Source organism: Streptomyces sp. NRRL S-244 (genome assembly GCF_000717915.1).
In the GTDB taxonomy this organism is placed as follows: Bacteria; Actinomycetota; Actinomycetes; order Streptomycetales; family Streptomycetaceae; genus Streptomyces.
In genome coordinates, this window is the sequence record NZ_JOCX01000013.1 from 56,853 (window position 1) to 112,620 (window position 55,768).

General features: G+C 72.7%; 52 protein-coding genes and 1 pseudogene (1 of these 53 running past the window's edge). 16 read left to right on the forward strand and 37 right to left on the reverse strand.

What is annotated here, in order from left to right; translation table 11 throughout:
- Window positions 1-32: 32 nt before the first annotated feature.
- From IF02_RS0118040 to IF02_RS0118120, 18 genes and pseudogenes are all read right to left on the reverse strand, one after another.
- Window positions 33-1,136, reverse strand: coding sequence for a quaternary amine ABC transporter ATP-binding protein (locus IF02_RS0118040; protein WP_030158140.1), 1,104 nt, complete (start codon window positions 1,134-1,136; stop codon window positions 33-35).
- Window positions 1,133-2,659, reverse strand: a complete 1,527-nt coding sequence (locus IF02_RS0118045; protein ID WP_030158143.1) for a GMC family oxidoreductase — start codon at window positions 2,657-2,659, stop codon at window positions 1,133-1,135. The genes IF02_RS0118040 and IF02_RS0118045 overlap by 4 nt, the downstream gene beginning before the upstream one ends.
- Window positions 2,656-4,164 carry an aldehyde dehydrogenase family protein gene (locus IF02_RS0118050; RefSeq protein WP_030158145.1) on the reverse strand — a complete coding sequence of 503 codons (1,509 nt, stop codon included), beginning with the start codon at window positions 4,162-4,164 and terminating at the stop codon, window positions 2,656-2,658. The genes IF02_RS0118045 and IF02_RS0118050 overlap by 4 nt, the downstream gene beginning before the upstream one ends.
- A gap of 299 nt (window positions 4,165-4,463) precedes the next feature.
- The gene (locus tag IF02_RS0118055) at window positions 4,464-5,381 is read right to left on the reverse strand and encodes an NADP-dependent oxidoreductase (RefSeq protein WP_078622157.1); all 918 of its coding nucleotides are present in this window, start codon (window positions 5,379-5,381) and stop codon (window positions 4,464-4,466) included.
- Window positions 5,378-6,544, reverse strand: coding sequence for an acyltransferase family protein (locus IF02_RS0118060; RefSeq protein WP_051696321.1), 1,167 nt, complete (start codon window positions 6,542-6,544; stop codon window positions 5,378-5,380). Before IF02_RS0118060 ends, IF02_RS0118055 begins: the two co-directional genes overlap by 4 nt.
- A 144-nt stretch (window positions 6,545-6,688) precedes the next feature.
- Window positions 6,689-7,471, reverse strand: a complete 783-nt coding sequence (locus IF02_RS0118065; RefSeq protein WP_030158148.1) for an alpha/beta fold hydrolase — start codon at window positions 7,469-7,471, stop codon at window positions 6,689-6,691.
- Between the two features lie 93 nt (window positions 7,472-7,564).
- Complete coding sequence (locus IF02_RS0118070; RefSeq protein WP_037836538.1) at window positions 7,565-8,584, reverse strand: acyltransferase family protein; 1,020 nt, start codon at window positions 8,582-8,584, stop codon at window positions 7,565-7,567.
- Between the two features lie 15 nt (window positions 8,585-8,599).
- Window positions 8,600-9,115, reverse strand: a complete 516-nt coding sequence (locus IF02_RS35185; protein WP_051696322.1) for an acyltransferase family protein — start codon at window positions 9,113-9,115, stop codon at window positions 8,600-8,602.
- A 121-nt stretch (window positions 9,116-9,236) separates the two neighbouring features.
- A pseudogene (locus IF02_RS36225) lies at window positions 9,237-9,563 on the reverse strand (acyltransferase family protein); the annotation flags it as partial.
- A gap of 35 nt (window positions 9,564-9,598) precedes the next feature.
- Window positions 9,599-10,777 carry an MFS transporter gene (locus IF02_RS0118080; protein ID WP_030158150.1) on the reverse strand — a complete coding sequence of 393 codons (1,179 nt, stop codon included), beginning with the start codon at window positions 10,775-10,777 and terminating at the stop codon, window positions 9,599-9,601.
- 139 nt (window positions 10,778-10,916) lie between these two features.
- Window positions 10,917-12,164, reverse strand: a complete 1,248-nt coding sequence (locus tag IF02_RS0118085) for an MFS transporter (RefSeq protein ID WP_051696324.1) — start codon at window positions 12,162-12,164, stop codon at window positions 10,917-10,919.
- Window positions 12,161-13,204, reverse strand: a complete 1,044-nt coding sequence (locus IF02_RS0118090; RefSeq protein ID WP_030158154.1) for a zinc-dependent alcohol dehydrogenase — start codon at window positions 13,202-13,204, stop codon at window positions 12,161-12,163. The genes IF02_RS0118085 and IF02_RS0118090 overlap by 4 nt, the downstream gene beginning before the upstream one ends.
- Window positions 13,205-13,213: 9 nt before the next feature.
- On the reverse strand, window positions 13,214-14,032 hold the full coding sequence (locus IF02_RS0118095) for a sugar phosphate isomerase/epimerase family protein (RefSeq protein ID WP_030158156.1): 819 nt from the start codon (window positions 14,030-14,032) through the stop codon (window positions 13,214-13,216).
- Window positions 14,029-15,126: an alcohol dehydrogenase catalytic domain-containing protein gene (locus IF02_RS0118100; protein ID WP_030158158.1), complete on the reverse strand. Its 1,098-nt coding sequence runs from the start codon at window positions 15,124-15,126 to the stop codon at window positions 14,029-14,031. The genes IF02_RS0118095 and IF02_RS0118100 overlap by 4 nt, the downstream gene beginning before the upstream one ends.
- On the reverse strand, window positions 15,123-16,139 hold the full coding sequence (locus tag IF02_RS0118105) for an ROK family protein (RefSeq protein WP_234318251.1): 1,017 nt from the start codon (window positions 16,137-16,139) through the stop codon (window positions 15,123-15,125). Before IF02_RS0118105 ends, IF02_RS0118100 begins: the two co-directional genes overlap by 4 nt.
- Window positions 16,136-16,873 carry an HAD-IA family hydrolase gene (locus IF02_RS0118110; protein WP_078622159.1) on the reverse strand — a complete coding sequence of 246 codons (738 nt, stop codon included), beginning with the start codon at window positions 16,871-16,873 and terminating at the stop codon, window positions 16,136-16,138. Before IF02_RS0118110 ends, IF02_RS0118105 begins: the two co-directional genes overlap by 4 nt.
- A 9-nt stretch (window positions 16,874-16,882) precedes the next feature.
- Window positions 16,883-17,635, reverse strand: a complete 753-nt coding sequence (locus tag IF02_RS0118115) for an SDR family NAD(P)-dependent oxidoreductase (RefSeq protein WP_030158163.1) — start codon at window positions 17,633-17,635, stop codon at window positions 16,883-16,885.
- The gene (locus tag IF02_RS0118120; RefSeq protein WP_051696325.1) at window positions 17,632-18,873 is read right to left on the reverse strand and encodes a sedoheptulose 7-phosphate cyclase; all 1,242 of its coding nucleotides are present in this window, start codon (window positions 18,871-18,873) and stop codon (window positions 17,632-17,634) included. Before IF02_RS0118120 ends, IF02_RS0118115 begins: the two co-directional genes overlap by 4 nt.
- A gap of 224 nt (window positions 18,874-19,097) precedes the next feature.
- On the opposite strand from IF02_RS0118120, the gene IF02_RS0118125 reads away from it, so the two are divergent.
- Window positions 19,098-19,559 (forward strand): hypothetical protein, encoded by a 462-nt coding sequence (locus tag IF02_RS0118125; protein WP_051696326.1) that lies wholly within the window; start codon window positions 19,098-19,100, stop codon window positions 19,557-19,559.
- A gap of 3 nt (window positions 19,560-19,562) precedes the next feature.
- Here IF02_RS0118125 and IF02_RS0118130 read toward each other — a convergent pair whose 3' ends face one another.
- From IF02_RS0118130 to IF02_RS0118140, 3 genes are all read right to left on the reverse strand, one after another.
- Window positions 19,563-20,759, reverse strand: a complete 1,197-nt coding sequence (locus IF02_RS0118130) for an MAB_1171c family putative transporter (RefSeq protein ID WP_106977302.1) — start codon at window positions 20,757-20,759, stop codon at window positions 19,563-19,565.
- Window positions 20,756-21,346, reverse strand: a complete 591-nt coding sequence (locus IF02_RS0118135) for a hypothetical protein (protein ID WP_234318252.1) — start codon at window positions 21,344-21,346, stop codon at window positions 20,756-20,758. Before IF02_RS0118135 ends, IF02_RS0118130 begins: the two co-directional genes overlap by 4 nt.
- A gap of 188 nt (window positions 21,347-21,534) precedes the next feature.
- Window positions 21,535-21,993: an Lrp/AsnC family transcriptional regulator gene (locus IF02_RS0118140; RefSeq protein WP_030158173.1), complete on the reverse strand. Its 459-nt coding sequence runs from the start codon at window positions 21,991-21,993 to the stop codon at window positions 21,535-21,537.
- Between the two features lie 138 nt (window positions 21,994-22,131).
- Here IF02_RS0118140 and IF02_RS0118145 point away from each other — a divergent pair, with 138 nt between their 5' ends.
- From IF02_RS0118145 to IF02_RS0118160, 4 genes are all read left to right on the forward strand, one after another.
- Window positions 22,132-23,118 (forward strand): DMT family transporter, encoded by a 987-nt coding sequence (locus tag IF02_RS0118145; protein ID WP_106977304.1) that lies wholly within the window; start codon window positions 22,132-22,134, stop codon window positions 23,116-23,118.
- Window positions 23,111-24,304: an aromatic amino acid transaminase gene (locus tag IF02_RS0118150; RefSeq protein WP_030158177.1), complete on the forward strand. Its 1,194-nt coding sequence runs from the start codon at window positions 23,111-23,113 to the stop codon at window positions 24,302-24,304. The genes IF02_RS0118145 and IF02_RS0118150 overlap by 8 nt, the downstream gene beginning before the upstream one ends.
- Window positions 24,305-24,508: 204 nt before the next feature.
- Window positions 24,509-26,578: a discoidin domain-containing protein gene (locus IF02_RS0118155; RefSeq protein ID WP_030158179.1), complete on the forward strand. Its 2,070-nt coding sequence runs from the start codon at window positions 24,509-24,511 to the stop codon at window positions 26,576-26,578.
- 108 nt (window positions 26,579-26,686) lie between these two features.
- Window positions 26,687-27,316: a TetR/AcrR family transcriptional regulator gene (locus tag IF02_RS0118160; protein ID WP_030158181.1), complete on the forward strand. Its 630-nt coding sequence runs from the start codon at window positions 26,687-26,689 to the stop codon at window positions 27,314-27,316.
- 30 nt (window positions 27,317-27,346) lie between these two features.
- Here the strand turns inward: IF02_RS0118160 and IF02_RS0118165 are convergent, their stop codons facing one another.
- Complete coding sequence (locus IF02_RS0118165) at window positions 27,347-28,306, reverse strand: LysR family transcriptional regulator (protein ID WP_030158183.1); 960 nt, start codon at window positions 28,304-28,306, stop codon at window positions 27,347-27,349.
- A gap of 162 nt (window positions 28,307-28,468) precedes the next feature.
- On the opposite strand from IF02_RS0118165, the gene IF02_RS0118170 reads away from it, so the two are divergent.
- Window positions 28,469-31,969 carry a M28 family peptidase gene (locus IF02_RS0118170; protein ID WP_030158186.1) on the forward strand — a complete coding sequence of 1,167 codons (3,501 nt, stop codon included), beginning with the start codon at window positions 28,469-28,471 and terminating at the stop codon, window positions 31,967-31,969.
- Between the two features lie 111 nt (window positions 31,970-32,080).
- On the opposite strand, the gene IF02_RS0118175 is transcribed toward IF02_RS0118170, so the two are convergent.
- The gene (locus tag IF02_RS0118175) at window positions 32,081-32,359 is read right to left on the reverse strand and encodes a hypothetical protein (RefSeq protein ID WP_030158188.1); all 279 of its coding nucleotides are present in this window, start codon (window positions 32,357-32,359) and stop codon (window positions 32,081-32,083) included.
- Between the two features lie 164 nt (window positions 32,360-32,523).
- On the opposite strand from IF02_RS0118175, the gene IF02_RS0118180 reads away from it, so the two are divergent.
- Complete coding sequence (locus IF02_RS0118180) at window positions 32,524-33,804, forward strand: VWA domain-containing protein (protein WP_030158190.1); 1,281 nt, start codon at window positions 32,524-32,526, stop codon at window positions 33,802-33,804.
- A complete protein-coding gene (locus tag IF02_RS0118185; RefSeq protein WP_030158192.1) occupies window positions 33,804-34,634 on the forward strand; it encodes a hypothetical protein in 831 nt (276 codons plus the stop codon). Before IF02_RS0118180 ends, IF02_RS0118185 begins: the two co-directional genes overlap by 1 nt.
- A gap of 66 nt (window positions 34,635-34,700) precedes the next feature.
- On the opposite strand, the gene IF02_RS0118190 is transcribed toward IF02_RS0118185, so the two are convergent.
- The 3 genes from IF02_RS0118190 to IF02_RS0118200 form a co-directional block, all read right to left on the reverse strand.
- Window positions 34,701-35,438: a hypothetical protein gene (locus tag IF02_RS0118190; RefSeq protein ID WP_158708507.1), complete on the reverse strand. Its 738-nt coding sequence runs from the start codon at window positions 35,436-35,438 to the stop codon at window positions 34,701-34,703.
- Between the two features lie 71 nt (window positions 35,439-35,509).
- Complete coding sequence (locus tag IF02_RS0118195; protein ID WP_030158196.1) at window positions 35,510-36,163, reverse strand: response regulator; 654 nt, start codon at window positions 36,161-36,163, stop codon at window positions 35,510-35,512.
- Window positions 36,151-37,386: a sensor histidine kinase gene (locus IF02_RS0118200; protein WP_037836540.1), complete on the reverse strand. Its 1,236-nt coding sequence runs from the start codon at window positions 37,384-37,386 to the stop codon at window positions 36,151-36,153. The genes IF02_RS0118195 and IF02_RS0118200 overlap by 13 nt, the downstream gene beginning before the upstream one ends.
- A 178-nt stretch (window positions 37,387-37,564) precedes the next feature.
- On the opposite strand from IF02_RS0118200, the gene IF02_RS0118205 reads away from it, so the two are divergent.
- A complete protein-coding gene (locus tag IF02_RS0118205) occupies window positions 37,565-37,969 on the forward strand; it encodes an LPXTG cell wall anchor domain-containing protein (protein WP_106977305.1) in 405 nt (134 codons plus the stop codon).
- Between the two features lie 130 nt (window positions 37,970-38,099).
- A complete protein-coding gene (locus IF02_RS0118210) occupies window positions 38,100-38,372 on the forward strand; it encodes a hypothetical protein (RefSeq protein ID WP_051696328.1) in 273 nt (90 codons plus the stop codon).
- A 15-nt stretch (window positions 38,373-38,387) separates the two neighbouring features.
- Here the strand turns inward: IF02_RS0118210 and IF02_RS0118215 are convergent, their stop codons facing one another.
- Window positions 38,388-39,059 carry a DUF2278 family protein gene (locus IF02_RS0118215; RefSeq protein WP_030158204.1) on the reverse strand — a complete coding sequence of 224 codons (672 nt, stop codon included), beginning with the start codon at window positions 39,057-39,059 and terminating at the stop codon, window positions 38,388-38,390.
- Between the two features lie 145 nt (window positions 39,060-39,204).
- On the opposite strand from IF02_RS0118215, the gene IF02_RS0118220 reads away from it, so the two are divergent.
- A complete protein-coding gene (locus tag IF02_RS0118220; protein WP_030158205.1) occupies window positions 39,205-39,873 on the forward strand; it encodes a DUF6445 family protein in 669 nt (222 codons plus the stop codon).
- A 27-nt stretch (window positions 39,874-39,900) separates the two neighbouring features.
- Here IF02_RS0118220 and IF02_RS0118225 read toward each other — a convergent pair whose 3' ends face one another.
- Window positions 39,901-41,085 carry an acyltransferase family protein gene (locus IF02_RS0118225; protein ID WP_051696329.1) on the reverse strand — a complete coding sequence of 395 codons (1,185 nt, stop codon included), beginning with the start codon at window positions 41,083-41,085 and terminating at the stop codon, window positions 39,901-39,903.
- Between the two features lie 260 nt (window positions 41,086-41,345).
- On the opposite strand from IF02_RS0118225, the gene IF02_RS0118230 reads away from it, so the two are divergent.
- Window positions 41,346-42,011, forward strand: coding sequence for a molybdopterin-dependent oxidoreductase (locus tag IF02_RS0118230; protein ID WP_106977306.1), 666 nt, complete (start codon window positions 41,346-41,348; stop codon window positions 42,009-42,011).
- Complete coding sequence (locus tag IF02_RS0118235) at window positions 41,995-42,660, forward strand: cytochrome b/b6 domain-containing protein (RefSeq protein ID WP_051696330.1); 666 nt, start codon at window positions 41,995-41,997, stop codon at window positions 42,658-42,660. The genes IF02_RS0118230 and IF02_RS0118235 overlap by 17 nt, the downstream gene beginning before the upstream one ends.
- A gap of 47 nt (window positions 42,661-42,707) precedes the next feature.
- Here the strand turns inward: IF02_RS0118235 and IF02_RS0118240 are convergent, their stop codons facing one another.
- The 7 genes from IF02_RS0118240 to IF02_RS0118270 all read right to left on the reverse strand — a co-directional run bounded on the left by IF02_RS0118240 (window position 42,708) and on the right by IF02_RS0118270 (window position 49,861).
- A complete protein-coding gene (locus tag IF02_RS0118240) occupies window positions 42,708-44,276 on the reverse strand; it encodes a hypothetical protein (RefSeq protein ID WP_030158209.1) in 1,569 nt (522 codons plus the stop codon).
- Window positions 44,277-44,429: 153 nt separating this feature from the next.
- A complete protein-coding gene (locus IF02_RS0118245) occupies window positions 44,430-44,624 on the reverse strand; it encodes a hypothetical protein (RefSeq protein WP_030158211.1) in 195 nt (64 codons plus the stop codon).
- Between the two features lie 99 nt (window positions 44,625-44,723).
- A complete protein-coding gene (locus IF02_RS0118250; RefSeq protein WP_030158213.1) occupies window positions 44,724-45,383 on the reverse strand; it encodes an ABC transporter ATP-binding protein in 660 nt (219 codons plus the stop codon).
- Entirely contained in the window at window positions 45,376-46,278 is a 903-nt protein-coding gene (locus tag IF02_RS0118255; protein WP_051696339.1) for an ABC transporter ATP-binding protein, read from the reverse strand. Before IF02_RS0118255 ends, IF02_RS0118250 begins: the two co-directional genes overlap by 8 nt.
- A 107-nt stretch (window positions 46,279-46,385) precedes the next feature.
- Window positions 46,386-47,252 (reverse strand): ABC transporter permease, encoded by an 867-nt coding sequence (locus IF02_RS0118260; RefSeq protein WP_037836542.1) that lies wholly within the window; start codon window positions 47,250-47,252, stop codon window positions 46,386-46,388.
- Window positions 47,245-48,255, reverse strand: coding sequence for an ABC transporter permease (locus IF02_RS0118265; protein ID WP_030158219.1), 1,011 nt, complete (start codon window positions 48,253-48,255; stop codon window positions 47,245-47,247). The genes IF02_RS0118260 and IF02_RS0118265 overlap by 8 nt, the downstream gene beginning before the upstream one ends.
- A gap of 10 nt (window positions 48,256-48,265) precedes the next feature.
- A complete protein-coding gene (locus IF02_RS0118270; protein ID WP_030158221.1) occupies window positions 48,266-49,861 on the reverse strand; it encodes an ABC transporter substrate-binding protein in 1,596 nt (531 codons plus the stop codon).
- A 216-nt stretch (window positions 49,862-50,077) separates the two neighbouring features.
- On the opposite strand from IF02_RS0118270, the gene IF02_RS0118275 reads away from it, so the two are divergent.
- Window positions 50,078-51,034: a fibronectin type III domain-containing protein gene (locus tag IF02_RS0118275; RefSeq protein WP_030158223.1), complete on the forward strand. Its 957-nt coding sequence runs from the start codon at window positions 50,078-50,080 to the stop codon at window positions 51,032-51,034.
- Window positions 51,035-51,118: 84 nt separating this feature from the next.
- A complete protein-coding gene (locus IF02_RS0118280; protein WP_078622160.1) occupies window positions 51,119-53,221 on the forward strand; it encodes an ATP-binding protein in 2,103 nt (700 codons plus the stop codon).
- Window positions 53,222-53,365: 144 nt separating this feature from the next.
- Here IF02_RS0118280 and IF02_RS0118285 read toward each other — a convergent pair whose 3' ends face one another.
- Complete coding sequence (locus IF02_RS0118285) at window positions 53,366-53,551, reverse strand: DUF5999 family protein (protein ID WP_030158228.1); 186 nt, start codon at window positions 53,549-53,551, stop codon at window positions 53,366-53,368.
- 369 nt (window positions 53,552-53,920) lie between these two features.
- On the opposite strand from IF02_RS0118285, the gene IF02_RS0118290 reads away from it, so the two are divergent.
- Window positions 53,921-54,691, forward strand: a complete 771-nt coding sequence (locus IF02_RS0118290) for a hypothetical protein (RefSeq protein WP_030158230.1) — start codon at window positions 53,921-53,923, stop codon at window positions 54,689-54,691.
- 33 nt (window positions 54,692-54,724) lie between these two features.
- On the opposite strand, the gene IF02_RS0118295 is transcribed toward IF02_RS0118290, so the two are convergent.
- Window positions 54,725-55,768 carry the 3' portion of an acyl-CoA dehydrogenase family protein gene (locus IF02_RS0118295; protein WP_030158232.1) on the reverse strand. Its footprint extends 189 nt past the window's final position, so the window shows 1,044 of its 1,233 coding nt (coding positions 190-1,233); the start codon falls outside the window, past its right edge — the gene reads right to left on this strand; the stop codon is at window positions 54,725-54,727.

Below are 55,768 nucleotides of genomic sequence, written 5' to 3' on the forward strand. Positions count from 1 at the left end.
GCCCGGCGGCGGCCAGGTGGTATGGGCGTACATCAGGCCACCGCCTTTCCCGTCGCGGCCGGGACCCCGGCGACGACACCGAGGAGTCCCGCGTGGTCGACCACACCGAGGCACCGGCCGTCTTCGACGACCCGCGCGTTCTCGCCCGTACGGGCGACGGCCTCGATGGCCTCGTGGACGGTGGCACCGGGGTCGAGCGCGGGGCCTGCCTCGCGCTCGCCGGCGAGGGCGGGGCGCATCGCCGAGCGGACGGTCAGCACCTGCTCGCGCGGCACGTCCCGGACGAAGTCCCTGACGTAGTCGTCGGCGGGGGCGCCCACGATCTCCTCCGGCGTGCCGAGCTGCACGATCCGGCCGTCGCGCATGAGCGCGATGCGGTCGCCGAGCTTCAGCGCCTCGCTCAGGTCGTGGGTGATGAAGACCATGGTGCGTCCCTCCTCCTGGTGCAGGCGTACGACCTCCTCCTGCATGTCCCGTCGGATGAGCGGGTCCAGCGCGCTGAACGGCTCGTCGAACAGCAGGACTTCGGGGTCCACGGCGAGTGCGCGGGCAAGGCCCACGCGCTGCTGCTGGCCGCCGGACAGCTGGCTCGGCCTGCGGTGCTCCATGCCGTCCAGGCCGACCTTGGTGACGAACTCCGCCGCCCGCTCGCGCCGTTCGCCGCGTCCCACGCCCTGGATCTCCAGTCCGTAGGCGATGTTGTCGAGCACCGTCCGGTGCGGCAGCAGCCCGAAGTGCTGGAAGACCATCGCCGCGCGGTGCCGGCGCAGCTCGCGGAGCCGGCCGGTGTCCATGGACAGCACGTCCTCTCCGTCGATGGAGATCGTTCCCGAGGTCGGCTCGATGAGCCGGGTCAGGCAGCGTACGAGCGTCGACTTGCCGGAGCCGGACAGGCCCATGACGACGAAGACCTCGCCCTTGCGGACGTCGAAGGAGACGTCGCGGACGGCGGCGGTGCAGCCGGTGCGCTCGCGCAGCTCGGCGGCGTCGAGGGAGGCGAGCTCCTTGTCGGCGGGCACGCGGTCGGCCTTCGGGCCGAAGACCTTCCACAGCTCGCGTACGGAGAAGACGGGTTCCGCGGGTGTCTGCGGCGCGGTGGCCGCCGTGGTGTGCGGCGGAGTGTTCGGAGTGTTCATCGGGGGGTGCCTCCCAGCAGGTCGGCGCATTTCTCGCCGACCATGAGGACGCCGATCATCGGGTTCACGGCGGTCATGGTGGGGAAAACGGACGCGTCGGCGATCCGGATGCCGTCGAGGCCCCGGATCCTCAGGTCGGGCGCGACGACGGCGAGTTCGTCGTCGGCGGCCCCCATCCGGCAGGTCCCGGCCGGGTGGTAGACGGTGTGCGCGACGTGGCGGGCGTACGCGCCGAGTTCCTCGTCGGAGGTCATCTCGGGCCCGGGGCAGACCTCGCGCTTGAGCCATCCGGCCAGCGGTTCGCTCTCCGCGATCCGCCGGGCGATGCGAATCCCGTCGACGAGGGTCCGGCCGTCGTAGTCGTCCTCGTCGGTGAAGTACCGGAAGTCGAGGGCGGGCTTGTCCTCGGGGTCGGCGCTCGTCAGGTAGAGCCGGCCGCGGCTGCGCGGCTTGGGGATGTTCGGGGTCATCGACACGCCGTGCGCGGGCCGTTCGTAGCCCAGGCGCTCGGGGTTGTCGGTGAAGGGGATCTGGTAGAAGTGGAACATCAGGTCCGGGCCTTCGGCCTCCGGGTCCCGGCGGACGAACAGCCCGGCGTCGGAGTCCATCGCGGAGTTCTCCGGGATCGGGCCGTGGGTCTCCCACACGATGACCGACTCGGGGTGGTCGAGCAGGTTCTCGCCGACGCCCGGCAGGTCGTGCACGACGGGAATGCCGAGCTTCTCCAGGTCGGCGCGCGGCCCGATGCCGGAGTGCAGGAGCAGGCGCGGGGTGTCCACTGCCCCGGCGCACACCAGGACCTCGCGCCGGGCGCGTACGACGTGTTCCGCGCCCTCCTTCGTACGGATGTGCACGCCGGTGGCGCGGGTGCCCTCCAGCTCCAGCCGGAACGCCCAGGTCTCCAGGGCGATGTGCAGGTTCGGCCGGTCCAGGAACGGGTGCAGGTACGCGACCGAGGCGGAGGACCGCTTGTTGTTCTCCGGGTGGTAGGCGAGGTCGAAGAAGCCGGCGCCCTCGTGGAAGGGGGCCCTGTTGAAGCCCTCGACGCGCGGTACGCCGAGCGCGGTCTGCGCCGCGTCGACGAAGTCCCGGGCGATCGCGTTCCGGTCGGCCTCGTCGACGGGGACGATGTTGTTGCGCAGCCGGGCGAAGTAGGGGTCCATGGCGGCCGCGTCCCACCCCTCGGCACCGGCCTGCGCCCACTCGTCCCAGTCGGAGGGGAGGGGCTTGAACGCGATGAGGGTGTTGTGCGAGGAACAGCCGCCCAGCACCCGCGCGCGGCTGTGGCGGATGTGCGAGTTGCCCCGGGGCTGCTCGGTGGTGGGGTAGTCGTAGTCCAGCTCGCCGCCGAGCAGTCCCATCCAGCGGCGCAGGGTGAGGACGTCGTCGCGGCCGACGTCACTGGGGCCGCCCTCGATGACGGCGACGCTGACGTCCGGGTCCTCGGTCAGCCGGGAGGCGATCACGGAACCCGCGGTGCCGCCGCCGACGACGACGTAGTCGTACAGGTGCTCGTCGTTCATGCCTGGTCCTTCTCCGTCGCGCCCGCGAACCAGCGCACGGGGCGCGGGGCGAGGTTCTGGTAGATGTGCTTGGCCTCGCGGTATTCGCCGAGGCCGCCGGGGCCCAGTTCGCGGCCGATGCCGGACTTTCCGAAGCCGCCCCATTCCGCCTGCGGCAGGTAGGGGTGGAAGTCGTTGATCCAGACGGTGCCGTGGCGCAGCCGGGCCGCGACCCGCCGGGCGCGGTCCCCGTCGGAGGTCCACACCGCTCCGGCGAGTCCGTACTCGGTGTCGTTGGCGAGGGCGACGGCCTCTTCCTCGGTGCGGAAGGTCTCCACGGTGAGGACGGGGCCGAAGACCTCCTCGCGGACGACGCGCATGCCGCGGTGGCACCGGTCCAGGACCGTGGGCCGGAAGAAGTAGCCGGGACCGGCCGGCTTCTCGCCGCCCGCACGCAGGACCGCGCCCTCGGCGAGGGCGGAGGCGACGTACTCCTCGGTCCGTGCCAACTGGGCCCCGGAGACGAGCGGACCGCACTCGACGCCCTCGTCGGTGCCGCGCCCCAGGCGGATCAGCTGTGCCCGGCGGGCGAGCTCGGCGACGAAGCGGTCGCGCAGCGGCTCCTCGACGATGAGGCGGGAGCCGGCGGAGCAGACCTGGCCGCTGTGGATGAAGGCGGCGTTGAGTGCCTGGTCGACGGCGGTGTCGAACGCTTCGGGCGTCGAACAGGAGTCGGCGAACACGACGTTGGGGTTCTTGCCGCCCAGTTCGAGGGCGACCTTCTTCACGCTGTCGGCAGCCGCCCTGGCGACCTTCGTGCCGCTGACGAGACCGCCCGTGAACGAGATGAGGTCGACGTCGGGGTGTTCGGCGAGCCGGGCGCCGACGGTGCCGCCGGGACCGGTGACGATGTTGGCCGCGCCGAGCGGAAGTCCGGCCTCCAGCAGCAGTTCGATCAGCACGACCGTGGTCAGCGGGGTGATCTCACTGGGCTTGATCACGAACGTGTTGCCGGCGGCGAGGGCGGGCGCGATCTTCCAGCTGGCCTGGAGCAGCGGGTAGTTCCACGGCGTGATCAGGGCGCAGACCCCGACCGGCTCGTGCACGACGACACTGCGGATCTCGTCCGAGCCGGCGTCGACGACCCGTCCGCCGTTCTCGTTCTCGACGAGGGCGGCGAAGTAGAGGAAGGCGTCGCGGACGCAGTCGACGTCGACGCGGCCCTCTTCCAGGGTCTTGCCCGCGTCCTGGCTCTCCAGGGCGCCGATCCGCTCGCGGTCGCGCTCCAGCAGGGCGGCGACCCGCCGGAGCAGGGCGGCCCGCTCGGCGACCGGCGTACGCGGCCAGGCGCCGTCGTCGAACGCGGCCCGTGCCGCGGCCACGGCTTCGTCGGTGTCCTGGACGCCGCCCTCCGCCACGACCGCGAAGGCGGTCGCGTCGACGGGGTCGATGATCTCGCGCGTGGCGCCGGAGAGGGCTGCGCGCCACTCTCCGCCCACATGGATGCTCTGTTGTGCTGCGGTCACGTTGCGTATTGCCTTTCGTCCTCTGAATCCCCCTGCCGGTTGCACCGACACGATCCGGCCGCCTGCCCCGGGTCCTGACATCCATGCGCAATGCTTCGCGGAGAGTGATCTTGTTCACGCGCAAAGCCAGGGCAAATGCGGACATCCAACGCAGGTCACACAGCCTGGGAATCACAGAGGCCTACAGCTGTCACCAATAGTCACGCAGAGTTAGGGGCGGTCATCCGGCTCCAGCCGAGAAAGGGCCCCGGACCGCCGGCAACGGCGGCCCGGGGCCCTTCGGCGCGTACGCCCGTCAGTCAGCTCTCCGGTGTCAGGAGGATCTTGCCGCGGGTGCCGCCCGCTTCGAGGGCGGCGTGCGCCCGGGACGCCTGCTCGAACGGCAGGACGTCGGCGATGCGCAGCGTCAGGTGCCCTTCCTCCACGCGGCGGGCCAGGCCGTCGAGCATGGCCCCGTCGATCCGCACGCCGTAGACCTCCACGTCGATGCCCCGCTCGGCCTCGGGTACGGCGAAGGGGGTCAGCGAGAGGAAGCGTCCTCCGTCGCGCACCGCCGCGATCGTCTCCGGTCGCCCCGCCGCATCGATGACCGCGTCGAACGCGCCGGCGGGCAGCTCGTCCGTGTCCGTGTGGACCTCGGCGGCCCCCAGGTCCACCAGGGTCCGCGCGTCGCCCGCGCGGGCGAGGCCGGCCGGGCGCAGGCCGCGCAGGGCCGCCAGCTGGACGGCGAAGCCCCCCACCGCGCCCGCGGCACCGCTCACCAGGAGGCGCCCGGAGAAATCGGGACCGAGCCTCGTCAGGGCCTGCTCGGCGGTGAGGGCGGCCAGCGGAAGGGCGGCGGCGTGCTCCAGCGGTACGTTCACGGGCGCGGGGGCGGCGAGCGCCTCGTCCAGGGCGACGTACTCGGCCGATACTCCGGCTCCGTCGGACAGCGGTGACCGTACGGCGACCACCCGGTCACCCGGGACGAAGCGGGTGGTCGCGGAGCCCGCCGCGACGACGGTGCCGGAGACGTCCCAGCCGACGACGGCCGGCAGGACCGGGGAGGGGATGTCGCCCCGGCGCACGGCCAGGTCCACCGGGTTCACCGCGGCGGCGGCCACCCGGACGAGGATCTCGCCCGGCCCCGGCCGCGGGGTCCGCGTCTCGGAGACGGCGAGCACCTCCGGCGGCCCGTAGCTGTTGATGACGACGGCCTTCATGACGGCGGCTTTCATGTGGTGACTGCCTTTCGGGTCCGCCCCAGGTGGCGCATCGCCGGCTTTTCCACGGCCACGTACAGCAGCCAAGCCACGACGAGGGTCGCCAGTGCCTCGAGCACCAGTACGCCGATGCCGGCGGCGGTGCCGAAGAACTTCTCGGGGCCGAGGAGTTCACGTACGACGTTGAGCAGGATGAGATGGACCATGTAGAAGGCGAAGGAGACTTCGCCGAGCCAGATCAGCGGCCGGCTGCGCAGCACCGAGGGGCGGCCGGAGACGTCCTTGAGGGCGACCGCCGGGATCAACAGGGCCATGGGGACGACGAAGACCGCGTCGAGTGCGTACAGCCACGGGACGTGGAGGGACAGGGCGTACGCCGCCACGCAGGCGAGCGCGGCGGGCAGCGGCTTGACGCCGAAGCGCCGGCCGGTGACGACGATGCGCGCCATCAGCATCCCGAGGACGAAGTCCAGGGCGCGTACGGGCGGGAGCATGTACACGCTCCAGTACTGCCAGACGGAGGCCGCGGAGCCCTCGGGCATCGGCGGGTTCACCGGCAGCACCAGGTAGGCGAGGGTCGGTACGGCGATCACCGCGGCGGCGGTCCCGGCGGCCCAGTGCCACAGCCGGTCCGACGGGATCCTCTTGATCCAGCGCAGGAACAGCGGGAAGCAGAGGTAGAAGAAGAGCTCGCAGGCGAGCGACCAACTGGGCGGGTTCACACCGAGGAAGACGGAGAACTCCGGGATCCAGGCGTGGACGAGGAACAGGTTCGGCACGGCCTGCCACCACTGGGTGGTGGCTCCGGCGAGCAGTGCCAGGGCGAGCACCCAGGTGACCAGGTGGTTCGGGTAGACCTTGAAGAAGCGCCGGCGCCAGAACTGCCGGGCCGGGTCGCCGGGCCGTGCCGACCAGGTCAGCACGAATCCGCTGAGGATGAAGAAGAAGCTCACCCCGGCCCATCCCGCGTTGCTGAACAGCCACCGGTATCCGTCGGCGACGTCCTTCGAGGCGAACGGATTGAGCGCGGGCAGGGCGAGCGAGGAGTGGTAGCCGAACACCAGCAGGGCAGCGAAGAACCGCAGGCCGGTCAGGGAAGGGAGCCGGCCGTGCACGGCCCGGTGGGGCTCGGTGGCGTGCTCCGTCGGTATCGCGGCAGGTTCCGCGGTCGTGGACAAGGTGTCTCTCCGGAGGAAGGCGTAAGGCGGGAGCTGGAGGCGGGAAGGGGAGCGGGGGCGGGGCCGTGCCGGCCGGAGCGGGCGGGCCGGAGCGGGCGGGCCGGTGGAACCCCCGCTCCGGCCCCGCGGAGACGAACGGCCCGGTCAGTCCCGGTCGAGGAATCCGGTGAGCAGCTCGACGAGTTCGGCCGTCTTCTCGAAGATGACCATGTGGCCGCTCTCCAGCTCCGCGTACTCGCTGCCCGCGACGGCCGCGTGCAGTTCCCGCGAGTGCTCCACGGGGATGAGTACGTCCCGGGTGGAGCCGATCACCAGGGTGGGGGCGGTGATGGCGGGGAGCCGGTCGGTGATGTCGACGTGGTGGTCGAGCTCGATCTGCTGCAGCGTCCACTCCTCGGCCTTGATCCCGGCGACGGTGGCCTTGACGCCCTCGCTGCCGAAGCCGGCGAGGAAGGGCGGCGAGAAGATCAGCAGCGCGCTGTACGCGGCGAAGGCCTCCTCGTCGACGGCCGGGAGCCGCCGCCACAGGTCGGTGGCCAGCTGCTGGCGCGGGTCGTCGTTGCGGGCCCAGCCGTTGATGACCACGAGGCGGCGCACGAGTTCGGGGTGCTTGGCCGCGGCGGCGGCCGCGACGACCGCACCGAGGGAGAAGCCGACGATGTCGAAGGGCTCGTCGGTGACCGCGCGGGCCGCGCCGATCGCCTGCTCCACCAGCTCGTCCAGGCTCAGCTCGTCCGCGTGCAGCGGGGTCCGGCCGCTGCCCGAGCAGTCGGGGGTGATGACGGTGTGGCGGTCGGTGAAGTGCTCGCGGATGTGCCCGAACTGGGCCTCGCCGTGACCGCCCGTACCGTGCACGAACAGCAGGCCCGGGCCGCTGCCCTCGGCGGTGTACCGGACGGGGGTGCCATTGACGTCGATCGTGGGCATGGACGCTCCTCAGGATGCGAAGTGGTGATGTGGAAATCGTTGGGGGAAAGGGGAAAGGAGGAAAAGGGACAGGGAAGCGGGATGAAGCGCCCTTCAGCGCAGGGCGGGAGCGGGCTCCCGCTCTTCCCGGGCGGGTTCGGCCGCGGCCGAACGGCGCGGAGCCGGGCGGGCCCACCGCCGCATGACGGGGCGTTCCACGCACACCAGGAGCAGCCAGCCGACCAGCAGGGTGGCGAGGAAGAAGCCGAGGAGGACCAGGACGCCGGGCAGGGGTGCGAAGAGCTTCTCGTCCATCAGGGCCGTGCGGCCGAAATACATCACCACGTACTGGGCGAGGTAGAAGCCGAAGGAGACCTCGCCGAGCCACTGCATGGTGCGGCCGCGCAGTACGGTCGGCGCGCCTTCGACGTCGGCCCGGGCCACCGCGCAGATCAGCAGCGCGACGGGGACGATGGTCGCGACGTTGAGCCCGTACAGGAACGGCACCGCCAGCGCCACGGCGTAGCCGACCACGCACAGCGCGGCGGCCGGGAGGATCCGGATCCGGGGGAACGCCCCGGCCAGTACGAGCCGGGCCAGGATCATGCCGAGCACGAACTCGAACATCCGCACCGGCGGGAAGAGCAGGTAGAAGAGCAGCTCGGAGCAGAGCGACCAGCTCGGCGGATTCACGCTGATGAAGGTGGCGTGCTGCGGGAACCAGGAGTGGATCAGGAAGAGGTTCGGCAGCCACGCGGACAGCGGGGTCATCGCGCCGGCGAACAGCACCATGGCGAGCGCCCACATCACGATGTGGTTGGGGAAGATCTTCAGCAGGCGCCGGCGCCAGAACCCCGTGATCGTGTCGTTCGGCTTGGCCGACCAGGTCAGCACGAATCCGCTGAGCACGAAGAAGAACGAGACCCCCATCCAGCCGGCCTTGCTGAACAGCCAGCGGAATCCTTCCTCCCAGCCCTGGTCGGCGAACGGGTTCATGGGCGGGTCGCTGAAGGTCGCGTGGAAGAAGAAGACCAGGGCGGCGGCGATGAAGCGCAGCCCCGTCAGCGAGGGGAGCTTGGATCTGGAAGGCCCGGGAGCCGCGCTCGGGGCGGCGGTCGGGGAAGGCGAGGTCATGGGAGCGAGGACCTTTCAGGAGACGTGGGTCAGCGGGCGCTGCGGCGGGGCCTCGGCGGGAGCCTCCTGCTCCCGGTCCCGGCGGCGGGGGCGGGCCCAGCGGCGCATCGCCGGACGTTCCACGCAGACCAGGAGCAGCCAGCCGAGGGCGAGCGCACCGGCGAACTCGGCGGCCACGACGGCGATGCCGGTCGGGGTCGCGTACGTCCGGTGCTCCATCAGCGTCGTGCGGGCGAAGGACAGGACGATCTGCTGGGCGAGGTAGAAGCCGAAGGAGACCTCGCCGAGCCACCGCATCGTGCGGCCGCGCAGCACCGTCGGTGTGCCTTCGACGTCGGCCCGGGCCACCGCGCAGATCAGCAGCGCTACGGGGACGATGGTCGCGACGTTGAGCCCGTACAGGAACGGCACCGCCAGCGCCACGGCGTAGCCGACCACGCACAGCACGGCGGCCGGGAGGATCCGGATCCGGGGGAACGCCCCGGCCAGTACGAGCCGGGCCAGGATCATGCCGAGCACGAACTCGAACATCCGCACCGGCGGGACAGGAAGGGGTGTTGAGCCCCATGTGGACGGCCGGGTCGGGGAACCACGACTGGATCAGGAAGAGGTTCGGCAGCCAGACCTTCAGCGGGACGGCCGTTCCGGCGAACAGCACGATGGTCAGCGCCCACGTGGCGATGTGGTTGGGGAAGATCTTCAGCAGGCGCCGCCGCCAGAACCCCGTGATCGTGTCGTTCGGCTTGGCCGACCAGGTCAGCACGAACCCGCTGAGCACGAAGAAGAACGAGACCCCCATCCAGCCGGCCTTGCTGAACAGCCAGCGGAAGCCGTCGGCGACGCCCTCGTCGGCGAACGGGTTCATCGAGATGAAGATCAGGGAGGCGTGGAAGAAGAAGACCAGGGCGGCGGCGATGAACCGCAGTCCCGTCAGCGAAGGGAGCTTGGGTCTGGCGGGCGGGGCGAGGCTGCTGGACATGGGGCTGGCTGGCTCTCTCGTTCGGTGGACGCGGTTCAGGAGGCCGACGCGGCGGTGGCGGTCTCGGCGCCGACGGCCTTCGGGCGGCGGCGGGCGGCACGCACGGTCTGGGTGAGCAGCAGGGCGCCGAGGGCGGTGAACGCGGCGGCGCCGATCGTCACGGCGCGGGTGCCGAAGCCCTGGTCGATGACCTGTCCGCCGGCCCAGGAGCCGAGCGCGGCGCCGAGGCCGAACGCGGACATGTTGACGGTGAGGGACAGCGTCGGCGCGTCCGCCGCGGCGGAGAGGACCTTGGCCTGGAGTCCGGGGATCAGGGCGAAGGTGGCCATCGAGAACAGGATCAGGAACACGGCCGTGCCGATCGCCGAGGGGGCGGCGAACCAGTACAGGAGGCACACGGCGGCGAGCGTCCAGGACTGGCGGAAGACGGCCGCGTCGGCGGACCGGTTCGCGGACCTGCCGCCGATGGTGTTGCCCGCGATGGACCCCAGACCGTAGGCGACGAGCACGACGGGAACCCAGGCCGAGGGGAAGTGCCCGACGTCGGTGAGCAGCGGCACCATGTACGTGATCAGCGTGAACATGCCGCCGGAGCACAGGACGGTGGCCAGGACGGTGCCGACCACCTGCCAGTCCTTGAACACCCTCAGCTCGTGCGCGGCCGATGAGCCGGCCGTGCGCCCGTCGTCCGGGATCACCAGCAGGATCAGGGCCGCGGCGACCAGGGCGAGTACGGCGACGCTGCCGAAGGTGGCGCGCCAGTTCAGCTGTTGGGCGACCAGGGTGCCGAGGGGCACGCCGAGCACCGTCGCCAGGTTGACGCCGAGCTGGGTGGCCGCGACGGCGGAGCCCTCGCGTCCTTCGGCGGCCATGCCGCCCGCGGTGACGACGCAGACGGCGAGGAAGGTGCCGTGGATGACGGCGGTCAGCATGCGGCCGACGACCAGGAGGTCGAAGGTGGGCGCCAGGCTGGAGACGACGTTGCCGGCGACGGAGACCAGGAGCAGCGCCACGAGCAGGTACTTGCGGCGGATGCGGGTGGAGACGGCGGTGACGATCGGCCCTCCGACGACCACGGTCAGCGCGTAGACCGTGACGAGGAGGCCGGCGGTGGGGATGGTCACCGACAGGTCTGCGGCCAGGTCGCCCAGCATTCCGCTGGGCGCGAGTTCGGCGGTGCCGACGCAGAAGATGGCCAGGATCAATACAGCCATACGGGACCGCATGAATTGCCTCTCGTGAGCAGCGGGCAGCGGTGGGAGGAGGTCGGAGGAATCGGCGTACACAAAGCCGTTTTCAAAGCCTCGGGATGACTCTAGTAGTCAGCTGTCTCATATACAAGCAGCTTGAGCACTAAGAGAGCGCTGGGACCGGCCGACGCACGAAAACGACGGCCAGGACCACCGCCGCGAGCACGAGCGACACCGTCGGCAGCCAGGCGGCCGACCGGCCGAGAAGCGCGGCGCCCAGTGCGGATCCGCCGGCGATCCCGATCTGGAAACCGGTGACGTAGACCGAGGAGGCCCGGTCGGCGTCCCGTGCCGCCAGGCGCATGACCGCCGTCTGGAACACCGGCCCGGCGGCGGCGAACGCCCCGCCCCACACGGCGACGGCGACGCCGACGACGGCGTACTGCACCGCACGCGGAGCCGGTACGAACGCGAGGGCCAGGAGGCCCACTCCGGCCGCGAACGCCGCCATGGTCACGGTCGCCGCGCGCTGCGGGGCGCGGTCGTTGTGCCGGCCGATGAGGTAGGTCCCTGCGGCCCCCGCGACACCGAAGGCCGCCAGCAGCACGACGACCGCGCCCGGAGCACCGGTGACCTCGGTGACGATGAGGGCGAAGTACGTGTAGCTGAGGAAGTGCGCGGTGACGAGCACCACCGCGACGCCGCACAGGGTCAGGACCGCGGGCCAGTCCACCCGGCCCTCTTCCGCGGACGCGGACGCGGGAGCGGACGGGGCCGCGTCCGGGGCGTCCTGCGTTCGCGTGGGGCCGGTCCGCCGCGGCCGCAGGGCCCAGGTGAGCGCGTACGTCACCGCCACCGTGGCGGCCGCCAGCACCAGAGCGGTGGCCCGCCAGCCGATCATCCCGCCGACGAGCGCCGTACCGGGACTGCCCACGATCGCCGCGAGCGACGCACCGCCGAACACCGCGGCGGTGGCGGTTCCCACGTGCTCACGCGGTACCAGGGCCGCGGCCGCCGGGGCGATCAGCGACCACAGCACCCCGTGGGTCAGCGCCGCGGCGACCCGGCTGACGGCCATCATGGCGAACCCGGTCGAAGCGGCGGCGAGCACCTCCGCGACGACCAGGACCCCGAGCGAGACCATCAGGGCCGTGCCGCGCGAGACGCGCGCGGCGAGCGCCACGGTCGGCACCGTGACCACGGCGGCGACCACGGCGTATCCGCTGATGAGCAGCCCGACCTGAGCGGCCGTGACCTCGAGGTCGGCAGCGATGTCCGTGATGAGCCCGACCGGGAAGACCTCGAAGGTGACGTACACGAACGCGGCCCCGGCGAGCACGGCCAGTCGTGCCGCGGTGGGTGCGTCGATCCGCCCGGCCGCCGCGGGCGCGGGCGCGGCCGTACGGCTCATCGGCCCGCCTCGGCGCCGGCACCGGCGTCCGGACCGAGCCGCACCAGGACCTTGGGCCGGCCGCGCGTGCCGTCCGCCAAGCGGGCGTAAGCGGCGTCCAGTTCGCCGAGCAGGAAGACCCGGTCGACGAGGGCGTCCAGATCCACCGCGCCCCGCTCCACGAGGGCCACGAGCCGGTCCCAGTAGCCGATGCCGGACAGGACGCCGTGGACCGTGACGTCCCGGATCACCAGGGCCGCCGCGTCGAATCCGTCGACGGCGTGGTGCGGGGTCCCGAGCTGGGCCACCCGTCCGCCGGGCGCGACCAGCCCGACGGCCGCACGGACGGCGGCCGTGCTGCCGGACGCCTCGATCACGGCCTCGTACGCCCCCTCGTCCGCGTCGGCGGGTGCCGCCGAGGCGCGCAGTCCGAGGCGGCCCGCCAACTCCCGGGCGCCCGGCTGCGGGTCGAACACGACGGGGTCGGCGCCCAGAGCCCGCGCGACCTGGGCCGCCGCCAGCCCCAGCGTGCCCGCCCCGAGGACGGCGACGCGGTCGCGGTCGCCCACCTCCAGCCGGTCCAGCGCGTGGACCGCGGCGGCGGTCGGCTCCAGCAGGGCTCCCGCCTCGTCAGAGAGCCCGTCGGGTATCCGGGTCAGGGTGTCCACCGGTACGGCGATCACCTGCGAGCCGGCGCCCGGACGGTCGCCGAGCACACCGATCTCACTGCGGTCCGGACAGTAGCGGATACGGCCTTCCCGGCACTGCGGACACCGGCCGCAGGCGCGGAAGTTGTGCCCCGAGACCCGCTGTCCCGACAGGGCCGGGTCCACGCCGGCGCCGAGGCCGACCACCGTGCCCAGCCACTCGTGCCCCGGGACGAAGGGGTAGCGCTTCAGGCCGTCGCGGAGATAGTTGCTGGTGCCGTCGTAGAAACCGAGGTCGGTTCCGCACAGGCCCAGCAGACGCACCCGGACCAGGACCTCCCCGGGGCCCGGTTCGGGCGGGTCGACCTCCGCGACCGACAGGGTGCGGGGGCCGGTGAGCTGAATGGATTTCATCGTGCGTCCTCATATGGGGCTGGGCCCGGCCGCGTTGCGGCAGAGCGTGACGTCCTCGCGCAGACGGTCCGGCGCCTGCCGGTAGTCGTTCTCCACCAGTACGGAGCGGACGGCGCACTGCCGCAGCAGGGCGGGCAGTGCGTGGAAGGCGGAGCCGGGCGGCGGCGCGGCTCCGCCTGCGGCGGGGGCGGGGGCGGGGTCCTTCACGTGCAGGTCCGGCAGGAGCAGCCCGTACGCCGCCACCTCCCGGGCGAAGGCCAGAGGGTCCTCCCCGGCCTCCTGGAGGTTGCCGGTGTCCAGCACCAGGCGCAGGGCCGGGCTGTCCACCGCGCGGGCGAGGGCGAGCGAGTCGCGGGGGCCGAGGGGCGACTCGTACGCGAGCGTGAGGCCCGCCTCCGCGACGCGCTCGCCCAGGGTGCGTAGGGCGTCGGCCGTACCGGCCCTCAGCCGCTCGGTCCTCGGCAGGCTCCGCCGGAATCCCGGGACGTGGAGCACCTGCGCCCCCAGGCGCAGTGCGCAGTCCAGGGCCCGGTCCAGTACGGCGAGCGCCGCCGGCTCGGCGGTTCCGCGCTCGTCCGCCAGTCCGATGTCGTTGACGTGGTTGACCGCGAGGACGGGGACCGGGATGTCCTCGGCGATCGCCTCGGCCGCGCGCAGCTCGGCGGGGTCGCTGAGCAGGGGGCCGCGGTGGGCCCCTCCGAAGTCGAGGTGCAGCAGGTCGGATCCGGCCGCCATGGCAACGCGCGCCGCCGCCCGCCGGTCGGTGCTGATCCGCCACTGCGGCGCGGCGACCGCGAGCCCGGTGGTCGCGGCCGCCACGGCCGTCACGGCCGTCCGCCGATCCGGATGGCGGCCTTGAGCACCCGCCGCCCGTCGGCGACGCGGCCGCCCGAAGCCAGCAGCGAGTTGACCAGGTCGGCCGCGCCCGCCAGGTCCACCTCGTGGGTCAGTACCTCCGCGCCCAGGGGTGCTTCGCCTCCCCGCGCCATGAGGAGGCCGACCGCCTGCCGCAGGTGCTCCCCCGACACCCCGCGGTGGCCGTGCAGCAGCAGGGGTCCGGCCGGCCGGTCGAAGCGGTGCACCCGCGGCGGCCAGGGCCTGCCCCCGCAGTTGTCCGCGCGCAGGGCCGCGACGTCGATGCCGCCCGCGGACAGCGGGACGGGGCCGGAGGGCAGGCCCGCGTGCACGTCGACCAGCAGCGTGCCCCGCACGTGGCGGTCCAGGGCGGACAGCGCTTCCCGCGTCCCGGTGCGCGGCGTGGCGATCACCGCGGCGACCGGTGAGGGCAGCGCCGCGAGCGCCTGCGGCAGGCCCCGGTCCAGGGGGTGGACGGCTTCGGGTCCGTGACCCACCAGGAGCGTGGGCAGCCCGGGGAGTTCGCGCTGCCAGGCATCGCGGGCCAGCCGTCCGACGATCCCGTCGCCCCACACCACCAGGGCTGCGGGGCGTGTCGTACGCAGGGCCGTGCGCAGGCCGTACAGGACGGAGGCCAGCGGCTCGGCCAGTGCGGCCACCCGCGGCCGGTCCGCGCCGTCCGGCACCGGCAGCACCAGTCCCGCGCGTACGGCGGTGGCGGGGATCCGGGTGCGTTCGGCCCACAGGCCCGGCAGGTTGTGCCCCAGCAGGAACGAGGGGTCGTCGGGGTGGGTCGGGTTCACGGTCACGAGCGAGCCCGCCGGCAGTCCGGAGTCCCCCGGCTCCACCAGGCGGGCCACGCCTTCGTGTCCCAGAACGGGGCTCGCGTCGGGCCGCAGCCCGCGCAGGATCTGCCAGTCGGTGCCGCAGATCCCGGCGACGGCCGGAGCCAGCAGGGCGTCACCCGGTGCGAGGCGCGGGGTCGGCACCTCGGCGACCTCGACGCGGGTGCGGCCCCGGGCGTCCGGGGCCAGGCGCCGCAGCACGCGGTGGGTGGCCGCGCTCACGGGACGATCCCCGGCAGCCACTCCCCGATGCGCTCGGCGCCCCGCAGCGCGTCGACCGTGCCGGGGCCACAGAACACCAGCCGGTCGGCGAGCCACGCCGCGTCCCGGCCGCGGTCGGCGTAGGAGGCCGGGGCGGCGAGCTGCCGGCGCAGCTCCTCGGCGTAGGGGGCGCCGAGCCCCTCGACCACTCCCCCGCCCAGCCCCAGCAGGTCGAGGTGCGGGTCGAGGCACCACAGGGTGCGGAGCATGTTCGCGACCGGTTCCACGCACAGTTCGAGCAGCCGCCGCGCGCCGGGGTCCCCTGCCGCGAGCGCTTCGGGGAGCCATTCCGGGAGTTCGGAACCCGCGCCGAGGCCCAGCCGTTCGGCGAGCCGGGCGATGCCGGGACCGGAGGCGATCGAGGCGAGGTGGCCGGGTGCTCCGCAGTCGCACGGCAGCCCCGAGCGCTCGGGCACGGAACCGGTGACCATGGCCGGGAGATGGCCGATCTCGCCTTGCAGCCCCCGGTCGTCGACCGGAATGTGCCTGCGGTCCCAGTCGGCGACGCGCAGCGCGATGCCGCTGCTGATGGTCAGGTACCCGATGCGCCGGGTGCCGGGCCGGGCGTGCCCGGCGGCGAAGTCCGCGAGGGCGGCGGTGACGTCGTTGACCAGGTTCCACGTGACGTCGGGACGGCGCCGGCGCAGCGCCGCCGCGAGGTCGTACGGTGCGGCCTCCGCTCCCCACAGCGGCGCCGATCCGTACACCGTGCCGGTCAGGTGGTCGATGGCCGCGCCGAAGGAGAGCGCCGCCCGGGCGCCGGGAGGCGCCGCCCGGCAGAGCAGGCCGACCATGTCCTCCCGCAGTTCGGCGACGGACCGGCCCGGCTGGTTGAGCCTGCCGGGCGAGCGCAGCCGCTCCACGGGCGCCTGCGCTCCGCCGACCCGCAGCCGCGTCCAGGTGCCGCCGACGTCCGCCGCGAGCGTGGCCGCGGCGACGTGTGGCGTACGGGCCACTGCCGGGGTGTCGGTCACCGCGCGCCCCCCGTACGGGCGGTGACCGGCTCGGGAACGGTCAGGACGACGGCTGCGGAGCCGGTCCCGGCCCCGGACTCGGTCCCGGACGCGGACCCGGACGCGGACGCGGACCCGGACTCCGGCTCGGCGACCCGGAACCCGCGGAAGTCGGCGTATCGTTCCGCCGCGTCGTCGTACGTGGTCAGGCCGCCGATGACGACGGTGCGTGCGCCGCTCTCCAGCCCCGCCAGGACACCGGCACCGGAGTCCTCGAACACGACCGTGGCGGCCGCTTCGACCCCCAGCGCGGCGGCGGCCCGCAGGTAGCCCTCGGGGTGGGGCTTGCCGTGGGCCACGTCGTCCGCGGTCACCATGACCTCGGGCAGTGGAAGTCCCGCGGCGGCGAGTCGCACCTCGGCGAGCCTGCGGCCGGCCGAGGTCACGACGGCCCAGGCGTCCGGCGGCAGGGCGGCGAGGAGCTCGGCCGCGCCCGGTATCGCGGTGATCCCGGTGGTCTGCGACTCCTCGTGCGCGACGAGCCGCCGGGTCTCCGCGGCCGCGAGCTCCGGATCGGGGAGGAAGCGGCCCACGGTCTCCCGGGTGGGGCGGCCGTGCGCGTAGGCCAGGACGTCCGGCAGGGCCAGTCCGTGCCGGGCGCAGAAGCCGGCCCAGGTGGACTCGACGAGCGCGGTCGAATCGACCAGCGTGCCGTCCATGTCGAACAGCAGCGCTGACGTGTGCAGATGTGGCAAGGGGTGCTCCTACCGGGGGGAGTTGGCCAGGGGGCGCGACTGGGATGCCGGCGCACCGTCGCCGACGGACGACCAGCTGCCGTCGGCGTGTACGACGAGGGCCTCGCCGTGCTCGGCCGCACCCCGGCTCCGGGCGAGTTCGGCGGCCAACGGCGCGAAGGTGGCCGGGGCCATGTAGCCGCTGTAGTCGAAGTCCTGCGACCGGCGGGCGCGGATGCCCGGGGTGTCGACCATGCCGGCGGGCAGCGCCTGCACGAGGCGCACCCCCGAGGGGTCGGTCTCCTGGGCGACCGACTGGATGAGCGAGCTGGCCGCGGCCTTGGTGGCGGCATAGCCCGACCGGTTCGGACCGGCGTTGTAGACCACCTCGGAGGAGATGTGCAGGAACAGTCCGGGCGCGGCCGCGCGCAGGGCGGGCAGGGTCGCCTTCAGCGTCCACGCCAAGCCGTGCACGTTGATGGCGAACTGGTCCGTCCAGTCGGTGTCGTCGGTCTCCAGGAACGGCTCGCGCCGGGCGGTGAAGTAGACGGCCGAGTAGCAGACCAGACCGACCCGCGACGGCAGTCCGGACCGCAGCGCCTCCTTGGCCTGCTCGGCGTCGCGGAAGTCGAGCCGGTGCCACACGAGCCGGTCCGCGCCGGGGCCGGCCGGCCTGCTGCGGCTGAACACGTGCGTCTCGATGCCCTGGGCGGCCCAGGCATCGGCGACGCCCCGGCCGATCCCGGTCGATCCGCCGACCACCACCGCCGTGTCCGCGGTCATGCGCTGACCCGCTCGCGTACGGGCGCCACGGCGGCCCCGGCCTGCGTCCCGGCGTGCTCGCTCAGCAGCCGCGCGGCGTCGCGCAGTTCCGCGGGCGTGACGTCGTTGACGAAGCGGTGCCGTCCGATGCCCATCGGCAGCGGCAGCCGCTGCTGGCCGTCCCGGTGGCGCACGGTGTCCCGCAGGGCGTCCTCCAGCAGCGCCGTGTCGTGCAGCACGTCGTTCCACAGCGGCAGGCCGAGCGCCCGGATCACGGCGTAGACGCGCTCGGCCTGCGCCTGGCTGACATCGCCGCGCAGGGTGGCCAGGGCCGTCGTCAGCGCCATGTCGATCACGACGGCTTCTCCGTGCAGCAGCTCGGGGAGCGCGTGCATCTCCAGGGTGGGGCTGAAGGTGTGGCCGTAGTCCACGCAGCGCTCCAGCGTCGACTCCCACAGGTTGGGCTGGAGTTCCTCCAGCATGAGGTGGATGGACTCGGCGATGATCGCGTTCGAGGCCGTGGCGAGTTCCAGGGACGTCCCCTGGAGCCGGTCGGCGCGTACGGCCGCGCCGTGGCTCTCCAGCAGGTTGAACAGGTCCTCGGACCGGATGAGGGCCATCTTCAGGATCTCGGCGAGGCCGTTGCTGACGTGCCGCAGCGGCAGGGTGCGCAGGAACGACCGGTCCAGGAACGTGACCGTCGCCGGGGCGTACGTGCCCAGGCGGTTCTTGCCGAGCTCGTAGTTGACGCCGGTCTTGACCCCGACTCCGGCGTCCACGAGGCCGATCAGCGTCGTGGGGATGCGGATGTACGGCGTGCCGCGCCGGTAGAGGCTGGCCGCGAAGCCGACGATGTCGGTCAGTACGCCGCCGCCGATGGCGATGACCGGCTCGCGGCGGCGGTCGATCCCGAAGCTGTTCATCGCGTCGACGACCCGGGAAACGGCGTCCCACTGCTTCACGGTCTCGTCGGCCCGCAGGGCCACGACCGTCGCATCGATCCCGTGGGCGGCGAAGTAGGCGCGCACCTGGGCGCCGTAGAGCAGATCGACGTTCTCGTCGATGACGACGAGCCGCCGGTCGCCCCGGTTCATGGGCACGTCCGGGCACCCGGTCAGCAGGGCCGTGTTGTCCGGCGAGAAGAGGCCGTCGGAGCTGACGACGTGGTAACGCACCTGGCGGACGGCCTCGACCGTCCATGCCGGGCCGTTGTCGACGGCCTGGCGAAGCCCCTGAGTGAAAGCAGTACCGCTGCGCATGTCCCCTCCAGTTCGAGCGCCACATGACAAGGCAAGAGAAGTCTGTATCGGCGTCTCGTCCAATATAGTAGCAGCATGACTTCGACGACGTCACATGTGTTAAACTTTTCGCAAGCGCCGATATGACAAGCGAGCGCGCGCGCACATGGGAACCTCGTCGAGCCTGAAGACCTCTGTGCTCACATACCAAACCCACGTCGCAGAGAGCCCCGGAGGTCGGACGCATGGCAACGCTGGCGGAACGCTTGAACTCCTGGTTTGCCGACGCCGCCACGGCGGATGCCGTGGGCCGCCTGCGCGAGCCGTCGACGTCCGAGGTGGCCCAGACGATCTCCGAGGACCCGCGGCACAGCGTGACGATCTCGCGGAGCTATCTGACGGCGCTGCGCAACGGCTCCCAGACCAATCCCACGGTCAGCGTGCTGTCGGCGATCGTCACGTACTTCCAGGGCCGGGACATGAGCCTGCCGGTGTCGGTGAGCGCCCTCATCGACGAGGAGCCGCCGGCGCGCACCGCCGGGCTGCCGGACGAATGGGCGGCCCTGGCCGACCGGCAGGTGCGCTCGATCGCGATGCGGGCGGGCCAGTTCACGCCGGAGCTGCGCGACCAGCTGCTGTCGATCATGGACGTGCTGGACGCGTCGCGGCAGACCCCGGCCCCTCCGTCGGAGCGCGACGGCGCGTAGCGCCTAAGGCCTCGCCGGCGCCGGCTCCGCCACCCGCCGGTTGCGCATCTCGCGCAGTTCGCGCAGCTCGAGGGAGAGCCGGACCAGCGCGCCGAGGTCTTCCTCGTAGTCGGTCCCCCCGGCGCTGCACGGCAGTTTGGGAGCCAGTACGAACACGGACGCCGTCGGCGGGCCGTCGTCCCGGCCGTTCTGTTCGAGGAAGCGGCACAGCGCGCGGTCCACGAGACCCGCGGACGTCCTCGGATCGTCGTCCGCCACGGGCGCCGCCCCCTCCTCCGCCACGAGTTGCAGGTAGGGGCCGAGCCTCGTGAGTCCGTCCCGGCATTCCACGTAACGCCGGTACACGGCCGGGGCATTCGCGAGGAGGAAACCGGGCCGGCGGCTGCGATGGTCGAGAACCAGCTCGGGGTGGATTTCCACCAGCCGGTTCCACAGCTCCTCCAGACCGCAGAATTGGGTCTGGTAGTCGAGCCTCTCCCGCACCATCTGCACCACGCTCACGAAGGCGGGCAGACTCAGCCCCGCGCACACCACGATCGTGGCGATCTGGCCGAATCCGAAGGCATCGGCATACGTGACCCTCCGCCCCGGCTCGCGCAGCGTCGGCAGATTCACCCAGAGGAACCGGAATACGCAGGAAAGTGCCAGCGCGGCCAGGCCGACGGAAATGACACTGAGCGAAAGCCGGTGCAGGGAACGCCCCTTGCGCGCATGGCGCGCGGCGAGCACCGCGCAGGCCGCGTACCCGAAGAGCAGGTAGAAATTGCCGAAATTGTAGAAGGTCCGCACCCGCCAGTCGACGAGGTACCTGGACGTCAGCACGTGATTGCGCAGGGGGGACGGGAGGGCCACCGTCATGGCGGTCATCGCGGTCAGGCAGATCGCGCAGGCGACGACCTCCCACGGCCACGGCGGACGCCAGCCGGTGAGCGGGCATTCGCGCAGGAACGCGACCATGAGGCAGAGGCCGGTCAGAACGGCCACGTTGAAGGTGATTTTGGTGAAACCGGGGAGAGTGACGCCGTCGAGCCACATGAGGATTCGAGGCTGGCTCAAGACGTTCCCGAGCCCCATGAGGAACAGTGCCAGGAAGAGGTGCAGGCGCATGGGGTCACGGAAGCGCTGCTGGACGAGTGCGGGGATCATCCAGGCCGCACCGCCCAGAAGCGTGACGATGGCGACCAGGTTGAGTGCGCTCACGTCAGCCCGTCGGTAAGGACCAGGCTGTTGTAGACCGAGGGCTGCCACGGCTCGTCGAGGCCGTAGCGCCGCGCGCGCCGGCTCATGGAAATGGCCTGGTTCATGATGGTCGAGGCGATGATCTCGGCGTCGCGCTCGTCCCGGTCCGAATAGCACGTCCGCAACCGCATGTCCGCCGGCCGCTCGCCCTCGATGTCGTAGGCGATGATGTGCCCCACCTCGTGCAGGATGATGTGCGCCTGGTGCGCTTTGGTGGTCTTCGCCTGATAGGCGATCACATCCTCGTCCTGGCGCGAGATCAGGACACCGAAGGGACCGTCGGCAGGCAGATCCCATTCGAGCAGGCTGATCGGCGTACCGCGGTCCTCGCCGAGCAGCTCACACAATGTGGTGACGCTGAGCGGCAGCTGTGGCGCCAGCCGGCGTATCAAGCGGCGGCTGTGAGCGCGCAATTGGGCGTCGCGCAACCGATTTTCCCGTGCACTCGTTTCCCGTGCGCCGGTTTCCCGTGCGCTCGTTTCCCTTGCGCCGGTTTCCCGTGTGCTCGGCGACCGCTTCAAGACACGCCCGCCCTGATTGCGGAACATATGGCCCCTCCCCGTGTACCGCACCGGCCCGAACCCCGATCGACGACAAGCAGTCGATCCCGGCAAGCCGGCCATCGGGTCAAATCTACGCCACGGCCCTGCATACCACGCGGCCACGAGATCAAGATCACCATCTTGTAACACTGGCGGGAAACTCCCCCGTCAGCGGCCCGTTCCGCGCTCGCTTTTCACGTGGGGGCGGGATAGACCCTGGACTGCTTCACGCTGCCGAAGGCGAAGCTCGACTCGATCGACGCGATGCCGGGGATGGCGTGGATCCGGTTGCGGACGAGGGATTCGTACGCCTCCAGGCTCTCGATCACCACCCGGAGCAGGTAGTCGCTGCTTCCGGCCATCAGGTAGCAGTCCTGGATGTGCTCGATGAGCGCGACGTGCCCCTCGAAGACCGCGACCGCCTCCTTCGTGTGGCGGTCCAGGCGGATCCGGACGAAGACCGTGATCGGCAGGCCGAAGGCGACCTGGTCGACCATCGCCGTGTAACCGCGGATCAGCCCGGCCTCCTCCAGGCGCCGCACCCGGCGCAGACAGGGCGACGGGGACAGCCGTACCCGGTCGGCGAGGTCCTGGTTGGACAGCCGTCCGTCGGCCTGCAATTCGCGGATGATCTGCAGATCGACTGCGTCCATGGCCCCTCCTCGGCTCCTCCTTGGCAGATTCTGCCTCAAACGTATGTCCGAGAGGCAGAACTGGCAATCGGCTGCCCCGGCGAAAGACCTAGCGTTGCCCCATGGCCGGATCCGGCCCCTGAGGCTGGAGGAGCCCCCTTGGTCACCACGAACGCCGGACCCGCGACGGCGCCCCCACCGGGCACCCGCACCGCCGGCTTCCCACGCCTGTCCCCGCAGGCGAAGGGCACCCTGGCACTGGTCGTGACCGTGCTGATCTGGGCCGCCTTCGCGCTCAGCGCCCGGGCGCTGAGCTCCTCCTCCCTGCTGCCCGCCGACGCGGCCCTGCTGCGCTTCGGCGTCCCGCTGCTCGTCCTGGCGCCCGCGCTGTGGCGGCGGCGCCGGCGGATCGCCGCCGTCCGCCCCGCCGCCGCGCTCAAGATCGCCTGCGGGGCCGGGGTGCCGTTCTTCCTGGCCGCGATGTACGGCGGCTCGCTGACCTCGGCGGCGTTCGTCGGCTCGATCGTCCCCGGGATGGTCCCGCTCTTCGTCTCCGCGCTGATGGTCGCCGGCGGCCGGGGCGCGCCCCGGGGCACGCAGGCGGCCGGCCTCGGGCTGATCGCGGTCGGCGTGGTCGCCCTGGTCTGGCGCTACGTCGTCCCGCTGAACACGCAGGTGCTGGCCGGCGCCGGCATCCTGCTCGTCGCGAGCGGGCTGTGGGCCCTGTACACGGTCGGGCTGAAGGAAGTGGACCTCGATCCCGTCGGATCGATCGGCCTGCTGTGCCTGCCCTCGTTCGCGGTGATGGCGCTCCTGGTCCTGACCGGGGTGCTGCCCACCGGCATCGCCTCGGCCGCGGGGAGCGACATCGCCCTGTTCCTGGTGGTGCAGGGGCTGGGGGTCGGCCTGTGCGCGGGCCTGCTGTACGCCTTCGCCATCCGCAGCCTCGGCGCGGAGCGCAGCTCCACCGTGGGCAGCCTCAGCCCGGTCGCCGTGGTCCTGCTCGCCATCCCCCTGCTCGGCGAGTCGCCGACCGCGGCCGTGCTCGTCGGCGTCCCCCTCATCACCGCGGGCGTCGCCCTCGCCAACCGGCGCCCGCGCACCACCGCCCGTACCCAGCAGCCCGAGGTTCCCGACCATGCTTGAGCTCCTCCTCCCGCCGCCCGTCGACCCGCTGTGGGACCTCACCGAGGCGTACGGCGCCGACGCCCGGCCCGAGCGCCTGAACCTCGTGCTCGGCGTCTACCGCGACCAGACGGGCGGCACGCCGGTCATGGCGGCCGTGCGCGAGGCCGAGATACGCCTGGCGGAGCGCTCCGCCTCCAAGGAGTACCGGGGGCTCTCCGGCAACACCGCCTTCAACCGGGCGATGCTGTCGCTGGTCCTGGGCTCCGGCGGCGCGGCCGAGCGGGCCGTGGCCGTCCAGACCGTCGCGGGCAGCGGCGCGCTGCGGCTGCTGGCCGATCTGATCTGCCGGACCCGGCCGGGCACGACGGTGTGGATCAGCGACCCGGCGTACGTCAACCACCGGCCCATCCTGGAGGCCGCCGGGCTGACCGTGCGGACGTACGGCTGGCTCGACTCCGAGGGCCGCTTCGACACGGCGGGAATGCTGCGCGACCTCGGCGGGGCGCGGCGCGACGACGTCGTCCTGCTCCAGGGCTGCTGCCACAACCCGACCGGGGTCGACCCGTCCGCGCAGGCCTGGGAGGCCGTGGCCGAGCTCGCCGCGGAACGCGGCTGGGTGCCGTTCGTGGACCTCGCGTACCACGGGCTCGGCGACGGCCTGGAGGCCGACCTGGCGGCCACGCGGCTGCTCGCGGAACGGGTGCCGGAGATGCTCGTCGCCATCAGCTGTTCGAAGAACTTCGGGCTGTACAGCGACCGGACCGGCTGCGCCGTCGTGCTCGGCGCCTCGCGGCAGTCGCTGCGGCACGTGGAGACGGCGCTGCAGAACGCGGCGCGCACCCTCTACTCGATGCCGCCGGAGCACGGCGCCGCGGTGGTGACGGCGATCCTCGAGGACGACGGGCTGCGCGCCCTGTGGCGCGCCGAGCTGGACGGGATGCGGGCCCGGATCGAGGACAACCGGCGCGGGCTGACCGCGGAGCTGACCGCGCTGGGGTGGGGAGCGCAGGCCGATGTGCTGGCGCGGCAGAAGGGGATGTTCTCGATGCTGCCGCTCACCGCGCGTCAGATGCTGCGGCTGCGCAGCCGGTTCGCCATCTACGGGACCACGGCCGGGCGGATCAACATCGCGGGGATCCCGGGCCACCGGATCCCCTGCCTCGCGCAGGGCGTCGCGGCGGTCCTCGACGAGGGCGCCGAGTAGCCCCGGCGCCCGCCCGCGGCGCTCCCCTGGATCAACCCGGCCCAACACCTGACATTCCATCAGGTCAACCGTCCCGGACTCTTGACTCTGTTACCGCCGGTAGCCATTCTCGTCGCAATGCCTGCGCGGGACATGACAATCCACCGGCTCCCTCAGACGGTCTGCGTCCTCGACCGCGCCATCCACCGACCGATGACGTGAGTGATGACCATGACCCGAGCCCCGCACCGAAGGCGCAGGCCCCTCGCGCTGCTCGCCCTCCTCCTCGCCATGGTGGCCATGGCCCTCGGCCCCGCGCCCGGCGCGGCGGCCGAGGGCGATGCCGGCTGGTGGAACCCCACCGCGCGACCCGCGCCCGACTCCCAGATCAACGTCACGGGCGAGCCGTTCAAGGGCACCGACGCCCAGGGCCAGGTCCGGGGCTTCGTCGACGCCCACGACCACATCATGTCCAACGAGGGCTTCGGCGGCCGGCTCATCTGCGGCAAGGCGTTCTCCGACCTGGGAGTGGCCGACGCCCTCAAGGACTGCCCCGAGCACTATCCCGACGGCTCCCTCGCGATCTTCGACTTCATCACCAAGGGCGGGGACGGCAAGCACGACCCCAACGGCTGGCCGACGTTCAAGGACTGGCCCGCCCACGATTCCCTGACCCACCAGCAGAACTACTACGCCTGGATCGAGCGCGCCTGGCGCGGCGGCCAGCGCGTCCTCGTCAACGACCTCGTCACCAACGGGGTGATCTGCTCGGTCTACTTCTTCAAGGACCGCAGCTGCGACGAGATGACCGCCATCCGCCTGGAGGCGCAGAAGACGTACGACATGCAGGCCTTCATCGACAAGATGTACGGCGGCCCGGGCAAGGGATGGTTCCGGATCGTCACCGACTCCGCGCAGGCCCGCGACGTCGTCCAGCAGGGCAAGCTGGCCGTGGTCCTGGGCGTGGAGACCTCCGAGCCGTTCGGCTGCAAGCAGATCCTCGACGTCTCGCAGTGCAGCAAGGCGGACATCGACCGCGGCCTCGACGAGCTGTACCGGCTCGGCGTCCGCAGCATGTTCCTCTGCCACAAGTTCGACAACGCCCTGTGCGGGGTCCGCTTCGACGAGGGCGCCCTGGGAACGGCGATCAACGTCGGGCAGTTCCTGTCCACCGGCACCTTCTGGAAGACCGAGCAGTGCACCGGCCCCCAGCACGACAACCCGATCGGCCTGGCACCGGCGCCCTCGGCGCAGAAGGAGCTGCCTGCGGGGGTGTCGGTCCCCTCGTACGCGGCCGGCGCGCAGTGCAACACCCGCGGTCTCACCGACCTCGGTGAGTACGCCGTGCGCGGCATGATGAAACGCAAGATGATGCTCGAAGTCGACCACATGAGCGTCAAGGCCGCGGGCCGGGCCTTCGACATCCTCGAATCCGAGTCCTACCCGGGCGTGATCTCCTCGCACAGCTGGATGGACCTGGGCTGGACCGAACGCCTCTACAAGCTGGGCGGGTTCGCCGCCCAGTACATGAACGGCGCCGAGGGGTTCAGCGCCGAGGCCGCGCGCACGGACGCGCTGCGCGAGAAGTACCACGTGGGCTACGGGTACGGCACCGACATGAACGGGGTCGGCGGCTGGCCGGGCCCGCGCGGCGCCGACACCCCGAACCCGGTGAAGTACCCGTTCCGCAGCACCGACGGCGGCTCCGTCATCGACAAGCAGACCACCGGGCAGCGCACCTGGGACCTCAACACCGACGGCGCCGCGCACTACGGCCTCGTCCCCGACTGGATCGAGGACATCCGGCTCGTCGGCGGCCAGGGTGTCGTGGACGACCTCTTCAAGGGCGCCGAGTCCTACCTGCGCACCTGGGGGGCGTCCGAGCAGCACAAGGCCGGCGTCAACCTGGCCGCGGGCGCGCCCGCCTCGGCCAGCTCCGCCGAGTGGAACCCGTTCGTCAGCTACGCGCCCGGCCGGGCCGTGGACGGGGACACGGGCACCCGCTGGGCGAGCGACTGGAACGACGACCAGTGGCTGCGGATCGACCTCGGCTCCCCCGGCGTCGTCAAGCGCGTCACCCTCGACTGGGAGCGCGCGTACGGGAAGTCGTACCGGATCGAGGTCTCCACGGACGACGTGAACTGGCAGACGGTCTGGTCCACGACCACCGGCGACGGCGGCCTGGACACGGCACGGTTCGCCGGGGTCCCGGCCCGGTACGTACGCGTCCACGGAGCGGGGCGCGGCACGCAGTGGGGCTACTCGCTGCACGAAGTCGGCGTCTACAGCAGCTGACGGCCCACAGCGGCGCCCGCAGGCCGGGGCCGGGGGGATCGGCATGTCCGACCCCTCCGGCCCCGGCCGCGGCCGTACCTCCGCCCGTACGAAGGGAAGCGATTCCGCATGGCACGGATGCCGTTGGCGCAGCGGCGCAGGCAGCTGACCGAGGCCGCGATCCGCGCGATGGCCCGCGACGGCGTCCCCCGGACGACGACCCGGTCGATCGCCGCCGAGGCGGGCGTGTCGCTGAGCGTCTTCCACTACTGCTTCGACTCCAAGCAGGCGCTGCTCGAATCCGTCATCGAGACGATCACCGAGCACTATCTGGCGGTGGTCAAGGAGGCGATCCTGCCGCGCACCACCCTCCGCGAGACCGTCCGGGCCGGCTTCCAGGCCTACTGGGACCACGTCCGCGCCCACCCCGCCGAGCACATGCTCACCTACGAGCTCACCCAGTACGCCCTGCGCGAGCCGGGGTTCGAGCACCTGGCGCGGCGCCAGCACGAGCTGTACTGCGCGACGTACGCGGACCTGATCGAGCAGGTCAGCCTCGGCGTGGGGAGCGGACTGCGCGTCCCCGTCCCCGTGCTGGCCCGCTACCTGGCGGCGATGACGGACGGGCTGACCTTGAACTTCCTCGTGCTCGGCGACGCGGCCGCGGCGGCGGAGATCCTCGACATGGTGTCCGACCACGTGGCCGGCCTCGTCCACGACGAGCGGCTGCTGCCGTCCTCCGGGCCGCTGCGCCCCTGAGGGTCTCCCTCCGCTGAGGGCCGGGCTCGCTCACCCGAGGACCGGGTGCGCCTCCGGGTGGGCGTTCCACCACGCGCGGTGGAACGGGTTGTTGTCCACGTTGGCCAGGTACGCGCCGGCCGCCGCGCGGTAGAGGGAGTCCGCCTGGCCGGCGGAGACCGCCGAGCGGTTCCAGGCGAGCCGGATACGGCCCGTGATCGGGGTGCCGAGCAGCGGGCGCATCACCGTGCCCTCCACCGCGGGGGCCGTGGGCTGGGTGAGGGAGATCGCGCGGCCCGCCGCCACCAGGTCGTGCCGCATCTTGCGGTCGGTGATCCGGTGGCGCAGGGAGGGGGCGAAGCCGGCCTTCGCGCAGGCCCCGACCAGCGCCTCGGGACCGCCGTCGTCGTCCTCCACCAGGGTCATCCACTGCTCGCCGGCCAGTTCGGCGAGGTCCAGGACCTCCCGCCCCGCCAGCGGGTGCCGGGTGGACATCCGGATGCAGAAGGGCTCCTTCGGCACCAGGGTCCGGGCCAGGGTGCCCTGGGGCAGCGCGACCTCGTGGTCGTTGACCTCGCCGTACACGATGACGTCGTACCGGCCCGCTCCGAGCATCCGTACCAGCGCGGTCACCGAGTGCTCCACGTCCACGGTGATCTCCCGCCCGGACAGGGTCAGGTCGGTCCGCGCGAGCAGTCCGTCGATCAGGACGAGCAGGATGCAGCCGAGCCGCAGCGGGGCGTCGGTCGCCATCGCGCGGGTCTCGGCGCCGAGGGTCTCCATCTCGGTGAGCACCCGGCGCGCCTTGGCCAGGACGAACTGGCCCAGCGGGGTGGGCTCCACGCCGCTGCGGCCGCGGACGAAGAGCTCGCCGCCCGTGACCCGCTCGATCCTGCGCAGCTGCGCGGAGAGCGCGGGCTGGGAGACCCCCAGCCGCCGGGCCGCGCCACCGAGACTGCCGGACTCCGCTATCTGGCACACGGCTTGCAGATGCCTCAACTCCAGCTGCATTCCGGCAGCTTACGCAGCGTGACCCCACGGCACCATAACGCGGACCTTATGCGCGCAGGTATGTCCCAATCTCGCCATGTCCACGCCCATACTCGGCGCGAACGGCCACCCGTACGCCCCCCCACACACGATCGGAGTGGACTCTTGCAGCCCACCAGATGGATGGCCTCCGTGGCGGCCATGGCGCTGACCGCGGGCCTCACCGGCGCGCTGGCCACCGCCGCGTCCGCCTCACCACAGGCCCAGCCCCCCGCGCCCTCCCCGCAGGCCAAGTCCGCCGAGCGCGCGGTGGCCGCCGCCGACGCGGCGGTCCGCAGCGGCCTCGACACCCTGGTCAACTCACCCCAACAGCAGTACGACCGGCGCCTGGTCACCCCCTGGGTGCAGGACCTGTACTCCGTCTCCTACGAGCGCAGCTACCGCGGCCTGCCGGTCGTCGGCGGCGACGCGGTCGTCCTCGCCGACGGCCAGGGCCGGGTACGCGCGGTCCAGTCGGCCTCCGCCACCGCGATCGACGTGGCGACCACCCCCTCCGTCACCGCGAAGGCGGCGGAGGCCCTCTCGCGTGCGGAGCTGGCCAAGGTCGACGAGGTGCAGGGCAGCCGGCTCGTCGTCAAGATCAAGGACGACAAGCAGGTCCTCGCCTGGGAGACCGTCCTCACCGGCAGCACCAAGACCGCGCCCAGCAAGCTGCACGTGTTCGTGGACGCCCGCACCGGCAAGGTCGTCGACCGCCACGACGAGGTCGTCGCCGGCAGCGCCACCAGCAAGTGGAACGGCCCGAACCCGCTCACCATCGACACCACCGCCTCCGGCGGCTCGTACGCGCTGCGCGACCCGAACCGGCCCGGTCTGAGCTGCGCCGACTACAGCACCGGCAGCGTGTTCACGAAGTCCTCGGACTCCTGGGGCACGGGCAACGCGACGTCCAAGGAAACCGGCTGTGCGGACCTGATGTTCGCCGCCCAGAAGCAGTGGGACATGCTGAGCCAGTGGCTGGGCCGCAACGGCGTCAGCGGCAACGGCCGCAGCTTCCCCGGCAAGGTGGGTCTGGGCGACCTCAACGCCTACTGGGACGGCAGCTCGGTCACCATCGGGCACAACAGCGCCAACGAGTGGATCGCCGGGATCGACGTGGTGGGCCACGAGTACGGGCACGCCATCGACTCCAACACCCCCGGCGGCACCAGCGGCCAGGAGTCCGGGCTCGGCGAGGGCACCGGCGACATCTTCGGCGCGCTGACCGAGGCGTACGCGAACGAGCCGGCCCCGTACGACACCCCGGACTACACGGTCGGCGAGATGATCAACCTCCAGGGCCGGGGGCCGATCCGGAACATGTACAACCCGCCGGCCGTCAACAACGACCCGGCCTGCTACAGCTCCGCGATACCCGGCACCGAGGTGCACGCGGCCGCGGGGCCCCTGAACCACTGGTTCTACCTGCTGGCCGAGGGCAGCAGCCCGGGCGGCGGCAAGCCGAACAGCCCCACCTGCAACCAGTCCACGGTCACCGGCGTGGGCGTGCAGACCGCCGGCAAGATCTTCTACGGCGGGATGCTGCTCAAGACCAGCAGCATGTCCTACAAGAAGTACCGCACGGCGACCCTCAGCTCCGCCAAGTCGCTCGACCCGGCCACCTGCAACCTGTTCACCAGGACCAAGGCCGCCTGGGACGCGATCAGCGTGCCCGCCCAGTCCGGCGACCCGACCTGCACCCCGAGCGGGCAGAACGACGACTTCTCGATGGCGCTGAACCCGCCCTCGGGCACCGTCCAGCAGGGCGCCTCGGTCACCACCACCGTGACCACCAGCACCACCACCGGCCAGGCGCAGCAGGTGACGCTCACGGCCACCGGCCTGCCGTCCGGGGTGAGCGCCTCCTTCAACCCGGCCACCGTGCAGTCCGGCCAGTCCTCGACGCTGACCCTGTCCGCCACGGCCAACGCGGCGCCCGGCTCCTCCACCGTCACGGTCAAGGGCCAGGGCCCGAGCCTCGCGCACACCGTCGACTACGCGCTCAGTGTCGGCGGGACCACGCCGCCCCAGCCCGAGCCGCCGAACATCAGCGTGGCCAACGTCCAGGCCCACCTGACCCAGCTGAACACGATCGCCTCGCAGAACGGCGGCAACCGCCGGGCGGGCAGCGCCGGTTACACCCAGTCCGTGGCGTACATCAAGGGCAGGCTCCAGGCGGCCGGCTTCACGGTCACCGAGCAGAACTGCACCTCGTGCACCTACCCGTCCAACAACCTGATCGCGGACTGGCCCGGCGGTCCGGCCGACCAGACCGTCATGTTCGGCGCCCACCTCGACAGCGTCTCCGCGGGTCCGGGCATCAACGACAACGGCTCGGGCTCCGCGACCCTGCTGGAGAACGCGCTCGTCCTCGCGCAGAAGAACCCCACCCTGACCAAGCACGTGCGCTTCGCCTGGTGGACCGACGAGGAGCAGGGCCTGAACGGCTCGGAGTTCTACGTGGGCCGGCTCAGCAGCGCCGAGAAGGCCGCCATCAAGGGCTACTACAACTTCGACATGGTCGGCTCGCCCAACGGCGGCTACTTCATCAACAACCTCAACTCGGCCACGGCCGCGCCGCTGAAGGCGTACTGGGCCTCGCTGAACCTCGCCCCGGAGGAGAACACCGAGGGCCAGGGCCGCAGTGACGACTACTCCTTCCAGCAGGGCGGCATCCCCACCTCCGGCTACGCGGCCGGTGCCAGCGCCCGCAAGACCTCGGCGCAGGCGACCAAGTGGGGCGGCACCGCGAACGCGGCGTACGACTCCTGCTACCACAGCTCCTGCGACACGACGAACAACATCAACGCGACGGTGCTGGACCGCAGCGCCGACGGCGTCGCCTACGCGATCTGGAAGCAGGCCGTCGGTGGTGACACCCCGGCGCAGGACTTCTCGATCGGCACCTCCCCGGCCGCCGGCTCCGCCACCCCGGGCACCAGCGTCACCTCCACGGTGAACACCACCACCGTGAGCGGCAGCCCGCAGACGCTCGCCCTGTCGGTCTCCGGCGCCCCGTCCGGGGTGACCGCCACGCTCAGCCCCGCCTCCGTACAGTCCGGCGGCTCCTCGACGCTCACCGTGCAGGTCGGCGCGGCCACCACGGCGGGCACCTACACCCTGACCGTCACCGGCACCGGCACGGTCGCCCACAGCACCACCTACACCCTGACCGTCGGCGGCGGGGGCACGTGCACCCCGAAGCAGGTCGTGGTCAACGGCGGCTTCGAGAGCGGAAGCGGCCCGTGGACCGCCACCGCCGGCGTCGTCACCAACCAGTCCGGCCAGGTCTCGCACAGCGGCGCGTACATGGCGTGGCTGAACGGCTACGGCGCCTCGCACACCGACAGCGCGTCGCAGTCGCTGGCCCTCCCGGCCGGCTGCGCCACGGCCCGGCTCGCCTTCTACCTCCACATCGACACCGACGAGGACGAGAACGTGGTCTACGACCGGTTCACCGTCTCGGTGGGCGGCCAGACCCTGGAGACCCTGTCCAACCTGGACGCGGCCCCGGGCTACGTGCTCAAGAGCTACGACGTGTCCCGGTTCGCCGGCCAGACCGTCACCCTGACGTTCCAGGGCGTGGAGGACCAGTCCCTCCAGACCTCCTTCGTCGTGGACGACGTCACCCTCCAGGCGAGCTGACGCCCGCCTGCTGATCCGCTCACGAGCGGCACGCACGCGCCCCGGCCCCCGCGGCCGGGGCGCGTGTGCGTGTGCGTGTAGAGGTGTACGTGTGGGTGCAGCCCGGCCGCGTCAGTAGGGACGCGGGGACATGACCTGGGGAACGGCGTCCGGGGGCTCCAGGACGCAGCGCGGGACGCCCGGACCGGGTGTCGTGCGTACGGACACCGATGTCGGCGGATCGGTCGGGAGTTCCACCTGCACCGTGACGGGCCGGTCGTGGTGCGTCGTGCCGTGCCCGGTCTCCTTGCCGTCGACCAGGATCTCCACCTCGACGCGGTGGCCGGTCTCGACGGTGGCGCTGACGGAGTGCCCCGCATGATCGATGTGGAAGTGATGGCGTCGTCTCATGAGATCGCCTCCGTCGGGGCACTGCGAACCTTCCCCCCGTCCAGGGTAGCCGCGGGCGGCGCCGCCAGCAGGTCGGCCGGGGGGGCGGCCGAGTGGCGGCCGAGTGGCCGGGCTTCCCCGGGGAGCGTTTGGTTCCGGGGGCCGATCCTCAATACGATCCGGCGATGATCACAAGAAAATGGGTGGCGGCCGGGGCCTGCGGCCTGTTGGCCACTCTGGCGGTCGGGCTCTTCCCGGCGAATGCCGCCGCCGGCGAACCGGTGGCGAAGGAGTCCCCCAAGGTCGAGCTGGTCCTCGACGTCAGCGGCTCGATGCGGGCGACCGACATCGACGGCAAGTCCCGGATGGCCGCGGCGAAGCAGGCGTTCAACGAGGTGCTGGACGCCACGCCGGACGAGGTACGGCTCGGGATACGGACCCTGGGGGCCACCTATCCCGGTGACGACCGGCAGCTCGGCTGCAAGGACACCAAGCAGCTCTACCCGGTCGGCAAGCTCGACCGGACCGAGGCGAAGACGGCGGTGGCCACCCTGGCCCCGACCGGCTGGACGCCGATCGGACCCGCCCTGCTGGGCGCGGCTGAGGACCTCAAGGGCGGTGACGCCACCCGGCGGATCGTGCTCATCACCGACGGCGAGGACACCTGCGCCCCGCTCGACCCGTGCGAGGTGGCCCGTGACATCGCGGCCCAGGGCATCCACCTCGTCATCGACACGCTCGGGCTCGTCCCCGACGCCAAGACGCGCAACCAGCTGATCTGCATCGCCGAGGCCACCGGCGGCACCTACACCTCGGTGCAGCACACCGCCGAACTCTCCGGCCGCGTCAAGCAGCTGGTGGACCGGGCGGCGACCCCGGTCGTCACCCCGGTGGCGACCGAGGGCACCAAGCAGTGCGCCGGCGCCCCGCAGCTCGGGGCGGGCCTGTACACCGACCGCGAGACCTTCGGCGAGCACCGCTGGTACCGGGTGGACGTCAAGCCCGGCCAGGAGCTGCGCGCTTCGGTGAGCATCGCCGCCGACCGCGCCGTCAACAACGACTACGGGGTCATGCTGCGCGCGACGACCGTGCACGGACGGGAGATCGTCCGCGGCTCGGAGGCGGGCGACGGACGCACCGACCTGATCTCGACCGGTCTGCGCTACCCGAAGGCCGAGGTCGACGACTCCGACGCGGACGGCGACGGGAAGGCGGCGGTGGAGACCGTCTGCCTGCAGGTCAGCAACTCCTTCTCGGCGCCCGCCTCGGTCAAGACCACCCCGGGCCTGCCCGTCGAGCTCACCATCGACGTGGTCGACGGGCCCGACGACGCGTCCGACGCGGCGGCGTTCGGTCTCGGCCGCGGCTGGTGGCTGCTCGGCGTGCTGGTGCTCGCCGGTCTCGTCGCAGGCCTGCTGTGGGGCTGGATCTCCCGCTGGCGTATCTCGGTCTGGAGGACGAACTGATGCGTACCGTACGCATACTGACCGCCGCTGCCCTCTGCTCGGGCGGTGTGCTCGGCATGGCGGGCGCCGCCCTGGCGGACACCCCGTCGGCGAGCGCGAGCGCCAGTGCGAGCCCGGGCGGCAAGGCCTCCGGGCCGACCGAGGCGGGCACCGCCTTCCGTACCGCAACGGCGATCCAGCCGGGCCAGCGGGCCACGGCCGACGCGTCCACCGGTGACTACCTGTACTGGGCGGTCCCGCTGGACTCGGGGCAGCGGGCCACGGTCAAGGCCACGGTGAAACTGCCTCCGGCGGCGAACCGGCACGGCGCCTCGACCTGGCAGCTCGACGTCTACGACGGGCTGCGCCGCCGCCAGGCGTGCACGTACGGCACGCAGCAGGCCGCGGCGGCCAAGGAGGCCGCTTCGGTCGAGCTGTCCTGCACCCTGCGCACCGTGCGCCCGGGTGCGGAGCCCTGGGCCAACGACCCGCTGCCCGGCAGCTACTACGTCCGTCTGACGGTCGTCGGCGTGGCGGAGGAGGACCTCGGTCTTCCGGTACGGGCCGAGGTCGAGGCCTCCACCCGGGACACGGGAGGCGCCTTCGCGGTGGACGGAGCCCTCGCGGCGCCGCTCGTACCCGGCATCGGCAAGACCGCGCAGGCGGGCTCGGGGAGTTCGGCGCAGCCGGCGGCCCTCGGCGAGCCGGCCGACGGCTGGTCCGGCGGCCGGTGGTCCGACCGCTGGGTCTGGACGGCGGCGGGCGGAGTGCTCGGCGCCCTCGCCGGCATCTTCGGGTACTCCCTCACCCGCGGCGGCGGCCGCCCCTCCCGGATCCCGCCCCGCGCCTGACGGCACGGCCAGGCGGCCACGGCGCCCCGCCGTGGCCGCCTCCGGACACCCTCCGGGGCCCTGCCCTCAATAGCCCGCCTCCGCGCGGCCCGCGTCCGCCGAGATGTCCAGCCGGCCCGTCGCGGCGGGGTCGTCCATGCCGGGCGCGACGTCACAACGGCCCGCCCCGGCATGGGCCGTCACCCGGAAGCGGGTGTCCGCGGGCACGGTGAGCCGGAGACGCCCCGCACCCGCCCGGGCGGTGAGCCGCTCCGGCGGGGCGGCGAACCGGGCGACGGCCGAGCCCGTACCGGCGCGTATCTCGGCCTGCGGCGAGCTGAGCCCCGAGGCTTCGAGCGAGCCCGAGCCCACGCTCGCCCGCAGCGGTCCGCGCAGCGCGCTCAGCCGGAGCGTCCCGGCACCGACTTCGGCGTCGACGGCGCCGCCCAGCCCGCTGACCACCACCGTGCCGGAACCCGCCGTCACCTTCACCGGGACACCGGCGGGCACGGTGACGCCCAGGTCGACCGAGCAGCCGATGCCCGATGCCAGAAGGTCCCCGGCCGCGGGGCAGCGCGGCGTCAGCTTCAGGGTGTCGCCGAGCCAGCTCTCCTCGATCTTCGGAGCCTCCACCGACCAGCGCACCTCGGCCCGGTAGACCACCTGCCCGTCGGAGCGGGGGGTGAGGCGCACGTCGGCACCGCCCGCGTCGATCTCCACGGCGGACACCGGCCGTTCGCCGCTGCCGCCGCTGAGCGTCCCGCTCTCGCTCTGGCTGGAGGCGTACGACCAGACCTGCCAGGCGGCGGGGGCGACGACTGACACGGCGCTCAGGGCCGCGGCCGCGATCCACGCCGTGCGCCGGGGACGCGACCCGCCCGGGCGCCCGCCCCCGCTCACGAGGCGCCGTCCAGGAAGCGCAGGACCGCGAGCACCCGCCGGTGGTCGCCATCGGCCTGCGGCAGGTCCAGCTTGGCGAGGATGTTGTTGATGTGCTTGGCGACCGCGCTCTCGCCGACGACGAGCTGCGCCGCGATCCCCGCGTTGGAGCGCCCCTCGGCCATCAGCGCGAGCACCTCCCGCTCGCGCGGGGTGAGCCGCTCCAGGGGGTCGATGCCCCCGCCCCGGCGCAGCAGCAGCTGCGAGACGACCTGCGGGTCGAGGGCGGTGCCGCCGGCCGCGACCCGCCTGACGGCGTCGATGAACTCCTCGACGTCGGCGACCCGCTGCTTGAGCAGGTAGCCGATGCCCCCGGCCCGGCCGGCCAGCAGATCGGCGGCGTAGCGTTCCTCCACGTACTGCGACAGCAGCAGGACCGAGGTCCCGGGGCACTGTTGACGGATCATCAGGGCCGCTCGTACGCCCTCGTCGGTGAATCCGGGCGGCATGCGGACGTCGACCAGGGCGAGGTCGGGCTCGTGCGCGGCCACGGCGGCGAGCAGTCCCTCGGCGTCGCCCGTCTCGGCGGCCACCTCGAACCCGGCCATTTCGAGGACCTTGACCAGCCCTATTCGCAGCAGCACCGAGTCCTCGGCGATCACAGCCCGCACGGCAGCTCCACAGTCACGACGGTCGGGCCCCCGAGGGGGCTGTTGATCAGGATGGTTCCGTCGACCGACCCTACGCGTTTGCGCAGGCCCACCAGCCCGGTGCCCCGGGCCGGGTCCGCGCCGCCCACCCCGTCGTCGGTGACGGTGATGCGCAGCACGTCGGCGTCCCGGCGGGCCTCCACGCGGCAGCGGGATGCCTCGGCGTGCTTGGCCACGTTGGCGAGGGCTTCGGAGACGACGAAGTAGGCGACGGCCTCGACGGTGGGGCCGGGCCGGCGGGCCAGCTCCACGGTCAGTTCGACGGGCAGGGGCGCCCGGGCCGCGATCCCGGAGAGGGCCGCGTCGAGTCCGCGGTCCTCCAGGACCGCCGGATGCAGGCCGCGTACGAGGCTGTTGAGCTCCTCGATGGCCTCCTTGGCCTCGCGGTGGGCCTCGTCGATCACGGCCTTCGCCTCGGGCGGCAGATCGGTGAGCGTGGCCCGGGCGATGCCGAGGTTCATGGCGAGGGCGACCAGGCGCTGCTGGGCGCCGTCGTGCAAGTCCCGTTCGATCCTGCGGCGTTCGAGGTCGGCGGCGTCGAGGACGCCGGCCCGGCTCTCGGCGAGGTCCTCGACGCGGCGTTCCAACTCCCTGGCCCGGTTGGGCCCGAGGAGGGCGGCCGCGGCGAAGGCGTCGAGCCGGGCCAGGGCCGCGGCCGCCCACGGGGTGGCGAGCAGCAGCAGAGCGCCGAGCACGGTGGCGGCGTCGTAGCGCTGCGTCCAGCCCGGGTCCCGGTCCCCGACGGGCAGCAGCCACGACCATCCGTAGACGGTGGCCCCGGCGAACCCGCACGCCCAGGCGAGCACGATCAGCGCCCCGCCCATCCCCGCGAGCGGGCCGGCCAGCAGGTGGTACCCGTACTGCCGCCAGGTCGACTCGGCGCGCAGCCGTTCGAGCAACGCCCGCGGGCGCAGCGGCCGGTCTCCGTACGCGACGACCGGGATCTCCCGCTCCAGCAGCTCCCGGAACCGGCTGCGCTGGAGCCGGGTGAGCAGCGGAGTCAGGACCAGCAGCACGAGCAGCGTGAACGGGGCGGCCCGGGGGAACACCGGCGCCGATGCGGCGGGCAGGGCCATCGGAATCGCGGCGGCGGTGAAGGCGGTGCTGCGCCGGGCCCACGCCGACCAGGGCGCGTGGTCGGCGATCCAGCGTGTGGTACGCCTCAGCGCCCCGGAAAGTCCCATGCCCGTACGGTAATCGCACTGGTCAGAGCCGCTCCACCACCCTGGTACCCGGTCGGGGGTGTAGCCAGTGCCACCCCCGGTTCGGACGGTGCCGCTACTGATTCCGGTCTTCCGCGCGACCAGAGTGATCTCCGTACCCGGAGGACGGACCACCGGGGCCGGAAGGAGCTCCACCACCATGACCCTCGTCGCCCCGCGCTTCCGGGCCCGCCGCACGCCCCGGCTCCGGCCGGCCACGCTGCTCACCGGCGCCGGGCTGGCGCTGCTGCCGTGGATGGTGGTGCTGGCGAAGACGCTGCCGCAGACCGCGGAGGTGTCCAACTGGTCGACCGCCTGGATCGGGCTGGACGCCCTGCTGGCCGCGGGCCTGACCGGTACGGGTCTGCTGCTCGGGCGCCACGATCCCCGCGCGGCTCCCCTGGCCGCCGCGACGGCCGCGCTGCTGGTGGCGGACGCCTGGTTCGATGTGACGACCTCCGCTCCGGGCGGCGCCCGGGCGACGGCCCTGGCCCTGGCGGTGTGCGCGGAGCTGCCGCTCGCGGCGGTCTGTGCGGCGGTGGCGACCCGCCGCCCGGTGCTCTAGCGTCGGAAGGGCGAGGGTGACCGATGCGTCGAGCCTGTCGCCCCCCGGAGTGCTCGCTCCGCGCCGCCCCCGCCCGTGGTCCGGCGCACTGGCGGACCGCGTGAGCGACCGAGAGAGCAGGTGCGTCCACATGCGTCCGTCGGCCCGTATCACCAGCGTTCTCGCCGGCTTCGTCCTCGCCGCCGGGGGCGCCCTCTTCGCCGCCCCGGCCGCCACCGCCGCCCCCAGCAGCGTCCAGCAGTGCGAGCAGTACCTCGTACAACACGGCAAGCAGATCACGGACGCCGTGGGGCAGGCGTGCTACGAGGGCTCGATCGGCAACCAGACCAGCTGCGCCGCGAGCCTCCAGGAGGCCGGCTACTCCGCGAACGACGCGAGCGGCGCCTGCCGCGCGGCCCACTAGGGGGCGTCCGGAGGATCAGGAGACCGGGCCGACCGGGTGGCCGTCGGCGTCGGTGGGTTCCTTCTGCGTGGAGAACCTGGAGATGAACACGTCGAAGAGGCCGTCCGGGCGCCGGGTGAGCGTGGCCCCGTCCTGCCAGGTGCCGTTGTCCGGCCACCACTGGCTGCCGTAGGGGTCACCCTGGTTCTGGTGGATGTCGTGCACGCCGAGCCCCTCGTCGAAGGGTTCGCCGAAGACCAGGACCGGCCGGCCCACGACGAGGATCGGCTCCAGCGCCTGCGAGGCCTCCAGGTACGAGCCCGAGATCCAGGGCCGGGGCGGGTTCAGCCGGTCCAGGATCCGCTGGAACCACTGCGGCGGGTGGCCGCCCAGGAGGCAGCCGGGGCGGTCCGCGAGCGCCGGGTGCCGGAGGTAGTCGAGCGCGCCCGATCCGGAGGTCCGGGCGAGGTCGTGGTAGCCGGGCGCCGGCGAGGCGACGGGGTCGAGCACCGAGGCGTGCAGGGTGAAGACCTTCCACTGGACCCCGATGGTGGAGTGCTTGCTGTCCACGTCGACGGCGCATGCGTAGCGGCCGGCGGGCGTGTCGACCTCCAGGTGGACGTGGAACCAGCGGCCCTGGTCGTCGGGCCGGTCACGGAAGTGGCGGTGCAGGGTTCCGGACAGCACTCCGTAGTTTTCGAGCGGCATGCCGCCAGTGAACCACCCGGTCCGCCCGGCGGCGGGCGCCCGCAGTCGTGTCCCCGGTGATCTCACCACCCATGGCGAACACTTGACGGAACGTTGACTCCTTCCGGAGCGAGCCGCACCGGGCCCGGTGGCTACCGTCCCTGCCATGCCCCTACCTCCTCCCCTCCCGGTCCTCCCGTACCGCAAGCCCACCCGCGGGCGCGACTACTGGGTACTGGACGACGTACTGCCCGACCCGGACGCCGTACGGGAGCGCTGCCTCGCCAAGGACGACTGGACCGAGGGCTATCCGCACAAGCCCGAGAGCTGGCCGGGGCTGCGCGCGATGCCGGGTCTGGAGCCCGATGAACTGGCCCTGGTGGAACGGCTGGTGCGCAAGTCAACCGGCGCGCAGAAGATCTGGGCCGAACGGCCCGCGGGCGGCGGAACGTTCAACCACAACTGCGTCCAGGTCGTCGGCGAGGGCGAATCCGAGCCGCGCCCGCACACCGACTCGCGGAGCCTGTGCCGCTACGCCGCCGTGCTCTACCTCAACCCGAAGGTGCCGAAGGACTGCGGGACGAGCTTCTACCGGCAGAGCCTGCCCGGCGGCGCGCTGGGCGGCAACCAGGTGATCGCGCCGCACAACAACCTGGTCGACGCACTGGGCACCCGCTTCGTCTCCCCCGACTCCTTCACCGAGGACGTACGGGTCCCCCATCGCGCCAACCGGCTGCTGCTCTACTCCGCGAACCTGATCCACAGCGCCACCGGCTACTGGGGCCAGACCCTGGAGGAGAAGCGGATGACGGCCGTCTTCTTCTGGAAGGCGTAGCGCCGCCGCGGGTCCTCGGCGAGCGGTTCAGCGCCGGATCGTGCGGACGCGCTCCGCCTCGGGTGCCGGCGGCTGGGCCGGGACCGCGGGGGCCGGTTCCGGATGCGCGGTGTGCCGGCGGATGTCGTGCACGGCGCGGCGCATTCCGGTGCGCAGCCGGCGCCCCAGGGGGCGCTCTATGAGCCGGTGTACGAGCCAGGCGAGCCCCACCATGAGCGCGGTGACGCCCAGGACGAGGGGGCCGGGCCGCACGTCGTGGCGGAAGTGGTGGATGACCGTCAGCCCGGCCATCATGTGGATCAGGTACAGCGGGTAGGTGACCTCCCCCGCGTGCCGCAGCCAACGCCACCGGACGCGGTCGAAGGCGCCGAGGGCGATCCCCGCCATGACGAGGAACCCGCAGGCGATGATGACGTGGGCCGGCCAGACCGGCGTCTGGGCGGCGACGCCGCGTCCCAGATTGCTGATCATCCGGCCCTGGACGTAGCTCTGCGCGAGGACGAACTGAAGGCCCGCGATGCCCCACAGGACGGCATTGGGCCCGAAGCGGCGCATGAGGTGGAAGGCGATTCCCGCGATGAAGTACGGCGAGAAGCTCGGGATCGCGAAGAAGGACAGCACTCCGCTGTCCGCGGTGGGTGCCACCACGCCGGCCACGGTCCAGACCGTGCAGAAGACCACGCAGTTCCGGTAGGTGACGCCGCGCAGGACGACGAGCGCGAAGAGGGCGTAGAACTTCAGCTCGACGAAGAGGGTCCAGTACGCGTCGTCGATGTGCGGCACCTTGATGCCGCCCTGGAGCATCGACAAGTTGACCACGACGTCGCTGAACGCCTTGACCCCGCGCACCTCCGGCCAGGCGAACAGGACGCCGGCCGTGAAGAGGACGGCGGCCCAATAGGCCGGAAACAGACGGGCGATGCGGGAGGCGGCGAACTCGCCCACGCCGCGCCCCCAGGCGCTCATGCAGATGACGAACCCGCTGACGACGAAGAAGATCTCGACGCCCAGCCAGCCGTAGGCGGCGCAGGTGCTCATGACGGGGAAGACCGTGGCGGCCGGTTCTCCCCAACCGCTGTCAAGTGCCAGGTAGTGGTAGCAGAGGACACCCAGCGCCGCGGCGATCCGGACGCCGTCCAGGGCGGCCAGACGGGCGCCGCTCCCCGGCACGGGCACCGGCCCGGGGGGTCCGATGGCTCTCGACGCGCTCATACCGTGATTGCCGCTTTCCTGTGTGACTGCCCGATGAACGGATTTGATCAACGGGCACCCTACCGGTCACCCCAGCGGCCCACCCTTGTTCGCCGGGCAAGGTGTGACGGAAGTCTGACGGACCGCCGCCGGGCCTGGTGCGGGCGCGGCGGCGGTGGTCGAATCGGGCTGTGAGCCCAGCACCCGCAGCCGTACCCGCACCCCAGCCGCCGGACCCCGACGGTCAGGGCACGCCCGTCGGGCGCCGCCTGGTCCTCGGCATGGTCGGTCTCGGCGCCGCCGGGCTGGTCACCGCCCCGTACCTCCAGGGCGGGATCGAGGCCTTCCTCGGCGCGGCCTCCGACAAGGACCCCACCGGCCTCACCGGCCTGCTGCCGAACGGCGGCGGGTTCCGGTACTACTCGGTGGCCTCCTCCGTCCCCGAGCGCGGCCCCGAGAACTACCGGCTCACCGTCGACGGCCTCGTCGAGCGCCCCATGACGTACACCCTCGACGCGCTCCGGGCGCTTCCGCAGACCCGCGTCGTACGGGACGTCCAGTGCGTCACCGGCTGGCGGGTTCCCGGCACCCCCTTCGAGGGGGTGACGCTGACGCGGCTGCTCGACGCCTGCGGGGTGCGCCCCGAGGCCCGGGCCATCCGGTTCAGCTGCTTCGACGGCACGTACACCGAGTCGCTGACCCTGCCCCAGGCCCGGCGCGACGACGTCATGGTGGCGCTGCGCATGCAGGACAAGCCGCTGAGCCACTCGCACGGCGGTCCGGTCCGGCTGTACGTCGCCCCCATGTACTTCTACAAGTCCGCGAAGTGGCTCTCCGGCATCACCCTCACCCGTGACGTGGAACCCGGCTACTGGGAGGATCTCGGGTACGACGTCGACGCCTGGGTCGGCCGGTCGAACGGACGCGACGATGCCCCGACCGTCTGATGCGGTACGGCAGCGCGCCGAGCGGATCCACCGGTTCAGCCGCGCCGAGCGGTGGATCCACCGGTCCACCGCCGCGCTGATGGGCCTGTGCGTCGCCGCGGCGGCCTGTCTGTACCTGCCCCCGCTCGCCGAACTCGTCGGCCGGCGCCACCTCGTCGTCACCGTCCACGTCTGGTCCGGGCTGCTGCTCGGCGTGCCCTTCCTGGTGGGGCTCGCCTCGCGCGCCTTCCGCGCCGATCTGCGGCGCCTGGGCCGGTTCGGGCCGCACGACACGGTCTGGCTGCGGGCCGCCCTGCGGCGCGACCGGGTGACCGCACGGCCCGCCGGGAAGTTCAACGCCGGACAGAAGGTGTACGCGGGCTGGCTGGCCGGGGCGGTGCTGGTGATGGCGGGCACCGGCATGCTCATGTGGTGGACCGGGCTCGTCCCGCCGGTCCGGCGGACGGCCGCCACCTTCGTCCACGACTGGCTGGCCCTCGCCGTCGCCGTCGTGCTCGCCGCGCACATCGGCAAGGCCCTGGCCGACCCCGAGGCGCGCCGCGGGCTGCGCACCGGCTCCGTCGGCCGCGCCTGGGCCGAGCGCGAACACCCGCTGTGGCAGCCCGAACAGCCCCACCGTCCCGAGCAGTCCGGGCGCCCCGAGGACTGAGGACCGAGGGGCCGGCCGACGCGGATCGCGCGTCGGCCGGCCCGGCGTCAGCCGCCGTCGCGTACCGCGACGATGCCGTTGAAGACGCCTACGTACGCCGTGCCGTCGGGCCCGAGCGTGATCGGCGCCCAGTTGTTGTCGTACAGCGGCCCGGTGCCCGTCAGCTGCCGCCAGCGGCGCTCTCCGGTGCGGAAGTCCACCGCCGTCAGGTACCAGGCGTCGATCCCCCAGGCGTTGGGCTCCTTCTCGTAGAAGTAGAGCAGCCCGTTCGCGGTGGAGAGCTTCGGGACGACGGAGGGCGAGCGGACGGCGTTCTGCCACACCGTGTCGCAGCCGCTGCCGTCGGCGCGGACGTCGATCCGGCTGGCGCCGCCGACGACCGACTTGCCGAGCAGCAGGCTGGTGAGGTTCTCGTAGCCGTAGTTGTTCTCGACGACGATGCTGTTGCCCCAGGTGATCAGTGAGTTGTCGGTGGTCGAGGCACCGCTGCCGAACACCGGGACCTTGCAGACCAGCCGCCGGTCGGCGGGTACGTCCGCGCCCCGCCGGTAGACCAGGACGTTCATCCGGTCGTCGGCGTTGTCGGTGATGGCGACGTAGCCGTCGCCGAAGAGGTCCGGGGTGGTGCCCGAACCCTGGTTCACGGAGCCGGGTTTGGTTCCCGTACCGCGGTCGTACGTCTGGCGCCACTGCACTTCGGGGGTGCCGTCGGCGGCGGCGCGGAAGCTGTAGAGGGCGTGGTCGGAGACGATCGACACACCGTCCTCGGCGACCGAGAAGGAGTTCTGGATCTCCTCGCCCGGGAGGCCGATCGAGCGGATCTGCGAGGTCCGCGGATCGACGGTGCCCACGCGGCCCTGGCGGGTGACCCACCAGATGCGGCCGCTCCAGTCGGGCATCACGGAGGTGACGGGGTCGCAGGTGCCGCTGGGCCACAGGTTGGTCCAGGTGACGCAGTCGTGCGGGACCTGGCCGGTGAGGTCCCAGTCGTCGTCCACGGCGAACGCCCAGCTGCCGTCCGGCCGCTGCGCGTGCGAGAGGCGCAGGATGTGCTGGCGGGAGTCGGCCAGCACGGCCCGGTCCTGGTCGTCCAGGTAGAAGTAGGCGCCGCCCGAGGTGTCCTTGAAGATCTTCGAGAAGTCGAGGGAGGTGATCGCCTCGACCGTCGAGGAACGCTGCGGGAGCTGGTGTTCCGCGAGCGTGGCCAGCGTACGGGGATCGAGGAGCTTGACCTTGAAGCCGGTGAAGGTGCCGCACACCGTGACCAGCCGGCCACCCGCGTCGAAGGTGGCGGTGGCGCATTCGCCGCCGAGGGCGGCGATCTTCTCGCTGCTCACCTGCGGGTTGCGGCCGAGCGGCCCGGACCAGGGGGAGGTGGCGCTGCCCCCGGCGTCGGAGTGCATGCCGCTGCGGCCGTTGGGCGCGAGGAAGGGGTGCTGGGGCGGGGCCTCGCCGGGCAGCGCGGCGGCGGCCGCGGGGACGCCGTCGTAGTGGCTGACCAGGCGGTGGCCGGGGGCCTGGGGTATCTCGGCGGCCTGCGCCGGGGAGATCCCGTACATCGCGGTGAACGCGATGAGGGCGGGGACCACGGCGCAGTTCAGCGCTCTTCGGAACATCCGGACGTCCTCCGTTCTCTTCGGTCTTATTGACAGTGCGTATGACATCGCGCCGCCGCCAGACGCTAGATCGCACGGCCTGAGGAGTCCATGGAGGAGCCGGATGATTCATGAACGCGCAACAGTTGATCAATTCGCCCCGGACCGGCCGGCTCAGGGGCGCAGGCCGGAGACCACCTGGGCCGTGGCCGTCAGACCGTCGTGGATGGTCCCCGCCATGCTGCTGCTCGCGAGGTAGAAGCCGAGCAGTACGCAGACGAAGGCGTGGGAGAACTTGAGGCCGCCGCTGCGCATGAAGATCCACGCGAGGACGAGGAGCAGCACGACCACGGAGAGCGAAATCACCATTCGATACCTCCTCAGGCGGCGCCATCGTGGCGCAGGAGGGGGTGCCTTCGGGCGAAACCCGTGTCCGCCGTACGGGTGTTGACCGTCCGTGACGGGCGATCAGTGCTTGACGATCTCGTCCCAGTGGGTCGTACGGTCGCACCAGCGGGCGAGCAGGACCGGATCGTGGCCGACCGCCAGGAGCCCGGCCCCGGTGTCGGCGCGGTACTCCTCGACCACCCCCACCAGGGCGGCCGTGGTCGAGGCGTCCAGCATCGCGGTCATCTCGTCGCAGACCAGCCAGCGCGGGCGCAGCACCAAGGCGCGGGCCAGGCAGGCGCGTTGCAGCTGGCCGTCGCTGACCTCGTGGGGGCGCCGGGCGAGCAGATCCGCGCCGAGTCCGACACGCGCGGCCAACTCTGGAACTGTCGCTTCCACTTCTCCGCGCCGGCCCGTTGCCCGGAGGGGTTCCGCGACGAGGTCGCGCAGCCGCAGGCGGGGGTCTGCCGAAAGGCGGGGCTGCTGGAAGACGACGCCGACCCCGACGCGCAGGGAGCGCGGCGCCCGATGACGGAAGCCCGTCACGGCAGTGCCGTCGAGGGCCACGGTCCCCCGGTCGGGCCGGTGCAGCAGGGCGGCGACCCGGGCGAGGGTGGACTTGCCGCAGCCGCTGGGGCCGAGGAGGCCGAGGGCCTCGCCGGGGCGGAGCGTGAGGTGCGCGTCGCGGACGACGGGGCGGCGGCGGTCGTAGCCGGCGGTGATGTTCCGGAGCTCAAGCATGGTGGCAGGCCACCCCTTCGGCGAGCGGGGGCCGCTGCGTGCGGCAGATCGCGTCGGCGCGGGCGCAGCGGGCGGCGAAGGCGCAGCCGGGCGGGAGCGCGCCGAGCTCGGGCGGGGCGCCGGGGACGGGGGTGAAGGCCCGCTCGGGCAGGGCGTCGAGGAGGCCGCGGGCGTAGGGGTGGCGGGGGCCGGGCGCGCCGAAGAAGGCTTCGGCGGGCGCGATCTCCACGATCCGGCCCGCGTACATGACGGCGACGGTGTCGGCGATCCGCTCGGCGGCCGCGAGGTCGTGCGTGATCATCAGCAGCGCGCGCCCGGCCTCCCGGGTGTGGGCGCGCAGCTCGTCCACGGTGCGGTGGACGAGGTCGCGGTCGAGGCCGGTGGTCGGCTCGTCGGCGAGCAGCAGGGGGGCGTCGCCGATGAGCGCGAGGGCCGTGGCGGCCCGCTGGGCGAGTCCGCCGGAGAGTTCGTGGGGGTGGCGGTCGAGGTGGGTGGCGGGGAAGGCCGCCCGGCCGGCCGCGGCTTCCGCGCGGGCGCGCAGTGCGGCCCTGCCGCGGCCCGCCGCGCGGCCGGCCAGTTCCCGTACGGTCTCCTCCAGGTGGGAGCGGATCGCGCGGACCGGGGTGAGGTGCGCGGCGGGGCTCTGCGGGACGAGGCCGATGCGGCGGCCGCGGACGGTCCGGGCCAGCGTCCGCTCGTCGGCGGCGAGTACGTCCAGCCCGTCGGCGAGCCGGGCCGACCCCGCGGTTTCGGCGTTGCCGGGGAGCAGGCCGAGCAGGGCGGAGGCGAGGACGGACTTGCCGCAGCCGCTCTCCCCGACGAGGGCGAGGCACTCCCCGGCGGCCAGCGTGAACGTGGCGCCGGTGACGGCCTCGACGTACTGCCCGCCGCCCATCCGGAACCGCACGGACAGCCGGTCCACCCTGAGGACGGGAGCGCTGGAGGGAGCGCCGGACGGATCGGTGGCCGGATCGGCGGCCGGACCAGTGGTCGGATCGGCGGTCACAGGGTCAGCTCCGAGCGGCGGCGGGGGTTCAGGCGGTCGCGCCAGGCTCCCGCGAGGCCTGCGATGGCCAGGGTCGGGACGATCAGGAGGAGGCCGGGGAACAGCGTGGGCCACCAGTCGCCGGCGAGCAGCGAGCCGCGCGCCGTCTGGACGAGGTTGCCCAGGCTGGCCTGGTGGGCGGGGAGTCCGAGGCCGAGGAACGACAGCGCCGACTCGTGCCACATCGCGTGCGGGATCATCAGCACCGCGGCCAGGCCCGCCTGCGGGAGCACCGCCGGGACCAGGTGGCGCACGGTCACGCGCAGGCGCGAGGCCCCGCCCGAGATCGCCGCGTCGACGAACGGCCGGGAGCGCAGCGACAGCACCTCGGCCCGGACGATCCGCGCCGTCGACAGCCAGTGCGTGAGCGCGACGGACACCACGACCGGCCACACGCCCGGCCGGAACATCGCCACGATGAACACGCCCAGCAGCAGGTGCGGGATCGACGCGAGGGTGTCGACCGCCCGCATCACCAGCCGGTCGGTCCACCCGCCGAACGCCCCCGCGGCCGCGCCCACCGCCGTGCCGATCACCGTGGCGACCAGCGCGGCCACCAGGCCGACCAGCAGCGAGACGCGCAGTCCGTACACGCAGCGCAGGAGCAGGTCGCGGCCCACGTCGTCGGTGCCGAACGGGTGCGCCCACGAAGGCGCATGGAGCTTCATCGACAAGTCGACCGCCTGCTGGTCCAGCTGCGCCAGCGGCGGAACCAGCAGGACCGCCAGGGCGATCAGCGCCACCAGCACCGCGGAGGCGCGCACCCGCAGCGTCCGCGTCGAACGCCCTGCCCGGCCGCGGCCCTTCCACACGAGGTCAGCCATCGAAGCCCACCCGCGGGTCCGCCAGGCCGTACAGCAGGTCGGAGAGGAGGTTCCCGGCGAGGACGGCGGCCGTGGCCAGCACGGTCAGCGCCGCCAGCAGCGGGAAGTCCACCGAGGTCGCCGCCTGCACGGTGGCCGCCGCGATGCCCGGCCAGCTGAACACGGTCTCCACGAGCAGCGCTCCGGTGATCAGCTCGGGCACGCGCGAGCCGATCAGCGTCAGCATCGGGAGCATCCCGGCGCGCAGCCCGTGGCCCAGCAGTACGCGCCGCTCGCCGACGCCCCGCGCGCGGGCCCCCCGTACGGGGTCCTCGTCCAGGGCGTCGGCCACGCCCTGGCGGACGTACAGGAAGAACCAGGGGAGTTGGGAGAGGCCCAGCACCAGGGCGGGCAGGACAAGGTGGCGGACCACCTGGTCCGCGGTGACCGCGTCGCTGCCCGCGTCCGTGAGCCCGCCCGACGGCAGGACGCCGAGGTGCACGGAGAAGAACCAGACGGCGAGCAGGCCGAGCCAGAAGGCGGGCGCCGCTTCCAGGGTGTAGGCCAGCGAGGACACCACCCGGTCCAGCGGGCCCCCGCGGCGGCGGGCCGCGAGGACGCCGAGCGCCGTCCCGGCCAGCACGGCCACCGCGAAGGCGGTGGCGGCGAGCAGCGCCGACCAGCCGACCCGCTCGGCGATGACGTCGGCCACCGGCCGGCGCATGACGGCGGAGGTGCCGAGGTCGCCGGTGAGCGCCGAGGTGAGCCAGTCCCACCACCGGCCGACGAGCGGCCGGTCCACGCCCAGGTTGGCCCGCAGCTGGTCGAGGCCGGCCTGCGAGGCGGTGAGGCCCGCCGTGCCGGCGTACGCCTTGACCGGGTCGAAGGGGGACAGCTCGGCGACGGCGAAGACCCCGAAGGTGACGGCGAGCAGGACCGGGGCGGCGAGCAGGGTGCGCCGCCCGGCCATGCGCGCCATCGGCCCCCAGGGCAGGCGCGGGGAGCGCGCTGACCGGGTGTTCATCGGGGCCGGCTCACTTCTGCTTCGGCTTCCAGGCCTCGACGTTCCACCAGGGGCCGGCGCCGAGGCCGTGGTCGTGCGGCTCGACCTGGGTGGTGAGCCCGTCCCACTTGTCGTTGACGACGTACAGGTGGTCGATGTGGGTGAGGAAGACGTAGCCGGGGTTGTTCACCAGCTCGCGCTGGACGGTGTCGTACGCGGTCTTGCGGACGGCCGGGTCGCCGCTCCTGCGGGCTTCGTCCAGGGCGCGGTCGACGCTCTGGTTGTCGTACCGGGCCATGTTGTTGAAGCCGTCGCCACCGAGGGAGGACGTGAGCAGCAGGTACTGGTCGAAGTCGGGGTCGGCCGGGGAGCCGCCGCCCGCGAGGACGGCGTCGGTCTTCATCCGGGGCTCGATGACCTCCCAGGTCCCGGACTCGGTCGTGACCTCGATGCCGGCCTTCTTGGCGTCGGAGGCGAAGGCGAGCGCGTGGTCCTGGCGGATCTTGTCGCCGGAGGTGTACCAGAGCGGGAAGGAGGCACGGACCCCGTCCTTGGCGCGGATGCCGTCCTCGCCCGCCTTCCACCCGGCCTCGTCGAGGATCTTCTTCGCCTTGTCGAGGTCGTACGCGCGCTCGGTGCCGGCGGTGAACCAGGGACTGCCGGTCGGGACGGGCCCGTAGGCGGGCTTGCCCGCGCCCGACAGCAGCTTGTCGACCATGGTGGCGCGGTCCACGGCGATGTCCAGCGCCCGGCGGACCGCCGGGTCGCCGGTGACCCGGTGGTGGGTCGGCAGGGTCACGTTGCGGTAGTCGAAGGACTTGGCCGCGTACGTCGTGCGCGCCTTGTCGTCCTCGAAGCCCTTGGCGAGGTCGGGCGGCAGGATCGCCGCGTCGAGCTCGCCGGAGCGCAGCCGGGTGGCGCGTACGTCGTCGTCCTTGATGACGGCCATGGTGAACCTCTTCACCGCCGGCTCGCCGCCCCAGTACGCCGGGTTCGCCTTGAAGCCGAGCTTCTCGCCCTTGGACCAGGCGGTGAGCACGTACGGCCCGGTGCCGACGGGCTTGGCGGTGAATTCCCCGCTGTTGACGTCCTGCCGGCCCGCGATGTGCTCGGGGGCGATCGGCAGCACGGTCCGCTCGGCGAACGGCGCGTACGGGTACTTCAGCGTGAACACGACCGAGTCGGCGCCCCGCTCCTCGATCCCGGCGATCGCGTCGAGCTCGGTCTTCGAGGCGTTGTTCGTCTTCGGGTCGAGGATCGTGCGGTACGTGAAGACGACGTCCTTGGCGGTGAAGGGCGTCCCGTCGCTGAACTTCACGCCCTGGCGCAGCTTGTACGTGTACGTGAGCCCGTCGGCGGAGACCTCGGGCAGGGCTTCGGCCAGCGCGGGCTTCAGCTTCATGTCCGCGTCGTGCGCGAGCAGCCCGTCGAAGATCTTGGAGTTGCCGTCCTTGCCGTACCCCAGCAGGGGGCTGAGGGTCTCCGGCTCGTTCGCGATGCCGACCACGGCCTCGTCGGCGCCCGCGCCCCCGGCCGCGGAGCCGGGGTTGGAGCAGGCCGCCACGCCCGTGATGAGTGCGGCGGCCAGCGTCGCCCTGGCCGCTCCCCGTGCTGTCCGGGCCGTCATGCTGTGCACATCCCTGTATTGCCGTTTTCGAGCAGTTCATGATCAACCGCTATTGCAAAGAGATCGCAATAATGCCAGACGGGATCAGAAGAACACGAACCCGGTCACATCGGCCGCCGGGGAGAGAGCGCCGCGCGCGGGTCTTGCCGCACCGCCCGCGGCCGTGCCATATATGTCTAGACCTTTACGAGGAAGCGGAAGCCGAGGAAGGCCCCCGTGCGACGCACCGCCCCCCTGCTCGCCCTCTGCCTGGCCGCCACCGGGCTCGCCGCCTGCACCGCGGCCGACACCACGCCCCCCGCCGCCCCCGCAGGGATCACCGCACAGGCCGGCAGCGCCACCTCCGTGCACGTCATGTGGCGGGCGGCGGCCCCGGCCGACGCGGTGACCAACTACCAGGTCTTCCAGGCGGGCCGGCTGGTGCGCGAACTCCCGGCCGACAAGACGATGGTGGACATCACCGGCCTCACCCCGCAGACCGGCTACGCCTTCACGGTCCGGGCCCGGGACGCCGCCGGGAACACCTCCGCCCCGAGCGCCTCCGCCGAAGCCACCACCCCGGCCGCCAAGGCCGAGGACCGCCAGGCCCCCACCGCCCCCGCCCGCACCACCGGCCGGGCGGACGGGCCCCGGTCCGCCACGCTGTCCTGGGCCGCGGCGAGCGACGACACCGGCGTGACTGCGTACGACGTCTACCAGGGCGGCATCCGCATCCACACGGCCGGCCCCGGCGAGACCGGCACCACCCTGACCGGCCTACAGCCGGACACCGTCTACACCTTCACCGTCCGGGCCCGCGACGGCGCGGACAACTCCTCCCCCGACGGCCCGGCGGTGGACGTGACCACCCCGCCCTCCGCCGGGCAGGGCCCGGGCACCGCGCCCTCCGAATTCACCGCGACCGCCTCCCCCGGCGCCGTCACGCTGACCTGGACCGCCCCGGACACCGGCCGTCCGACCGCCGAGTACGAACTCCACGTCAACGGACGGCCCGTCACCGTCATCCAGTTCGGCGCCGGAGCCGTGCCCGCGTCCGGAGCCGCCGGGGTGGAACACCGGCTCACGGTGACCGAGCCGGCCGGCACGCGGTGGACCCTCAAGCTGCGCGCCCGGCTGCCGGACGGCAATTGGGGAGCCTTCTCCGCGGAGCGCAGCATCGTACTCGTGGCATGAGGCGCACGGCCCGACTCCGGGCAACGTGACGGCAATCCGAACGAAACGGCACGGCAGGGCAAGAAGATCGCGCACAATACACCCGTGTTCGGTGAGTACGCGTTCAACAGAAGACGGCCGGATTCAGCGGAGCCCGACGGCGATCCCGAGCCGGCTCCCTGCGCCCCGCCGGGGAACCTGCCGCCCGACCAGGGAGGGTTCATCGGGCGGGAGAGCGAACTCGCCGAGCTGCACTGCCTGTTGCGCTCCCGCAGGCTGACCACCCTCACCGGGGTGGGCGGCGTCGGCAAGTCCCGCCTCGCCCTGAGGGCCGTCAGCGATCCCGAACAGGCCCGGCCCGACGGGGTCTGGTGGGTGGAACTCTCGCCCCTGCGCGACCCCGGCCTGCTCACGATGACCGTCGCCCACGCCGTGGGCCTCGCCGACCACTCCGCCCGCCCCCTCGACGAGGAGCTGTGCGCGTGGATGGCCGACAAGGAACTGCTCCTCGTCCTCGACACCTGCGAACACATGGTGGCCGAGTGCCGCCACCTCGTCGGTGAACTCTTGCAGTCCGCACCCGGGCTGACGGTCCTGGTCACCTCCCGGGAACCCCTCGACAGCCCCTGCGAGAAGGTCGTCGAGGTCTGCCCGCTGCCCTGCGACGGCCCCGAAAGCGACGCCCTCGCCCTGTTCCGCGCCCGGGCCGCGGCCGCGACCCCCGAGGCCGCGGCGGCCTTCGACGACCCCGGACGGGCGCGGCTCGCGGCCGAGGTGTGCCGCCGCCTCGACGGGATCCCGCTCGCCCTGGAACTCGCCGGCGCCCGGCTGCGGCTGTGGACCCTGGAGCAGATGGCGCAGCGCCTCGGCACGCGCTTCGCCGTGCTGTCCGACAACGGGCCCGCCCTCCAGCCCCGGCACCGGACGATGCGGACCGCGATCGGCTGGAGCCACGAGCTGTGCGAGCCGGTGGAACGGCTGCTGTGGGCCCGGCTGTCCGTCTTCACCGGGGACTTCGACGCCGCCGCCGCCCGGGCGGTGTGCTCGGGCGGCCCGCTGCCCGCCTCCCGGGTGGAGCGGGTGCTGGCGGGCCTGGTCGCGAAGTCCGTCGTACGGCGCACCCTGGAGCGGGGGGCGGGCGCCCGCTACCGGATGCTGGACACCATCCGCGAGTACGGCCACGACTGGCTGACCGAGCTCGGCGAGGTACAGACCGTCGCCGACCGGCACGCCCACTGGTACGCCGCGCTCTGCCAGGCCGCCGACCGGGGCTGGATGAGCCCGGACCAGGTGGACTGGTACCGCAGGATGACCGCCGAGCACGCACAGCTGCGCACGGCGCTGGAACACCTCCTCGGCGCGGACCCGGCGGCCGCGCTGGAGATGGCCGGGGCCCTGTGGTTCTTCTGGTTCTCGTGCGGGCACGTCCACGAAGGGCGGGGCTTCCTGGAACGGGCCCTGCGGACGGCCCCGGGCACCGGCGCCGCGTACACCCAGGCCCTGTGGGCCCTCGGGCTGACCGCCCTGCTCCAGGGGGACATGGACGCGGCCCGGGAGCTGGGCGCGGAGTGCACCCGCGCGGCGGCCCGGCTGGCGGATCCCGAGCCGGAGCTGCGCGCGGCGTATCTGCACGGGGTGTCGGTGCTGATGCCCGGGGACCCCGTACGGGCGCTGGAGCTGGCCGGGCCCCGGGCACGGGCCGGCCACGGCGGCCGGACCAGCGGCCCGGGCTGGCTGCTGTGCCGGCTGGCCACCGGCTACGCCCTGTGTGACCTGCAGCGCTTCGAGGAGGCCGCGGAGGAGGCCCGGGGGCTGCGCGAGGCCTGCGCGGAGCTGGGCGAGCGCTGGCTGCGGGCGTACGCGGACTACGTGCTGGCGGTCGCGGCGCTCGGGCTCGGCCACCACGGGGAGGCGGCACGCCACGTACGGGCGATGCTCTCCGGGAAGCGGCTGCTGGGCGACCGGTTCGGGATCGCGCTCGGCCTGGACGTCCTCGCGGCGGCGGTGGCGGCGCTGGGCGACGGAGAACTCGCGGCGCGGCTGCTGGGCACCGGGCACGCCTGGTGGCGCACGGTCGGCCGGCCGCAGATGGGCTCACCCTCGCTGACGGCCTTGCGGGACCGGGGCGAGCGGCAGGCCCGGGCGGCGATCGGCGACGAGGCCTACGAGGCCGCGTTCCTGGGCGGAACCGCGGCGTCCACCAGCTGAACTCCAGCTGGTGGGGCCGCGTAACGTCGGGGCTCCCGTCAGTACGGGAGGGGTCTGCCCGACGGTGTGCGCAGGTCCAGGTCTCGTGGTGCCGGCTTGGGGACGGGCTTGCGGATCAGCTGCTGGCGCATGCGGCCTCCTAGCTCAGACCAGGGCCGGGCGGCGGGGTTCCACCGCGCGGCCGTCGGGGAGCAGCTCACCGGTGTCATCGAAGACCACCAGGCCGTTGCAGAGCAGGCTCCAGCCCTGTTCGGGGCGGAAGGCCACGGTGCGGGCGGCGTCGTGATCGGCGCTGTCGGCGGACGGGCAGGGGGGCTGGTGGGAGCACATGGCGCACCTCCTCGCAGTGTGGGGCGGGAGGGCCGGTGGTCACCCGGTCGAATCCGCGATCCACGGTGGCGGTGAGTATTGCTGATCGCCGCCCCCGGACGGAACCCATATTCGTGGTCCAGTTCAGGGTGTGTATGCCCGCTCACCATGCGCTCATGCCCGGTATTCGGATCGTTCACCCGACACCCCTTGGAGGGGGCGGCCACGGGGGTCCCGGCGGTGTTCGCGGCGCGTACGGGCGTGGCCGGGATCACGTTCGGCGCGGGGCCGTTGACCGGCTGCCGCGGGCGTGGGCCGCGGGCCGGGCGGGCTAGGGTGCCGGTGATCACCGATCGCCCGGTGGTCACCGCGAGACCCGAGGAGAGATCCGTGGCCACTCCGCCACCGCAGCACGGCGCCGGCCCGTACCACCCGTACCACCACCCGTCCCACCCGTACGCCCCGCAGCAGGGCAGCCCCTACCCGTACGGCGTGCCGCCGCAGGCGGTCCCGTACGGCCACCAGCCGGTGCCGCAGGCCCCGTACGGATGCCGCGTGTGCGGGGCCCAGCCGGCGGTGCAGGCCACCGTGCGGGGGCACCAGGGCATGCTCGTCCTGATGCGGTTCCTGCGCCAGGAGGGGCCGTTCTGCCGCGACTGCGGGCTCGCGACCTACCGCAAGATGTCCGCGGACACGCTGTGGCAGGGCTGGTGGGGCCCGCTGTCGGTCTTCATCACTCCCGTCACCCTGCTGATGAACCTCGGCGCGCGGGCGCGCTTCCTCAAACTCGCTCCCCCGGCGGGCGCCATCGTGCCCTCGCTGAACCCCGGCAAGCCGCTGTGGCGCCGGCCGTCGGCGCTGCTCTTCCTGGTGCCGATGGTGCTCCTCGCCTTCGCGCCTCCCGTCCTCGTGCTGCTGGGCCTGATGGTCGGGGGCGACGAGCTGCCGACCGGCCCGGCCATCGGGACGTGCGTGCGCGATGCGGACAAGCTGCGCAACGAGAAGCTGGTGCCGGAAGCCTGCGGTTCCCCGCTGGCCAAGTACCTGGTCACCAAGGAGCGGGGCACCGGCGGCGCGGACTGCGCGGACGGCGATCTGATCAGCGTCCCCGACAAGTGGGTCGAGGGCGCCCACTCGCTGTGCCTCACGCCCGTGCACTGACGGACTCCCGCGTGAGGCACGGCGCGCGAGCGGCTAGCGGATCGGCATCTGCGAGATCGTGCGGGCGATCACCAGCCGCTGGATCTCGCTGGTGCCCTCGAAGATGGTGTAGATCGCGCTGTCGCGGTGCATGCGCTCCACCGGGTACTCGCGGGTGAAGCCGTTGCCGCCGAGGATCTGGACCGCCTGGGCGGTGACCTTCTTGGCCACCTCGCTCGCGAACAGCTTCGACATGGAGCCCTCCGCCGAGGTGAAGGGCTTGCCCGCGACCGCCATCCAGGAGGCCCGCCACACGAGCAGCCGGGCCGCGTCGATGGAGGTCCGCATGTCGGCGAGCTGGAAGGCCACGCCCTGGTTGTCGATGATCGGACGGCCGAACTGCGTGCGGGTCTTGGCGTAGTCGAGGGCCACCTCGTACGCGGCGCGCGCCGTGCCGACGGCCATGGCCCCGACGGCCGGGCGGGAGGCCTCGAAGGTGGCCATGGCCGCGTTCTTCACCCGCTCGCCGGCGCCGCCGGCCTTGGCCCGCTCGTGGGCCCGCGCGAGCCGCTCGTCCAGCTTCTCCTTGCCGCCGAGCAGGCAGGACCCGGGGACGCGGACGTCCTCCAGGACCACCTCGGCGGTGTGCGAGGCGCGGATGCCGTGCTTCTTGAACTTCTGGCCCTGGGACAGGCCCGGGGTGTTCGGCGGCACGATGAACGAGGCGTGGCCCTTGGTGCCGAGCTCGGGGTCGACGACGGCGACGACGATGTGGACGTTGGCGATGCCGCCGTTGGTCGCCCAGGTCTTGGTGCCGTTGAGCACCCACTCGTCCTTGGCCTGGTCGTAGACGGCGCGGGTCCGCATCGAGCCGACGTCGGAACCGGCGTCCGGCTCGGAGGAGCAGAAGGCGGCGACCTTCACGTCGTCCGGAGTGCCGTACATCTGCGGGATCCAGGTCCCGATCTGCTCCTCGGTGCCGTTGGCGACGACGCCGATGGCGGCGAGCCCGGTGCCCACGATCGACAGGGCGATGCCCGCGTCGCCCCAGAACAGTTCCTCCATGGCCATCGGGATGCCGAGGCCGGTAGGGTCGAA

What these genes read in the sequence shown, in the direction of transcription:
- IF02_RS0118080 (WP_030158150.1), bottom strand. Translation starts at nt 10,777, where the DNA reads ATGGCTGTATTGATCCTGGCCATCTTCTGCGTCGGCACCGCCGAACTC.
- IF02_RS0118215 (WP_030158204.1), bottom strand. Translation starts at nt 39,059, where the DNA reads ATGCCGCTCGAAAACTACGGAGTGCTGTCCGGAACCCTGCACCGCCAC.
- IF02_RS0118270 (WP_030158221.1), bottom strand. Translation starts at nt 49,861, where the DNA reads ATGACGGCCCGGACAGCACGGGGAGCGGCCAGGGCGACGCTGGCCGCC.
- IF02_RS0118185 (WP_030158192.1), top strand. Translation starts at nt 33,804, where the DNA reads ATGCGTACCGTACGCATACTGACCGCCGCTGCCCTCTGCTCGGGCGGT.
- IF02_RS0118155 (WP_030158179.1), top strand. Translation starts at nt 24,509, where the DNA reads ATGACCATGACCCGAGCCCCGCACCGAAGGCGCAGGCCCCTCGCGCTG.
- IF02_RS0118150 (WP_030158177.1), top strand. Translation starts at nt 23,111, where the DNA reads ATGCTTGAGCTCCTCCTCCCGCCGCCCGTCGACCCGCTGTGGGACCTC.
- IF02_RS0118160 (WP_030158181.1), top strand. Translation starts at nt 26,687, where the DNA reads ATGGCACGGATGCCGTTGGCGCAGCGGCGCAGGCAGCTGACCGAGGCC.
- IF02_RS0118085 (WP_051696324.1), bottom strand. Translation starts at nt 12,164, where the DNA reads ATGAGCCGTACGGCCGCGCCCGCGCCCGCGGCGGCCGGGCGGATCGAC.
- IF02_RS0118165 (WP_030158183.1), bottom strand. Translation starts at nt 28,306, where the DNA reads ATGCAGCTGGAGTTGAGGCATCTGCAAGCCGTGTGCCAGATAGCGGAG.
- IF02_RS0118120 (WP_051696325.1), bottom strand. Translation starts at nt 18,873, where the DNA reads ATGCGCAGCGGTACTGCTTTCACTCAGGGGCTTCGCCAGGCCGTCGAC.
- IF02_RS0118070 (WP_037836538.1), bottom strand. Translation starts at nt 8,584, where the DNA reads ATGACCTCGCCTTCCCCGACCGCCGCCCCGAGCGCGGCTCCCGGGCCT.
- IF02_RS0118125 (WP_051696326.1), top strand. Translation starts at nt 19,098, where the DNA reads ATGGCAACGCTGGCGGAACGCTTGAACTCCTGGTTTGCCGACGCCGCC.
- IF02_RS0118055 (WP_078622157.1), bottom strand. Translation starts at nt 5,381, where the DNA reads ATGAAAGCCGCCGTCATGAAGGCCGTCGTCATCAACAGCTACGGGCCG.
- IF02_RS0118225 (WP_051696329.1), bottom strand. Translation starts at nt 41,085, where the DNA reads ATGAGCGCGTCGAGAGCCATCGGACCCCCCGGGCCGGTGCCCGTGCCG.
- IF02_RS0118115 (WP_030158163.1), bottom strand. Translation starts at nt 17,635, where the DNA reads ATGACCGCGGACACGGCGGTGGTGGTCGGCGGATCGACCGGGATCGGC.
- IF02_RS0118040 (WP_030158140.1), bottom strand. Translation starts at nt 1,136, where the DNA reads ATGAACACTCCGAACACTCCGCCGCACACCACGGCGGCCACCGCGCCG.
- IF02_RS0118200 (WP_037836540.1), bottom strand. Translation starts at nt 37,386, where the DNA reads ATGGGACTTTCCGGGGCGCTGAGGCGTACCACACGCTGGATCGCCGAC.
- IF02_RS0118210 (WP_051696328.1), top strand. Translation starts at nt 38,100, where the DNA reads ATGCGTCCGTCGGCCCGTATCACCAGCGTTCTCGCCGGCTTCGTCCTC.
- IF02_RS0118170 (WP_030158186.1), top strand. Translation starts at nt 28,469, where the DNA reads ATGGCCTCCGTGGCGGCCATGGCGCTGACCGCGGGCCTCACCGGCGCG.
- IF02_RS0118240 (WP_030158209.1), bottom strand. Translation starts at nt 44,276, where the DNA reads ATGTTCCGAAGAGCGCTGAACTGCGCCGTGGTCCCCGCCCTCATCGCG.
- IF02_RS0118220 (WP_030158205.1), top strand. Translation starts at nt 39,205, where the DNA reads ATGCCCCTACCTCCTCCCCTCCCGGTCCTCCCGTACCGCAAGCCCACC.
- IF02_RS0118135 (WP_234318252.1), bottom strand. Translation starts at nt 21,346, where the DNA reads ATGTTCCGCAATCAGGGCGGGCGTGTCTTGAAGCGGTCGCCGAGCACA.
- IF02_RS0118265 (WP_030158219.1), bottom strand. Translation starts at nt 48,255, where the DNA reads ATGAACACCCGGTCAGCGCGCTCCCCGCGCCTGCCCTGGGGGCCGATG.
- IF02_RS0118245 (WP_030158211.1), bottom strand. Translation starts at nt 44,624, where the DNA reads ATGGTGATTTCGCTCTCCGTGGTCGTGCTGCTCCTCGTCCTCGCGTGG.
- IF02_RS0118065 (WP_030158148.1), bottom strand. Translation starts at nt 7,471, where the DNA reads ATGCCCACGATCGACGTCAATGGCACCCCCGTCCGGTACACCGCCGAG.
- IF02_RS0118230 (WP_106977306.1), top strand. Translation starts at nt 41,346, where the DNA reads ATGGTCGGTCTCGGCGCCGCCGGGCTGGTCACCGCCCCGTACCTCCAG.
- IF02_RS0118180 (WP_030158190.1), top strand. Translation starts at nt 32,524, where the DNA reads ATGATCACAAGAAAATGGGTGGCGGCCGGGGCCTGCGGCCTGTTGGCC.
- IF02_RS0118175 (WP_030158188.1), bottom strand. Translation starts at nt 32,359, where the DNA reads ATGAGACGACGCCATCACTTCCACATCGATCATGCGGGGCACTCCGTC.
- IF02_RS0118285 (WP_030158228.1), bottom strand. Translation starts at nt 53,551, where the DNA reads ATGTGCTCCCACCAGCCCCCCTGCCCGTCCGCCGACAGCGCCGATCAC.
- IF02_RS0118090 (WP_030158154.1), bottom strand. Translation starts at nt 13,204, where the DNA reads ATGAAATCCATTCAGCTCACCGGCCCCCGCACCCTGTCGGTCGCGGAG.
- IF02_RS35185 (WP_051696322.1), bottom strand. Translation starts at nt 9,115, where the DNA reads ATGTTCGAGTTCGTGCTCGGCATGATCCTGGCCCGGCTCGTACTGGCC.
- IF02_RS0118235 (WP_051696330.1), top strand. Translation starts at nt 41,995, where the DNA reads ATGCCCCGACCGTCTGATGCGGTACGGCAGCGCGCCGAGCGGATCCAC.
- IF02_RS0118045 (WP_030158143.1), bottom strand. Translation starts at nt 2,659, where the DNA reads ATGAACGACGAGCACCTGTACGACTACGTCGTCGTCGGCGGCGGCACC.
- IF02_RS0118250 (WP_030158213.1), bottom strand. Translation starts at nt 45,383, where the DNA reads ATGCTTGAGCTCCGGAACATCACCGCCGGCTACGACCGCCGCCGCCCC.
- IF02_RS0118255 (WP_051696339.1), bottom strand. Translation starts at nt 46,278, where the DNA reads ATGGGCGGCGGGCAGTACGTCGAGGCCGTCACCGGCGCCACGTTCACG.
- IF02_RS0118205 (WP_106977305.1), top strand. Translation starts at nt 37,565, where the DNA reads ATGACCCTCGTCGCCCCGCGCTTCCGGGCCCGCCGCACGCCCCGGCTC.
- IF02_RS0118140 (WP_030158173.1), bottom strand. Translation starts at nt 21,993, where the DNA reads ATGGACGCAGTCGATCTGCAGATCATCCGCGAATTGCAGGCCGACGGA.
- IF02_RS0118260 (WP_037836542.1), bottom strand. Translation starts at nt 47,252, where the DNA reads ATGGCTGACCTCGTGTGGAAGGGCCGCGGCCGGGCAGGGCGTTCGACG.